At 69.7% G+C, this 54,586-nt stretch carries 56 protein-coding genes, 1 tRNA gene and 1 riboswitch; of the genes, 29 read left to right on the forward strand and 28 right to left on the reverse strand.

The genetic code is table 11. The features are described 5' to 3' along the window. Nucleotides 1-108 precede the first annotated feature (108 nt). Both ABD841_RS29860 and ABD841_RS29865 read left to right on the forward strand, forming a co-directional pair. Nucleotides 109-249, forward strand: a complete 141-nt coding sequence (locus ABD841_RS29860) for a hypothetical protein (RefSeq protein ID WP_344978752.1) — start codon at nucleotides 109-111, stop codon at nucleotides 247-249. A 311-nt stretch (nucleotides 250-560) separates the two neighbouring features. Next, on the forward strand, nucleotides 561-1,811 hold the full coding sequence (locus ABD841_RS29865; RefSeq protein ID WP_344978754.1) for a hypothetical protein: 1,251 nt from the start codon (nucleotides 561-563) through the stop codon (nucleotides 1,809-1,811). Here ABD841_RS29865 and ABD841_RS29870 read toward each other — a convergent pair. Further along, nucleotides 1,790-2,281 carry a site-specific integrase gene (locus ABD841_RS29870; protein ID WP_344978756.1) on the reverse strand — a complete coding sequence of 164 codons (492 nt, stop codon included), beginning with the start codon at nucleotides 2,279-2,281 and terminating at the stop codon, nucleotides 1,790-1,792. The genes ABD841_RS29865 and ABD841_RS29870 overlap by 22 nt on opposite strands. Nucleotides 2,282-2,666: 385 nt before the next feature. Here ABD841_RS29870 and ABD841_RS29875 point away from each other — a divergent pair, with 385 nt between their 5' ends. Continuing rightward, entirely contained in the window at nucleotides 2,667-3,023 is a 357-nt protein-coding gene (locus ABD841_RS29875; RefSeq protein ID WP_344978757.1) for a helix-turn-helix domain-containing protein, read from the forward strand. A gap of 27 nt (nucleotides 3,024-3,050) precedes the next feature. Here the strand turns inward: ABD841_RS29875 and ABD841_RS29880 are convergent, their stop codons facing one another. From ABD841_RS29880 to ABD841_RS29890, 3 genes are all read right to left on the reverse strand, one after another. Beyond that, complete coding sequence (locus ABD841_RS29880) at nucleotides 3,051-3,641, reverse strand: ClpP family protease (RefSeq protein ID WP_344978759.1); 591 nt, start codon at nucleotides 3,639-3,641, stop codon at nucleotides 3,051-3,053. Next, nucleotides 3,638-4,264, reverse strand: coding sequence for a ClpP family protease (locus ABD841_RS29885; protein WP_344978761.1), 627 nt, complete (start codon nucleotides 4,262-4,264; stop codon nucleotides 3,638-3,640). The genes ABD841_RS29880 and ABD841_RS29885 overlap by 4 nt, the downstream gene beginning before the upstream one ends. A 749-nt stretch (nucleotides 4,265-5,013) precedes the next feature. Continuing rightward, on the reverse strand, nucleotides 5,014-5,145 hold the full coding sequence (locus tag ABD841_RS29890; protein ID WP_344978763.1) for a hypothetical protein: 132 nt from the start codon (nucleotides 5,143-5,145) through the stop codon (nucleotides 5,014-5,016). Between the two features lie 407 nt (nucleotides 5,146-5,552). Between ABD841_RS29890 and ABD841_RS29895 the strand changes: the two genes are divergently transcribed. From ABD841_RS29895 to ABD841_RS29905, 3 genes are all read left to right on the forward strand, one after another. Then, nucleotides 5,553-6,134: a Chromate resistance protein ChrB gene (locus ABD841_RS29895; protein ID WP_344978765.1), complete on the forward strand. Its 582-nt coding sequence runs from the start codon at nucleotides 5,553-5,555 to the stop codon at nucleotides 6,132-6,134. After that, nucleotides 6,131-6,571, forward strand: coding sequence for a YkvA family protein (locus ABD841_RS29900; protein WP_344978767.1), 441 nt, complete (start codon nucleotides 6,131-6,133; stop codon nucleotides 6,569-6,571). The genes ABD841_RS29895 and ABD841_RS29900 overlap by 4 nt, the downstream gene beginning before the upstream one ends. Nucleotides 6,572-7,274: 703 nt before the next feature. After that, nucleotides 7,275-8,075, forward strand: a complete 801-nt coding sequence (locus ABD841_RS29905; RefSeq protein WP_344978769.1) for a hypothetical protein — start codon at nucleotides 7,275-7,277, stop codon at nucleotides 8,073-8,075. 40 nt (nucleotides 8,076-8,115) lie between these two features. On the opposite strand, the gene ABD841_RS29910 is transcribed toward ABD841_RS29905, so the two are convergent. Continuing rightward, on the reverse strand, nucleotides 8,116-8,709 hold the full coding sequence (locus ABD841_RS29910) for an RICIN domain-containing protein (protein ID WP_344978771.1): 594 nt from the start codon (nucleotides 8,707-8,709) through the stop codon (nucleotides 8,116-8,118). Between the two features lie 939 nt (nucleotides 8,710-9,648). Continuing rightward, on the reverse strand, nucleotides 9,649-11,118 hold the full coding sequence (locus ABD841_RS29915) for an Ig-like domain-containing protein (RefSeq protein WP_344978773.1): 1,470 nt from the start codon (nucleotides 11,116-11,118) through the stop codon (nucleotides 9,649-9,651). A gap of 606 nt (nucleotides 11,119-11,724) precedes the next feature. On the opposite strand from ABD841_RS29915, the gene ABD841_RS29920 reads away from it, so the two are divergent. The 3 genes from ABD841_RS29920 to ABD841_RS29930 all read left to right on the forward strand — a co-directional run bounded on the left by ABD841_RS29920 (nucleotide 11,725) and on the right by ABD841_RS29930 (nucleotide 13,893). Then, nucleotides 11,725-11,862: a hypothetical protein gene (locus ABD841_RS29920; protein ID WP_344978775.1), complete on the forward strand. Its 138-nt coding sequence runs from the start codon at nucleotides 11,725-11,727 to the stop codon at nucleotides 11,860-11,862. A gap of 219 nt (nucleotides 11,863-12,081) precedes the next feature. After that, a complete protein-coding gene (locus ABD841_RS29925) occupies nucleotides 12,082-12,957 on the forward strand; it encodes a collagen-like domain-containing protein (protein WP_344978777.1) in 876 nt (291 codons plus the stop codon). Between the two features lie 507 nt (nucleotides 12,958-13,464). Next, complete coding sequence (locus tag ABD841_RS29930) at nucleotides 13,465-13,893, forward strand: hypothetical protein (protein ID WP_344978779.1); 429 nt, start codon at nucleotides 13,465-13,467, stop codon at nucleotides 13,891-13,893. Nucleotides 13,894-14,403: 510 nt separating this feature from the next. On the opposite strand, the gene ABD841_RS29935 is transcribed toward ABD841_RS29930, so the two are convergent. The 4 genes from ABD841_RS29935 to ABD841_RS29950 all read right to left on the reverse strand — a co-directional run bounded on the left by ABD841_RS29935 (nucleotide 14,404) and on the right by ABD841_RS29950 (nucleotide 17,827). Further along, complete coding sequence (locus ABD841_RS29935; RefSeq protein ID WP_344978781.1) at nucleotides 14,404-14,607, reverse strand: hypothetical protein; 204 nt, start codon at nucleotides 14,605-14,607, stop codon at nucleotides 14,404-14,406. A gap of 40 nt (nucleotides 14,608-14,647) precedes the next feature. Further along, nucleotides 14,648-16,126: an MFS transporter gene (locus ABD841_RS29940; protein WP_344978783.1), complete on the reverse strand. Its 1,479-nt coding sequence runs from the start codon at nucleotides 16,124-16,126 to the stop codon at nucleotides 14,648-14,650. A gap of 72 nt (nucleotides 16,127-16,198) precedes the next feature. Next, nucleotides 16,199-16,687, reverse strand: coding sequence for a MarR family winged helix-turn-helix transcriptional regulator (locus ABD841_RS29945; RefSeq protein WP_344978785.1), 489 nt, complete (start codon nucleotides 16,685-16,687; stop codon nucleotides 16,199-16,201). 567 nt (nucleotides 16,688-17,254) lie between these two features. Then, nucleotides 17,255-17,827 carry a hypothetical protein gene (locus ABD841_RS29950; RefSeq protein WP_344978787.1) on the reverse strand — a complete coding sequence of 191 codons (573 nt, stop codon included), beginning with the start codon at nucleotides 17,825-17,827 and terminating at the stop codon, nucleotides 17,255-17,257. 420 nt (nucleotides 17,828-18,247) lie between these two features. On the opposite strand from ABD841_RS29950, the gene ABD841_RS29955 reads away from it, so the two are divergent. Together ABD841_RS29955 and ABD841_RS29960 are read left to right on the forward strand one after the other, a co-directional pair. After that, nucleotides 18,248-18,571 carry an RDD family protein gene (locus tag ABD841_RS29955; RefSeq protein WP_344978789.1) on the forward strand — a complete coding sequence of 108 codons (324 nt, stop codon included), beginning with the start codon at nucleotides 18,248-18,250 and terminating at the stop codon, nucleotides 18,569-18,571. A gap of 69 nt (nucleotides 18,572-18,640) precedes the next feature. After that, the gene (locus ABD841_RS29960; RefSeq protein WP_344978791.1) at nucleotides 18,641-18,847 is read left to right on the forward strand and encodes a hypothetical protein; all 207 of its coding nucleotides are present in this window, start codon (nucleotides 18,641-18,643) and stop codon (nucleotides 18,845-18,847) included. A gap of 104 nt (nucleotides 18,848-18,951) precedes the next feature. Here the strand turns inward: ABD841_RS29960 and ABD841_RS29965 are convergent, their stop codons facing one another. Beyond that, nucleotides 18,952-20,319 carry a PAS domain-containing protein gene (locus tag ABD841_RS29965; protein WP_344978793.1) on the reverse strand — a complete coding sequence of 456 codons (1,368 nt, stop codon included), beginning with the start codon at nucleotides 20,317-20,319 and terminating at the stop codon, nucleotides 18,952-18,954. Nucleotides 20,320-20,857: 538 nt separating this feature from the next. Here ABD841_RS29965 and ABD841_RS29970 point away from each other — a divergent pair. Then, nucleotides 20,858-21,217 (forward strand): VOC family protein, encoded by a 360-nt coding sequence (locus tag ABD841_RS29970; RefSeq protein ID WP_344978795.1) that lies wholly within the window; start codon nucleotides 20,858-20,860, stop codon nucleotides 21,215-21,217. Nucleotides 21,218-22,124: 907 nt separating this feature from the next. Here the strand turns inward: ABD841_RS29970 and ABD841_RS29975 are convergent. Beyond that, nucleotides 22,125-22,670, reverse strand: coding sequence for a 3'-5' exonuclease (locus ABD841_RS29975; protein ID WP_344978797.1), 546 nt, complete (start codon nucleotides 22,668-22,670; stop codon nucleotides 22,125-22,127). A 346-nt stretch (nucleotides 22,671-23,016) separates the two neighbouring features. Between ABD841_RS29975 and ABD841_RS29980 the strand changes: the two genes are divergently transcribed. The 5 genes from ABD841_RS29980 to ABD841_RS30000 all read left to right on the forward strand — a co-directional run bounded on the left by ABD841_RS29980 (nucleotide 23,017) and on the right by ABD841_RS30000 (nucleotide 26,576). Then, nucleotides 23,017-23,811, forward strand: coding sequence for an inositol monophosphatase family protein (locus ABD841_RS29980; protein ID WP_344978799.1), 795 nt, complete (start codon nucleotides 23,017-23,019; stop codon nucleotides 23,809-23,811). A 138-nt stretch (nucleotides 23,812-23,949) separates the two neighbouring features. Then, entirely contained in the window at nucleotides 23,950-24,372 is a 423-nt protein-coding gene (locus tag ABD841_RS29985) for a GAF domain-containing protein (RefSeq protein WP_344978801.1), read from the forward strand. Between the two features lie 15 nt (nucleotides 24,373-24,387). Further along, on the forward strand, nucleotides 24,388-24,693 hold the full coding sequence (locus tag ABD841_RS29990; protein WP_344978803.1) for an ANTAR domain-containing protein: 306 nt from the start codon (nucleotides 24,388-24,390) through the stop codon (nucleotides 24,691-24,693). Between the two features lie 150 nt (nucleotides 24,694-24,843). Continuing rightward, nucleotides 24,844-25,353: a SigE family RNA polymerase sigma factor gene (locus ABD841_RS29995; RefSeq protein ID WP_344978806.1), complete on the forward strand. Its 510-nt coding sequence runs from the start codon at nucleotides 24,844-24,846 to the stop codon at nucleotides 25,351-25,353. Continuing rightward, nucleotides 25,350-26,576: a hypothetical protein gene (locus tag ABD841_RS30000; protein ID WP_344978808.1), complete on the forward strand. Its 1,227-nt coding sequence runs from the start codon at nucleotides 25,350-25,352 to the stop codon at nucleotides 26,574-26,576. Before ABD841_RS29995 ends, ABD841_RS30000 begins: the two co-directional genes overlap by 4 nt. A 20-nt stretch (nucleotides 26,577-26,596) precedes the next feature. On the opposite strand, the gene ABD841_RS30005 is transcribed toward ABD841_RS30000, so the two are convergent. After that, complete coding sequence (locus ABD841_RS30005) at nucleotides 26,597-28,105, reverse strand: sensor histidine kinase (RefSeq protein ID WP_344978810.1); 1,509 nt, start codon at nucleotides 28,103-28,105, stop codon at nucleotides 26,597-26,599. A gap of 1 nt (nucleotide 28,106) precedes the next feature. Then, nucleotides 28,107-28,799, reverse strand: a complete 693-nt coding sequence (locus tag ABD841_RS30010) for a response regulator transcription factor (protein WP_425582066.1) — start codon at nucleotides 28,797-28,799, stop codon at nucleotides 28,107-28,109. A gap of 105 nt (nucleotides 28,800-28,904) precedes the next feature. Here ABD841_RS30010 and ABD841_RS30015 point away from each other — a divergent pair, with 105 nt between their 5' ends. Further along, entirely contained in the window at nucleotides 28,905-29,480 is a 576-nt protein-coding gene (locus ABD841_RS30015; protein ID WP_344978812.1) for a hypothetical protein, read from the forward strand. Nucleotides 29,481-29,596: 116 nt separating this feature from the next. Here the strand turns inward: ABD841_RS30015 and ABD841_RS30020 are convergent, their stop codons facing one another. Continuing rightward, entirely contained in the window at nucleotides 29,597-30,688 is a 1,092-nt protein-coding gene (locus tag ABD841_RS30020; protein WP_344978813.1) for an Rv3169 family protein, read from the reverse strand. Nucleotides 30,689-30,853: 165 nt separating this feature from the next. Continuing rightward, nucleotides 30,854-31,546, reverse strand: coding sequence for a hypothetical protein (locus ABD841_RS30025; RefSeq protein ID WP_344978815.1), 693 nt, complete (start codon nucleotides 31,544-31,546; stop codon nucleotides 30,854-30,856). A gap of 78 nt (nucleotides 31,547-31,624) precedes the next feature. On the opposite strand from ABD841_RS30025, the gene ABD841_RS30030 reads away from it, so the two are divergent. Continuing rightward, on the forward strand, nucleotides 31,625-32,161 hold the full coding sequence (locus ABD841_RS30030; RefSeq protein WP_344978817.1) for a peptidylprolyl isomerase: 537 nt from the start codon (nucleotides 31,625-31,627) through the stop codon (nucleotides 32,159-32,161). Nucleotides 32,162-32,528: 367 nt separating this feature from the next. Further along, a complete protein-coding gene (locus tag ABD841_RS30035; RefSeq protein WP_344978819.1) occupies nucleotides 32,529-33,413 on the forward strand; it encodes a rhomboid family intramembrane serine protease in 885 nt (294 codons plus the stop codon). A 66-nt stretch (nucleotides 33,414-33,479) separates the two neighbouring features. Here the strand turns inward: ABD841_RS30035 and ABD841_RS30040 are convergent, their stop codons facing one another. Beyond that, entirely contained in the window at nucleotides 33,480-33,725 is a 246-nt protein-coding gene (locus ABD841_RS30040) for a cell division protein CrgA (protein ID WP_344978821.1), read from the reverse strand. A gap of 207 nt (nucleotides 33,726-33,932) precedes the next feature. Between ABD841_RS30040 and ABD841_RS30045 the strand changes: the two genes are divergently transcribed. From ABD841_RS30045 to ABD841_RS30055, 3 genes are read left to right on the forward strand one after another with little or no spacing between them, the layout of a single operon-like run. After that, nucleotides 33,933-34,556, forward strand: coding sequence for a class E sortase (locus tag ABD841_RS30045; RefSeq protein ID WP_344978823.1), 624 nt, complete (start codon nucleotides 33,933-33,935; stop codon nucleotides 34,554-34,556). Beyond that, the gene (locus ABD841_RS30050) at nucleotides 34,553-34,732 is read left to right on the forward strand and encodes a hypothetical protein (protein ID WP_344978825.1); all 180 of its coding nucleotides are present in this window, start codon (nucleotides 34,553-34,555) and stop codon (nucleotides 34,730-34,732) included. The genes ABD841_RS30045 and ABD841_RS30050 overlap by 4 nt, the downstream gene beginning before the upstream one ends. Beyond that, nucleotides 34,729-35,310 (forward strand): anthranilate synthase component II, encoded by a 582-nt coding sequence (locus ABD841_RS30055; protein WP_344978827.1) that lies wholly within the window; start codon nucleotides 34,729-34,731, stop codon nucleotides 35,308-35,310. Before ABD841_RS30050 ends, ABD841_RS30055 begins: the two co-directional genes overlap by 4 nt. 314 nt (nucleotides 35,311-35,624) lie before the next feature. Here the strand turns inward: ABD841_RS30055 and pknB are convergent, their stop codons facing one another. The 7 genes from pknB to ABD841_RS30090 form a co-directional block, all read right to left on the reverse strand. Then, nucleotides 35,625-37,508, reverse strand: coding sequence for a Stk1 family PASTA domain-containing Ser/Thr kinase (pknB, locus tag ABD841_RS30060; RefSeq protein WP_344978829.1), 1,884 nt, complete (start codon nucleotides 37,506-37,508; stop codon nucleotides 35,625-35,627). A gap of 82 nt (nucleotides 37,509-37,590) precedes the next feature. Beyond that, on the reverse strand, nucleotides 37,591-39,114 hold the full coding sequence (locus tag ABD841_RS30065) for a serine/threonine-protein kinase (RefSeq protein ID WP_344978831.1): 1,524 nt from the start codon (nucleotides 39,112-39,114) through the stop codon (nucleotides 37,591-37,593). After that, nucleotides 39,111-40,565, reverse strand: a complete 1,455-nt coding sequence (locus ABD841_RS30070; protein ID WP_344978833.1) for a peptidoglycan D,D-transpeptidase FtsI family protein — start codon at nucleotides 40,563-40,565, stop codon at nucleotides 39,111-39,113. The genes ABD841_RS30065 and ABD841_RS30070 overlap by 4 nt, the downstream gene beginning before the upstream one ends. Further along, nucleotides 40,562-41,941: an FtsW/RodA/SpoVE family cell cycle protein gene (locus ABD841_RS30075; RefSeq protein WP_344978835.1), complete on the reverse strand. Its 1,380-nt coding sequence runs from the start codon at nucleotides 41,939-41,941 to the stop codon at nucleotides 40,562-40,564. The genes ABD841_RS30070 and ABD841_RS30075 overlap by 4 nt, the downstream gene beginning before the upstream one ends. A gap of 4 nt (nucleotides 41,942-41,945) precedes the next feature. Then, nucleotides 41,946-43,280 (reverse strand): PP2C family protein-serine/threonine phosphatase, encoded by a 1,335-nt coding sequence (locus tag ABD841_RS30080; protein WP_344978837.1) that lies wholly within the window; start codon nucleotides 43,278-43,280, stop codon nucleotides 41,946-41,948. Then, complete coding sequence (locus ABD841_RS30085; RefSeq protein WP_344978839.1) at nucleotides 43,277-43,744, reverse strand: FHA domain-containing protein FhaB/FipA; 468 nt, start codon at nucleotides 43,742-43,744, stop codon at nucleotides 43,277-43,279. The genes ABD841_RS30080 and ABD841_RS30085 overlap by 4 nt, the downstream gene beginning before the upstream one ends. 17 nt (nucleotides 43,745-43,761) lie before the next feature. After that, nucleotides 43,762-44,502, reverse strand: coding sequence for an FHA domain-containing protein (locus ABD841_RS30090; RefSeq protein WP_344978841.1), 741 nt, complete (start codon nucleotides 44,500-44,502; stop codon nucleotides 43,762-43,764). Between the two features lie 165 nt (nucleotides 44,503-44,667). Here ABD841_RS30090 and ABD841_RS30095 point away from each other — a divergent pair. Next, a tRNA-Leu gene (locus ABD841_RS30095) sits at nucleotides 44,668-44,750 on the forward strand. 514 nt (nucleotides 44,751-45,264) lie between these two features. Here ABD841_RS30095 and ABD841_RS30100 read toward each other — a convergent pair. Then, entirely contained in the window at nucleotides 45,265-46,299 is a 1,035-nt protein-coding gene (locus tag ABD841_RS30100) for a hemolysin family protein (RefSeq protein ID WP_344978843.1), read from the reverse strand. Then, nucleotides 46,296-47,957, reverse strand: coding sequence for a hemolysin family protein (locus ABD841_RS30105; protein WP_344978845.1), 1,662 nt, complete (start codon nucleotides 47,955-47,957; stop codon nucleotides 46,296-46,298). Before ABD841_RS30105 ends, ABD841_RS30100 begins: the two co-directional genes overlap by 4 nt. Nucleotides 47,958-48,508: 551 nt before the next feature. On the opposite strand from ABD841_RS30105, the gene ABD841_RS30110 reads away from it, so the two are divergent. Continuing rightward, nucleotides 48,509-49,567 carry an LCP family protein gene (locus ABD841_RS30110; protein WP_344978846.1) on the forward strand — a complete coding sequence of 353 codons (1,059 nt, stop codon included), beginning with the start codon at nucleotides 48,509-48,511 and terminating at the stop codon, nucleotides 49,565-49,567. Nucleotides 49,568-49,643: 76 nt separating this feature from the next. Here ABD841_RS30110 and ABD841_RS30115 read toward each other — a convergent pair whose 3' ends face one another. Beyond that, nucleotides 49,644-50,300, reverse strand: a complete 657-nt coding sequence (locus ABD841_RS30115; RefSeq protein WP_344978848.1) for a GOLPH3/VPS74 family protein — start codon at nucleotides 50,298-50,300, stop codon at nucleotides 49,644-49,646. 121 nt (nucleotides 50,301-50,421) lie between these two features. Between ABD841_RS30115 and ABD841_RS30120 the strand changes: the two genes are divergently transcribed. Beyond that, complete coding sequence (locus ABD841_RS30120; RefSeq protein WP_344978850.1) at nucleotides 50,422-50,997, forward strand: DM13 domain-containing protein; 576 nt, start codon at nucleotides 50,422-50,424, stop codon at nucleotides 50,995-50,997. A gap of 245 nt (nucleotides 50,998-51,242) precedes the next feature. Then, a complete protein-coding gene (locus ABD841_RS30125) occupies nucleotides 51,243-51,848 on the forward strand; it encodes a TenA family protein (RefSeq protein ID WP_344978852.1) in 606 nt (201 codons plus the stop codon). 55 nt (nucleotides 51,849-51,903) lie between these two features. On the opposite strand, the gene ABD841_RS30130 is transcribed toward ABD841_RS30125, so the two are convergent. Next, the gene (locus ABD841_RS30130; RefSeq protein ID WP_344978854.1) at nucleotides 51,904-52,278 is read right to left on the reverse strand and encodes a cupin domain-containing protein; all 375 of its coding nucleotides are present in this window, start codon (nucleotides 52,276-52,278) and stop codon (nucleotides 51,904-51,906) included. Between the two features lie 147 nt (nucleotides 52,279-52,425). Between ABD841_RS30130 and ABD841_RS30135 the strand changes: the two genes are divergently transcribed. Together ABD841_RS30135 and ABD841_RS30140 are read left to right on the forward strand one after the other, a co-directional pair. After that, nucleotides 52,426-52,749: a rhodanese-like domain-containing protein gene (locus ABD841_RS30135; protein WP_344978856.1), complete on the forward strand. Its 324-nt coding sequence runs from the start codon at nucleotides 52,426-52,428 to the stop codon at nucleotides 52,747-52,749. 308 nt (nucleotides 52,750-53,057) lie between these two features. Beyond that, a riboswitch (TPP riboswitch) is annotated at nucleotides 53,058-53,195 on the forward strand. Next, a complete protein-coding gene (locus tag ABD841_RS30140) occupies nucleotides 53,186-54,532 on the forward strand; it encodes a purine-cytosine permease family protein (RefSeq protein WP_344978858.1) in 1,347 nt (448 codons plus the stop codon). (Overlaps the previous riboswitch by 10 nt.) The last annotated feature ends 54 nt before the right edge of the window (nucleotides 54,533-54,586 follow it).

Genomic DNA, 54,586 nt, shown 5'->3' on the forward strand with positions numbered 1-54,586 from the left:
GGTGCGGCCCGGGCCGTAGCCGTACCACGCGACCGCCGTACCCGACGAACGCGCCGACCGCCGGCCCGCCGCCGCCGTACCAGCGCGAGCCGTGCCATCCTGTGCGCCATGGACGACCTCGAATTACTCCGACGGGAGTTCGACGCCGAAGACGGATCGTTCCTCGTCCAGCTCCGATGCGATCTCCAATGGGACCGGCAAGCGTTCAGCCGCCTGGAGCAAGCCATGCGCCGTGTCTGCGCCGAATGATTACCGCCAGAGCAGGAGTGACAGCGCAGTGGGCGCGGTCTTGTTGTAGCGAGTGGCCAGCCTGGGGACTGCTTGAGCTGGTTGAAGAAGCTCGGCCATGCTGGGTCGTTCGCAGAGGTCAGGGTCGAAGCGGGAATGGGATGCGTCGGAGCCGGCGAGGGCCGTCCCGAGGCTTCCTCGTATCGGGCGATTCATTTTCCGCGGCCTGAAGCGTTCACGATCAAGGTGTGTGCGGTGCGGCTCGGATTGTCAGTGTGGTGGGCCATACTCCGCCAAACCGGGATGATCACCAGCAAGGCGAAGGCGTTGACATGGCACAGTTGCTGCGGAGGCTCGACGACGAGGTCTACGTCGAGTACAACACGTTCGGGCTGGACGGCACCGACCTGCCGGCGTGGAGTTCCCCCACCGACGAGATCTACCACTTCGTCGCGGCCGTGCGGCTGGAGTCCTGGGACGCCGAGCCTGGACCCGCGGATGCCTCGTGGACGCCGGTCAGTTCGACGACGTTCGTCGCGGAGAGCGGCGTGGTCGCGATCGTCTCGATGATGGACGGCAGGGGGCATGACTTCTTGATCGGGCCGCCGCGTTTCGAGTACGGCGTGGACATGTATCTGCGTGAGCCCGAGCCGGGCGACGGGCATGCCACGGGTGAGTGCGAGGAGGCATGGCTGCTGAGGTTCTGGCCGATCCGGGATGTCTTCGACCCGATCACGCACGCGGCGCCGTTCTCCTATATCGCGCGCGGGGTTCTGTACTACTCGATCGACCTCGAGCCCGAGCAACTCGTGCAACCGCCGGCGCGGCGGGAGGTGCCGGTGCCGGTCTCGGCGGTGGCGGACTGGGCGTCGCTGCGCCCGGACCCGGACCTGGACACCTTCGACGGCTGGCTGCGTAGGTTGCGCCGCAAGGCCGAGGGCAGGGGCGTCACCGTTCACGAGTTGCTGCGCGCGGCCGGGGTCGACATCGAGGACGGCGTGGACCTCACCCCGGCCTCCTGCACCCCGCCGCGGGCGCGTGCGGGGCGGTTCAAGGATCCGCTGATCGACCGCTACTACGCCGAGCAGGCGCGGCGGGGCTCGTTGTCCGGGCAAGACCTGGGCGAGGATCGGCTGCGCGAGTACGCCGACGGCGAGCGCATCGCCAAGGAGTTGTGCCGCGGCGGCACCCGGACGTTCTCTGTGCCCGTCGAAGGCCGTGGCGCCCTGTATGTACCACCGGGTGTCAGCCGCCGCGTGTGGCGGTGGGAGGACGACATGCTCGGCGGCGAGCTCATGGACGACGGGCTGACAGTGGACCGGCAGGTTCTGGCCAGGAACCCGTGGACCAGGCAGATCCTCGTCTCCGGCATCGTAACGGTCCTGCACCGCGATCACGACAGGCGCGGCTGTGGCGACACCGTCTGGTACGTGGTGCGCGACGCCGAGCCGCACGAGGCGGCCAGGGTTTTGTGTGCGGAGGCCACCTGGGAGGAGGACCCGGATCAGCGCCGGGCCTTGGACGAGGTGGCCAGGGAGAAGCTGATCGACCTGCGGGCCACCTACAGGAGCCGGGAGAGGTGAGGGCCGGGCCTCGTCGCGCGGCGAGGGCGCGCGGCCGGGTCGGCGACTGATGGGTGACAAGAGGCCTCCGGCGGGGGCACTCCGGCTCCGGGATGATCGCTGCGCTGAGAGCAGAGCCGTAGGTGGCCGGGGCGGAAGCTGATCATCCCGCCCACCATCGACCCGGGACACCCGCTCGCGGTGGTGAAGACGAGCCCGGTCTCCTGCCATGACTCCCCCGCGGCCTCGCGGGCTTCAGCGCGTGCCCGTCGACGGGCACGGAGCGCCGCCGTCACGATCTCCGGGAACGGCAACGTGGCGTCCGAGGCATCGGTCTTGGTCTGCCGGTGCAGCGGCTTTCCGGCGACGCGCTGAAGCTGCCGGCCGATGGTCGTCTCGGCGTTGCCGAGGTCGACGTCCTCCCACCGCAGTCTCAGGGCCTCGCCCAGGCGCAGGCCGAGTACCAGGACCAGGACGTAGGCCGGGTACATCGGGTCTTCACGGAGCCGGGCGGACTCCAGGACGGATATCGAAGTCCGGCAGAGTGGATCGGGCGGCAGAAACTCCACAGCTCAGGGGTCGACGATGACCAGGGGCTTGAGGCCAGGATGATCGACACACGTGGAAGGGCTGGCTCGACATCCTGGCCACCTCGGAGATCCTGCCCGAGGCCCACACCACCCGCCTCACACTGCTGAGCGTCGTCTGCGGCACCCTGCTCATGGGGCTGGTCACCGGCATCACCGAATGATCTCCGCTACGGTGACCACTCGGTGAGCGCGTGATTCGCTCTCAGACGGAGCGGAGAAGACGGGGACGATTCCGCTCTGCGCGGATCCGGCCGAACTCGAACGTGCCATCTACCTAAGGTGAGGCATGGCCTCTTCTGTCCCGCCGCTACGTCCAGCGATCGATCGGACCAACTCCAAGCCGTCTCCGGCTCGCGAGCCGCTGTGGCGGCACGCGCTCGGTGAGTGTCTCAGAGGCCTTCGTCACGAGCGGGGCGAGAAGTTGAGCGAGACGGCACGTCGCGCCGGAGTCTCGCCGCAGTATCTCTCCGAGATGGAACGAGGCGTCAAAGAGCCGTCGAGCGAAATGATCGCTGCGGTCGCCGGCGCGCTGGATGTGACCCTGGTCGATCTGACCCTTGCCGTCGCCGAGAACTTGCGGTCTGGTCGGAGCAGCACGTCGAGAGGTGCTACCTGCTCGGTGGCGTACGCTCTGGCCGCGTAGCGTGGCTTGCCGGGACTATCCACTGGTCTATGAACGCTCCTCGATGATCTGATCGAGGAGTCCGTACTCCAAGGCCGCGGTCGCGGTGAACACGCGATCGTGATCGGTGTCGGCGCGTAGGGTCTCGATCGTCTGGCCGGTGTGCCGTGACAGTATGCGCTCGATGTCTGCTCGGACACGGACGACCTCGTCGGCCTGCAAGATGAGATCGGGGATCGTGCCGCGCCCCTGAGCAGCCGGTTGGTGCAGGATCACTCGTGCGTGCGGGAGAGCGGCACGTTTTCCTTCGGCACCCGCGGCGAGAAGGACGGCACCCACCGCGACGGCCTGTCCGACGCAGGTTGTCGAAACCCGCGGGCGGATATGGCGCATGGTGTCATATATCGCGAGCATCGCGCTCGGATCCCCGCCTTCGCAGTTGATATAGAACTGTATTTCGGCATCGGGGTTGTCCGACTCCAGAAAAATCAGCTGCGCGATGAGCGCGTTCGCGACGCCCGCGTCGATTGCGGTGCCCAGATAGATGATTCGCTCGGTGAGCAGGTGCGAGTAGACATCCATGATCCGCTCGCCACGAGAATTCTGAGTGATGACGTTCGGAATCGTATATGTGGTCACTGGCCGACTCCTTCGGTGACGCCGAATCCGAGCCGTGGGCGACTGCGCGGCGCGATTTCTTCGAAATTTTGCACGATCGCATCTATGAAGCCGTAGTCCAGTGCCTCTTGCGCTGTGTACCAACGATCGTGCAGGGAATCCTCGAATATACGCTCGACGGGCTGCCCCGTGTCCTCGGCGATAAGACCGAGCACCGTGTCGCGAGTATGCCGAAGGTCGCCGGCCTGCAGTTCGATGTCGACTGCGGTGCCGCCGATTCCCGCCGAGCCCTGGTGCATCAGGACACGTGCGTGGGGCAGGGCGCGGCGCTTCCCTCGGGCCCCCGATGACAGCAAGAACTGCCCGGCGCTGTAAGCAATGCCCAGCACGAGGGTCGATACGTCACAGGGAATGAGTCGAATGATGTCGCGGATCGCAAGCATCGAGGGAACCGACCCGCCCGGCGAGTGAATCCACAATGCGATATCCGCCGACGCGTCCTGCGTGGCGAGTGCTATCAGTTGCGTGGCCAGCAGTGTCCCGTTGTCATCATCGAGAGGGCCGTCGAGAACGAGAACACGCTGGTCGTAGAGCTCGCGCCTTACCCGCGCGTCGAACAGTGGAAGATTCGATTCTCCGCTCATGCGTCCATCATGTGGGGCGATCCGGGCCGGCATCGACACGATCTGCTTGGGGCAGATCTGCTCTGAGCAGATGGAACTCGGTTTCCGGCCCGGTTCGTAGCATTACGGTCGGGAATCGAGGGGGTGGGCGCGCGGGTGGGAGCCTCGGTCTCGATCCCGTCATGATCAACGGCGCGCAGCCCGTTCGATCCAGTCGGCAGGCGTAGGTTCGTACCGGCGTGCGTTTTCGTGAAGGAAGCTCTGGAGACGAGGCGATATCGAGTGGCCAGTTCGTATGTGCACACCTCGCCGTAAAGTCCCCGAGCCTGCGCGGGGCAGGATCAGGGGCCTTTGTAAGAACCCGAACCATCTCTTGTTCGAGGGCTTTGGCGAAGACACCGGCGGCGGTCTCCGCTGAGCGGATCGCGTAGGCGTAGACGTCTTTGGGCGGGTCGACGGCAGACGGGATGATCACGCGGGCAGGGTGTGCGCCGCGCGGGGAGGACCAGGTCACGGGGCTGATCGTCGGGTCATCAGCGGGCCATTAAGGGGGTCAACGGCGGTCAGTCACGGTCACTCGCGGGGAGACCGCAGCCCAGTTCAGGCCCCGTATGGCCCAAGATCAGACCGATTTGCGGGCAGGACGTCAGGAGTTCGAATCTCCTGGGCTCCACCAACGAAAAGCCCAGGCCAGGGATGGTTCCCCAGTCCGGGCTTCGGCCGTTCCAGAGGCCCCTTGAGAGCCGTACAGCGCGGAAGTACGGCAACGGCTACGCATCCAGCCGATCACCGGGCTTCTTGAGCGCCTTGCGCGTCTCCTCCGACGAGATCTCGCGGTAGATGTGCATCGTGACCGAGATCTGACTGTGCCGGACGATCTCGTTTCCGTTCCCACCGGCCACAAGGCCGCGCCTGCCGGCAGCGCCAGGCTACGCGGGCGCCAGGCGGCCCACAGCGCGGCCAGCGCGGCGGCCGACCCGACCAGCCAATACTGCCCGCCCATCACCAGCACCCGCCAGATGGTGTGCCGGAGCCCCGAGCGAGGCGGCAGCCCTTCCTGGAACACCGCCCGGTCACCGAGGTGTGCTCCCTCGTACCGCACGACATCGGCGGTGGTGAGCATCAGCACCACCAAGGCCACCCCGGATGGCGTCCAGGCCCAAACCTCACTGCCGATGCGCCGGCGGGGGCCGCGGCCGGGCGCCGGTAGCTGCGGCACGGTCACCCCGCCTCACCGCGAGCGACCGTGCGATCACATCCTTCTCGTAACGACTGGACACTCCCATTGTTACACCCGTAACTTTGCAGCGTGACAATCGATACAGGCGGCGACTGGTTGCTGATCAGCGTGACCACCGCGGGCGCGGCGGGGACGCTGCGCGTGCAGGTCTGGCGGAAACTGCGGTCGCTGGGCGCCCTTTATCTGCAGCAGTCGGTCTGCCTGCTGCCTACCCGGCCGGAGGTGGTGCGCGAGGTGCGCCGGCTGGCCGATCGGGTGCGCCATCAGGGCGGCACCAGCCGGGTGCTGCACGCCCAGCTCACCGACCAGGCTGAGGAGCAGCAGGTGATCGCGGAGTTCAACGCTGCCCGGGACGCCGAGTACGCCGAGGTGCTGGAGCGCCTGCCCGCCTTCCGGGAGGAACTGGCGCGTGAACGCGCCCGCGGCCGCGCCACCTACGCCGAAGTCGAGGAGTCCGAGGCGGATCTGGAACGCTTCCGCTCCTGGATGGCCAAGATCGCCGCACGCGACTACTTCACCGCCCCGGCCGGGGCCCGGGCGCGGGCCGCGATCGAGGAGGCGGCCGCCGACCTGGCGGCCTTCGAGCAGGCGGCGCTGGCGGCCGAAACCGGCCACACGGCGCCGTACATCGACCGAAGCGAGCGGGCATGACCGGGTCATGGGGATTGGATCTGCTCATCGGGATCATCGCCGCGCTGTCGGTCACCTGGCTCTTGCTGGTCACGACCCTGGCGATCATCCGGCCCAGGGGCGACGTGCTGCGTGAGGCGTTGCGGCTGCTGCCGGACGTGCTGCGCCTGGTGCGCCGCCTGGCCGCCGACCCTGACCTGCCGCGCGGAGTGCGGGTACGGCTGGTGCTGCTGCTGGCCTACCTGGCCTTCCCGATCGATCTGGTGCCGGACTTCATCCCCGTCCTCGGCTACGCCGACGACGCCATTGTCGTCACCGCCGTGCTGCGCTCGGTCGTACGCCGCGCCGGGCTGCAGGCGGTGCGCAGGCACTGGCCTGGCACCGACGACGGCTTCGCCGTTCTGGTCCGGGTTACCGGGCTGGACAGACCGTCCGCCGGCCCTCAGGAAGCGGAATGATGACGTGGAAGCGGGCGGTGGCGGTGTAGGAGAGGGCTCTGCGCGATCAAGCCTGATGATCATGCCGTCCCAAGCGTCGGCGAAGGGGCGGGCCGGCGGAGCGGAGGATCTGTTCTGCTGCTCATGCGTGTCCTGCCCGGGTTGGACGTGGCCGCGGTGGTGATGCTGTCCGCGTTCACGGTCGCGGTCTCGGCCGAGGCTCGCGTTGTCCAGCCCGAGGCCCGGCCGATGACAGCCCTCGGGGCGGCGCTGCTGGTGCTGTCGGGGTCCGCCCTTGCCGCGCGGCGGGTGGCCCCGTTGCTGTCGTTCTCGCTCGCGGTGGGTGCAGCGGCGGCCTTTCTCGGGATGCGGTTCGCCGGGTGGCCGGTGTACCTGGGCGCATTCGCTGGTCTGGGCGTCCTTGTCTCGGAGGTCAGCAGGGCAAGGGTGTGGGTTCCACTCGCCGCGGCCGGTGGTGGGGCGATTGCGGTCGCCACGGGGCCGCCGGAGGGGCGGCATCCGGGCAGGATGCCGGCGGTGGCAGGGGTGTGGACGGTCGTGGCCGTGGTCGTCGCACGGTGGGCGCACACACGCAGGCGGCTTGCCGAGCAGGAGGCCGAGGCTCGGGTCGTACGGGAACGGCTGCGGATCGCGCGGGAGGTGCACGACGTGCTCTCACAGCCTGGCTTCGATCAGCCTGCAGGCTGGTGTCGGGCTGCACCTGGTGGACCGGCAACAGGCCGCGGCCACCATCACCGACCCTCGGGACCGGCTCTCCCGCGCCCTGACCGGCCCGCAGGCTCTCGACGACGACACCATCGAACGCCTCGAAGCCCGCACCGTCGGCTTTCACCGCCTGGAGTACGTGCTCCCCGCCCGCGCCATCTCCCAGGGGCTCACCACACACATCAACGAACTGAGCACCCTGCTCCAGAGCGGCCCCCGGACCGGTTCCGCCGCCTGGCCGCCACCGCCGGCGAAGCCGCCGCCCCGGCCTCCTGGATCGCCTGGGACCTCGAACAACCGGGGCAGTCCGCCGCGTTCGGGCGCGCCGCCGATCGAGCTGGCCGACCAAGCACGCCGCAGATTGCCGAGCTTCCTACCGCCGGCGCGGGCAGAGGCAGAACGGGTGCCCGGCAGGGTCGGTCATGACCCGCTACCGGTCCGGGTTCGGCTGAAAGTCCGGCTTCCCGCCACCGAGTTCCTGGACAATGGCCACAGCCTCGTCGAGATCATCAACGTCGAAATCCAGATGGAACTGCTGAGGCCGCCCGCCAGCCGTCCGGGCGTGCGGCGTGGGGCCGGTCCCGGACGGCGGTGGGAATGCGGGCCGCCCGCCGTACGCAGCACCCGCCGTACTAAGCCTCGCCCGCCGACCACGGACGCGCCGCCGCACAGATACAGCACGACGATCACCATGCTGTGGCCGGCCATCACACGAGGTTGGGGGCGATCGACGGTCCGGGACTTCGTTTCTCAACCCCGGCCTACCGGGCAATCGGGTTGCTGTCCTGCCTGCCGCTGATGCCCCGCAGTACATCGGGCAGGTGCCGGGTGACCAGAGATCAAACCAAGGTGTCCTTGATCACGATCTGGCCATCTTCGATCAGGAACTGCTGGTTGGTGTTGTTGGGGTCGCACTGCCACAAGTACACCTGGGTGCCGTTGCCGCGGCCGTTGGTGGCGTCCAGGCATAGCTGGTTGGCTGAGTTGAGGGTGGACTTGAGGATGATCAGGCCTCTCTTGACGACCCAGAGCTGGTTGGCGTTACTCACGCACTGCCACTGGTAGACCCGGGTGCCGTTGGTTCGGCCGTTGGAGGAGTCCAGACACATCACCTGGCTCCTGCCGGTGGTGTCTTCCACCTTGATGAGGCCGTTCTCGATGACGAACTTCTGGTTGGTGTTGTTGCTGTCGCACTGCCACTGGTACATCAGAGTGCCGTTGCCGCGGTTGTTGCTGACGTCGACGCACATTTGGGGCCCGACCGGGGCGGTACGGCTGGCGGGGTCGTGAGCAGAGGCCATCGCGGGCAGGGGGGTGACCGCGCCCATGGCGGCGGAGATGACGGCGGCGGTCAGCAGACGGCGAGCAAGCATGGTTGACTCCCAGGAGAATTGATCAAGACTCAAGCACCATGCCATGACGCGCAGTCGCAAATCAATCACTGTACGTGTGCAGCCTCGCGCGCCGCGATGTGCCCGAGTCGGAGACGGAGCTGTGGCGGTCGTCGGGCATCCGGTTGCAGTTCGGGTTGCGGTCCAGGGTGATCCGGCACCGTTCAGTGCGGACCGCGTACCTCCGCTGACCTGCATTGAACTGTCTGGAACCATGATCGTCCGGACTTCATCTCCGCAGGCCGAGCAAGACCAGCATGCGTCTTTGCAAGCAGGATGTCAGGAGTTCGAATCTCCTGGGCTCCACCAGCCGAAACGCCCCTCACCCGCTCTTCGCCCGACGAGGTTCGGGTGAGTTCGGATCGCGGTGCGCCGAACGCCTTCGTCCACCGCCGGTGGATCTCCGCGTGCGACTCGGTGAGAGATCCGGAAGGGCGCCGCCGAATGCACGCCAGGGCCGAGCAGGTCTTTGCCGGTGGGCCGACCCCGTCGGGGAGGTCGTGACGTGAGGTGCTCGGCGACCGCGGGGTCGAGCCGCAGGGGGTACCGGGCCACGCTTGATCCCCTCGCCGAAGAGCAGATCGCCGCGATCCCGGTGGAAGCGTTACGTCCACTCGCCGAACTGCTCTCCGTGCTGGAGATCGCGCCGTGGAGCGGCCAGCCGTCACGAAGCGCTTGCGCCGCTTCGATACCGTCTCGCGAGAGACGCCCAGGTCCCGGCCGTCCTGGCTGACACTCGGCATGGTGCCGTCCTCGCCGAGGTCCGCGCAGGACAGGATGATTCGTACCCGTAGGGCCATGTCCTGCGCGGACTTGCGCCGTCGCACCCACCGCTCCGACTCGGCGCGTTCTGCGGCGGTCAGTTCCAGCGGCGCGAGCTCTGCTCCCGGACGCGACATGAGGGAGCTCTATGCGAGTTCAAGGCTCAGCACAGTAGCTGTGCTCATGGTGTTGGCGACGGTGCAGGGGTATCCCGGAATGTCACCGGGCTCGGCGCGCAGCCTGGGATCCGCCTGCCTTGACCGCGTTCTGGGTCATGGGCCGGCAGGGCGGGGTCTGGAAGACCACCCCGTCCAGGAAGTTGCCGAATGTCGGGATGCCCCCCGCGGCCGACACCGACTCGAACGCGAATCGCGTGGTGGTCTGTCCCGGAGGCACGATGTACACCCCGGTGTAGTAGCCCCAGGCGGTGTTGTCGTCGGCGATGTCCGGGGAGGAGGCCCCGGTCGGGATCTGGGCCACGGTCGCGCCCGGGGCGCCGATGAGCACCCGCATCACGTCGGTTCCGAGGCGGCCCCGGTGATACAGTGCCCAGGTGATCGGTGTTCCCGGAACGGTGGGCACGTCCTGGTAGAGCGTGGAGACCTGGTTGGCGTTCAGTTCGGCGAACTGCCGGCCGTCGGCCGCCGGGACCCCGCCCGCGCCGTCGGGCCAGAACTCCAGCTTGTGGTCGGTGGCGGTGGTGTGCCAGCCGACACCGGGGTTGGTGGAGGCGTCGTCGATGGAGTAGTCGATCGTGGTCACGGGTGGTGTCTCGAAGCTGCCGTTGACCAGGTTGACCGGTTCATAGGCGCAGGTGACGGTGACCGTGACCGTGGCGGTGCTGGTTCCGCAGGCGGTGGTGATGGTGTAGGTGAAGGTGTCGGTGCCGGCCAGGCCCGCGGCGGGTGTGTAGATCACGGTGTTGCCGGAGATCGTCGCGGTGCCGTGGGCGGGCTGGGTGACGCTGCTGATCGTCGCTGCGGTCGCGGTGTCGTTGGCCAGGACGGGCACGCTGACGGCTGTGTCCTGCGTGGTGGTGGCGGTGTCGTCGGCGGCCGTGGTGGGCGAGATGGACTGCCCGCTGACGATCCGGATCGGCGGGGCGGGCGTGTTGTTTCCGAGCTGACCCGGAGCGGCCAGGACGCTGCTGATCCCGGTCGGCCGGATGGTCATGCTGCGTCCGACGGTGCCTGACCTGACCCGGAAGGTGATGACCTTCGCAGGTGGGTCGGTCTTGGTGCCCGGCGAGGTGATCGACAGGGTGCTGCCGCTGATGACGCCGGTCCCGGACTGGCTGACCACATCGGCGTTGGCCAGCAGGGACGACAGGTCCCACCTGGTGGTGTAGGTCCTGACCAGCAGCGGCCACCGGGCCGTGCGGTGCGTCAGGGTGAGGGTGAAGGTGCTGCCGGGTGCGATCTGTCCGCCCCACAGGGACGGGGAGGTGTTGACCGTGATCGACCCGTTGCCCAGCCTCATGCCGAGCAGGTTCTTCCAGTAGTACTCGACGGGGTAGGTCCTCTGCCCCGGCCGGACACACGGCGTGCGGGGGGCTTGAGTGACGGCCGGCCGTGCGCCGTCGGCGGCGCGCGGGGCGTCCTCGGCCGCCGCCGGTGTCCCCGAGGCGGCCAGTAGCGCCACCAGGGCGCAGGCCAGCGCGGTGAGCGCGGATCTGGGTCGTTGTGACATCAACGCTGAACTCCACTGTGTCGTGAGGGATGTCCTCGTAGATCGACTTCACAGTGAAGCTACTCTTGGTATCTTTCTGATTACTCTAAGTGCTGAACTGTGTGGTCTTCGTGTCGCACCCTGACCATGCCGTCATGTGGTGAAATCACTCGGCCGACAGGCAGTCCTCCGGTCACCGGGTCCGGTGCCACCGAAGTAAGCCGGCGACGTGACCCGTCAAGGGGGGCAGGCATAGGCGAGCCCGAACGTGGGTGCCGAGGCTCGGCACCACGGCGGCGAAGACGGCAACAGGGCCGCGCGGGCTCTTGCTCTGCCGTTCGGCGACACATGTTCGAAGGCCTTTCATGATCTTCCGTGACTTCTCGTGACCTTCCGTACGTCCGCCTTGTCGTAGGCGTTCGCGAAGCTGCGTCGGCGGTTCGACGGCGCCACGGGGTGACCACCCGCGGTGGTGAACACGAGTTCTGTCTCATGCCGGGAATCCTCTGCCGCTTCACGGGCCGCGTCGCGTGCCCGTCGACCCGCAGGTCCGCGCGGCGCTGATCCCGATGATGCGTGCCGGCGTGGCCGGCACGCCCGTCCAGGGGGAAGGGCAAGGCGCATGGCGTGACGGTGACGGCGGGCAACCGGATGACGTGGTTCGTCGGCCGACAGGGCGACCTGGCCGTCGCGGCGCTGCCGAAGAACTGTAACGCCTCGGCGATCACGGGCAGCTTCTTCTCGGGTTTCCGTACCTATTCGTGAAATTGTTGCGGCGGTTGGCGCAGGCCGATGATCCACGCAGGGACGAAGCCGCCGATGCGTCGTTTTACAAACCTGTGTCACACACAATCAATCAAGCCATCAGTAAACATATTTTTTCGTGACGAATGCGTTATGTAGTTTCTGTCATCCCGTGGAACGCGTAAAACGTGCATCCCATGCGTGTCAACAATCAACCCTCGTTCCATTGGAAGGAAAGCCGTGGCCACCAAGGTCCGTGGTGGGCGTGCGCTCACCGTCGCCACTGTCGGGGCGCTCGCCGTGTCGCTCCTCGCCGTCGGTGGCGTCGCCACCGCATCGTCGGCCACAGGCGGGGAGGTGTACGCATGCGTTCACAAGAAGACCCGTTACGCGCGGATCGTCAACGCGTCCACGACGTGCCGGACCACCGAGTTCAAGACGTCGTGGGGCGGGTCGGAACAACAGCAGGGCATCGCCTCCGCGGGACCGCGGGGTGAGCGTGGCCCCGCCGGTCCACAGGGGCCGAGGGGTGCGCAGGGTCCGCGTGGTCTGACCGGCCCCGCCGGTCCGCCGGGACCGAAGGGCGAGCAGGGCCTCGCGGGCAAGGACGGCGCTCCCGGCGAGCGGGGTCTTCAGGGCCTCGCGGGCAAGGACGGCAAGGACGGCAAGGACGGCGCTCCCGGTGAGCAGGGCCCGCGCGGCCCGCGGGGCGAGACTGGCCCGCGCGGCCCGCAGGGCCTCAAGGGTGAGAGCGGCGAGGACGGTGAGGACGGCAAGAGCGCCTACGAGATCTGGCGCAGCCAGCCGGGCAACGGCAACAAGACCGTGACCCAGTTCCTGGAGTCCCTCAAGGGCCCGAAGGGGGACAAGGGCGACCCCGGCACGGGCGGTGGCGGCATCGCGGGAACGAGCTACGCGAGCAAGACCCTCAACAACGCGAAGGCCGGATTCGTGTACTGCCCGGAAGGCAGGTTCGCGACGGGGGGCGGCTGGGCCGGCACCAGCGGCAAGGTCGTCACGAGTGCCCCCACCGGCGCCAACGACACGCCCATGGGCTGGTACGTCGAGTTCGATGGCATGGTCAAGGGCGTCAACATCTATGTGATCTGCGTCTGAATGGACCACGCGTGCCCTCCGACCTGCATTGAACTATCCGGAACAGCGCTGGATCGATCGTCGGCTCCCGCACCGGTTCGGCCGGCCTGCCCAGCAGCCCTTCCCACCGACCGGTTCAACTCCTTCGGCGCGGGCTCGGCCGGCCTGGCCACCAGTTCCCGATCCGAGTTCTCCGGCTCCTTACGCGCCGCCGCGGCGTCCTCCGTCGATCTCCGTCGGTGCCTGGACCGCCGTACTCATCGGGCGCGTTCTCCTCGATCAGGAGTCACACCCCGAAAGTGTCCATTCCCTCAGGTCCCTCAGGCAGGGGGTCAGCCGATTGCCGCGCAGGCTGAGCGTGGTGAGGGTGGTGAGCGGTCAAAGGATGAACAGCGGTCAGTCACGGTTACTTGCGGCCGGCTCGCGGCCCCGGTCCAGGTCTCCGCACCAGGGGGATGACCGCCCACATTCAGCTCGATCCGCACGAAGTCGCGAAACCTTTTCCCCAAGGCAAACGTCGAAGATCACATGCGTATACCGATCATCACCTCCCTCACCGCTCTGCTGGTTCTCACCGGCGGTGCGGGGAGCGCCCTGGCCGCCGATGCCCAGGCACCGGGCCAGGCCGTCAATCTCCGCCTCACCGCCAAGGTCCGCGCCGCCCTGGTGGACACCTACGTCTACGAGCGCAAGGGGGAGATCACGCGCAGCAAGGTCGACGGCCCCACGGACGTCTACTACGGAAAGATCACCGGAACGACGCGGGCCAAGGACGTCTACTGGGCCGTGGGCTCCATCTCGACCAAGGGTGAGCTCATCACCTACCAGGGCGGGCCGCATGTGTGGCGTAAGAACGGCAATGGTGCCTGGAGGTACGTGGGCAACAGCGGGGGCTGCCCCGAGGTGTCGAGGAAGCTGCTGCGGTTGTGGAAGCGGACCGACCTCATCTGCGACTAGTGTGCTGCGCGGTCTTCTTCCACACGAACGGTCGTGACCGTCCCGGTCCCCGCCTCACTTCCCGTCACCCGGTCCGCTCATCCGCCCTTCCCGCCTCGCCGTCGTCCTGCCCGTCCTTCCGATGAGGTGAGGATCACCGAGAGCCCGTCGGCAGGTGGACCAGGCGTTCGAGCGGTCCCTCGATGAGGAAGGTACAGGGCCCGGAAGGTCGAGCGTGACCGGGGAAGACGGGCAGCGGATGCCGGGTGATCCCAGAAGATTGCCGGGACCGGCCTGACCCTCAGGCTGCCGTGACTTCACGAGTCAAGGCTCAGTGAGGCTCAGTGAGTCGGCCTGCGACCGCAGCCGCAGACATCGGGATAAAGGCGCCACGGCGTTCGCTCTGAAGCCCGAGTCGCCGCGTAAGACCTGATCGCGACGCCCGCGGTCCGCCGACAAAGCCGAGCAGGCCGGGGGACGCCGAGACGAGCGGTGCGCAGGAGCCAACCGCTGATCACCTTGAACGGACTTTCAACCCGGGACGGGCCTCTCCGCCATGAGGGGAAGCCCGGCCACGGCGGCCTCCGTCGCATGACCTTTGCCGCTGCGCTTCACCGTCGCCGGCACGCCGAACCGATGCTCGTTGGGCAGGATCACCAGTTCCTCATCGGCGAGGATCCGCGGCGCGGAGCCGGAGCCCGGCCCGTTCCCGTTCGTGGTGGTGAGCTCGGTCATCTGGAACAACCCCGGTGTGCCGTCGGGCCGGTTGTGGCGATCAGGCGGCTTTGAGCTGGACCGTCGGCTCGGCAGGGGTGGCGGTGTCCGGTTCGGGCTGCCGTAGCACGACGAGCGCGACGACGAAGGCGGCCATGAGCAGCGCGGCGGCGATGCCGAAGGCCAGGTGGTAGCCGCCGGTCAGCGCCGCCGCCTCGCTCCTGCCGGTGGACAGCAGCTCTTCGGTACGCGAGGCGGCCAGCGTGGACAGCACTGCGACGCCGACGGCCATGCCGATCTGCTGGGTGGTGTTGAACAGCCCGGACGCCAGGCCCGCGTCGTCGGCGTCGGCGCCGGACATGCCGAGCGCGGTCAGCGCCGGGAGCACCAGTCCGCCACCCGCGATGAGCAGCATCACCGGGAGCAGGTCGGTGACGTAGTTCGCGTTCACCGGGACGCGGGTGAGCCAGCCCATCGCCCCGAGCAGGAGCACCAGGCCCGCCAGCAGGACGGCGCGCTCGCCGAAGCGGGTGTTGAGCCGGGCGGAGACGAACAGGGACACGCCGCCGATGGCCACCGCTGCGGGAAGCATCGCCAGGCCGGTGTCGAGCGCGCCGTAGCCGAGGACCTTCTGCATGTAGAGCGCGACGATGATCTGGAAGGCGAACATGGCCGACAGCGTCAGGATCTGGACCAGGTTGGCGCCCGAGACATTGCGCGAGCGGAAGATCCGCAGCGGCATCAGCGGGGTCTCGGCGGTCGCCTGACGGATGACGAACGCGGTCAGCAGAGCGAGCGATACCGCGCCGAGGCCGAGGGTGTGTGCCGCGAGCCAGCCGTACTGCTCGATCTTGACCACGGTGTAGATGCCCAGCATCAGCCCGCCGGTGACCAGCGCGGCGCCGATGACGTCGGCCCCGGCGGCGAGTCCGGCCCCCCGCTCGCCCGGCAGTGCCCTGACCGCCAGCGCGATCGTGACCAGCCCGATCGGCAGGTTGATGAAGAAGATCCAGTGCCAGCTGAGCGCGTCGGTGAGGACTCCACCCAGAACCTGGCCGATCGAGGCGCCGCCGGCGCCGGTGAAGCTGAAGATGCCGATCGCCTTCGCGCGTTCCTTGGCGTCGGTGAACAACGTCACCAGGATGCCCAGCACGACCGCGGAGGCCATGGCGCTGCCGACGCCCTGCAGGAACCGGGCGGTGATCAGCATGCCGGGCCCGGTGGACGCTCCGGCCAGCAGCGACGCGGCGGTGAAGACCGCGTTCCCTGCCAGGAACATGGCTTTACGGCCGATGAGGTCGCCCAGCCGGCCGGCCAGGAGGAGCAGCCCGCCGAAGGCGATGAGGTACGCGTTGACGGTCCAGCTGAGTCCGGCGGGTGAGAAGCCCAGATCCCGCTGGATGGCCGGCATCGCCACGGTCACGATGCTGCCGTCCAGGATCGTCATCAGCGTCGCGGCGGACAGCACGGTGAGCGCCAGCCAGCGTGATCGGGACGTGCCGGTGCGGGATGGCTGTGGGGAAGGTGCGGTGTACGACATGGCCGTCTCCTGTTCGAAGGGAACAGAAGAGACCGTAGCAGATAGATTTTTTGTAGACGATCCTTTACGGATCTATTTCGTGCGCTGCCGTGCCCGCCGGACCGCCTGCGGCGCCTCGACGGGGGCGGCCAGATGCCCCGTTGCCAGGCGCTTCATGGCCCGCACCAGCACCTCGCGCTCGTCCTCGGGCAGCGAGCCCAGAGCCGCCCTGTGCACGCCGTCGACGATCTCCTGGCTCTTCCTCGCAACCTCCGCGCCCTTCTCGGTGACCGCGATGATCCGGGCCCGCCGGTCCGTGCTGGACGGGCGGCGCTCGGCGAGCCCCGCCTCCTCCAGGGCGTCGACGGTGACCACCATCGTGGTCTTGTCCATGTCGCCGATCTCGGCGAGCTGGATCTGCGTACGCTCCTCCTCCAGGGCGTGAACCAGTACGCAGTGCATACGTGTCGTCAGTCCGATCTCGGCGAGCGCCGCCGCCATCCGGGTTCTCAGGACGTGACCGGTGTGGTCCAGCAGGAACGACAGGTCCGGCTCGGTGCGGGAGGGCGCCATTGCGGTCATGCCCCCAGCATAGCAACTAGTTTTTTTATGGATTATCTACAATCGGAAGCATCTGCTGGGCGCCATTGATGGGCATCGGGCACCGTCTGCCCGCAGCCCCGGACCGTCGACAGCCACCAGGGCCGTCGGTCCGCCTGGGAAGCGGACACCCGTTCCCGACCGTCGACGAGAGTTCGGCCATACGGCAAATCGGTCGGCTTCCCGGTGCTCCATGACGAATACCGGAGGTTTCTCCTTGGGCCAGGGGGTCAGACCTTGTTCGATCGGCCGGTGACCGATGTCCCGGTTCCGGAGTTCGGTGCGGCCCCGCCAGGAAGACGGCGTGACGGAAACGACGACGACGTGACCGCCTTTCAGTTCCAAGATCATGTTACGCCGGCGAGGGGCGAAGGACCGATCTCGATCCGCTTCGGATATCCGCAGGCCGTACCCGGAGTCGTCGGAATGGCGGCTGCCGTTGTTCCACCCGGTGACACGCATGGCGCTCTCCGTCCGCCGACATCTTCTTCCGTGCCCGAAAGCGTTCGTCTTCCGCCGGGAGTCGGTTCTTCCCGGTGATTTGAGCCTCTACCGGGTGGTCATGTCCTCGACCTCGTCGACGCCTGCCATCTGTTCGACCGCGTCGACGACCTGCCGGGCGTCCTTCCTGTCCGTGAGCTTTATGTAGGAGTTCTCCGAGAAGGCGAGAAGCCGGAGATCCGTGCCCCGCGCGTAATGCTCCAGCACCCGTTCGGCATGCGTGGAGTCCCCGAAATAAATCCGCTCGATTCCTTCGACGGAAACAATCTCGGCCTCTATCGCCTCCTCCTCCTGCGTCACCGGGCCGCGCCCCTCGCACTCCCCCTCCCAGCCCGGCGCCGGATCCCGGATTTCGACCGGCACCTCGGCGCGGGATCGAAGCCTGACCTCCTGCACCTGCGGAAGCGCATGCAGTTTTCGCTCGATAACGCGTATCTGTTCTGGAGTAACACGTTTCTTCGCGCAGTTCTTGCGGATGTCCTCCTCTTCGCAGAGGAAGACATCGAAGGTTCCGCCGTCCGGCCGTGGTCCGTCAGGTGGTGAGAGGACGGAGGACGATCGGGTCAGGTACCGGCTTCCGGCGCCGGCCATCGCCGGCAGTAGTGCGACGGCAGAAACCATGGCGACCAGCCGGGGAGCCTGAGGTCCAAATCTCGGAGTGTCAGACGAAACTTCATCGGATGGGGAGACATCCATGCGGCTCGGCTATGTCGATCCACTGATACTCCAGTCAAACCGTTTGAAGCCAATCAATACCTGCCTGACACCGTTGAAAGCAGATTATGGGCTTCCGATTGTGCGCAGGAGGGTCCTGGCGCGGAAGGAGCCCTCCCCGGTGAAGCTCCCGACGTCTCCCGGTCCTTGGTCCCGGCCTTTCGCGGTCTCCACATGGTCGGCTGAAGCACTCCGCTACGGTGTGTTCTCGCGACCTGGCCGGCGCACCCGCCCGGCTGTCGCGCCGGGAGGGCGGGTTCCACCGGCTCGTCGGATCTCTCGCCGCTCCGGTTCTGCGCGTCGGGGCCGTCCGTCACACTGACTCGCATGGCAACCACCCCCCACGCTCGGACGGTGCGAAATCTCGCCGCGAGACGTCACCGCTTTGCGGCCTTCCTTATCGACAGCCTGATCTGCTCCATAGCGGTCCTACCGATTCATCCGCTCCCCGTTGAGGGGCCCGAGGTGTCCGATGAATCGGTCCTCATCAGTTATCTCAACCCGTACGCGGGAAGCCCCGGCTGGCGGATCGAGGTCGCGGTCACCGTCCTGTTCACCGCCTATTTCTGGCGACAGCACGCACTGTGGGGGCAGACACTCGGCAAGCGGCTCTACCGCCTGAAGGTGGTGTCCGGCGCGACCGGAGAGTGACCGAGCCTCGGTCATGCGGGAATCCGCGCTCTCGTCTGCCCCGCGCTGGCAGCGACACCGTATTCGGGGGTGCTGATCAATCTGGCCGACACGCTGTGGATATTCGCCGGTTCGGAACGCCGGTGCCTGCATGACGTGATCACCGGAACCGTCGTGGTCGACCTGGCCGATTCTGCCGGGAAAGGACTCGGCAGGCCCGGCTTCCTGTTCGGCCTGGGCGCCACCGCCGCCCTCTCCACCACCCTCGTGCTCGTTTACGTGCTGATGGCGAGGTAGTCCACCACGCCGGGTCAACGGCCCGGGGCCGAAGCCCCGGACCCTGGACCCTGGACAAGGGGCGCGCCCGGCCTGGTCGCGGAGGTCGCCGGTGCGGGCCCGGCTCAGGGCACGTAACGGGATTCGGCGGCCCCGACCCGGATCCTGGTCACCTGCGCCGCCAGCGCCCCGACATCGAACGGCACGGCCGAGGACTCGAACTCCCTGCCCAAGGCGCGCAGCATCTCCATGCCGTCCCAGCTCGCGGCGAACTCCTCGTCGATCGGCCGTACCAGGTCACCCAGCGCGTCCTGAGCCCGGTGACGCAGGACGAGGATCCGCCACTGCCCGAGGAACCGGCTGAACTCCGCCAGCCGCTCGCCCGCTTCGGCGACTCCGGCGACGACCTCGCGCAGTGCCCCGTTCACCTGCTGCGCCTTGGCGGACATCTCCAGCACATTCTCGTGTACGGCGTCGCAGAGCGGGGGGACCTCGCTCAGCGAGGTCGGCGGCGCGACACCGTCCACGACCTCGGCGGCGAACGCGGCGACCATGTCGTTGTGCAGGCTCGCCAGCGCGATCCGGAACCGCAGGTCGGTGACGTCCGAGCGCAGCGCGGCGAGCCTGGGCACCAGCCGCTCCAACGCGGCGACCGCGGTGCGCGTCGGCGTGGCCATCACCCGGGCGACGTTGCGCAGCACCGGCGCGGTGTCGGCGACCCTCTCGGAGGCGGCCTGGGCGGCGGCGACCGCGCGGTCCAGCCGGCGGGCGACGTCGAGCACCCGCGTGGACGACCGCACGAGCCGGTCGCTGAGCACCCGATAGCTCTCCAGGCGCTCCACCAGGTCGGCCAGGAGCGTCTCCAGCGCTCCCGCGCCGGTCAGCACCTCCGCGATCGGCCCCTGCGCCCGGGGCCGGACGTAGGCCGCGGAGGCCAGCCGGTCGCGCGCCGCGACCTCGGTGGCCAGCGCCTCGGTCAGGAAGTCGTCGTGCGAGTCGAACCCCATCTCGCCCAGCAGGTGTTCGAGCTGCCTCATGCCGGCCAGCGCCGCGTCGCGCCGGTTCGCCCCGTCGCGCTCGGCCGCCGCGCGTTCGGCGTCGGCCGCGTACCGGTACATCCGCTTGACCGCCCCGAACAGTTCGGTCCGCGGTGCCATCCGAACCGACAGGAAGCCCTCCGCCAGGGGCGTCATGGTGGCGAAAACCCAGTAGTGGCTGCCGTCCTTGGCCAGGTTCTGCACGTAGGCTCCGGCCGGACGCCCGGCGAGCAAGCGGTCCCACATCAGCCGGAAGACCCCGGCCGGCATGTCGGGGTGGCGCACGATGTTGTGCGGAGCCCCGGTGAGCTCGTCGAGGGAGAACCGGGAGGTCCGGACGAAGACCGAGTTGCCGCTGCGGATCAGCCCACGCCGGTCGGTGGTGGAGAAGAAGAGCTCGTCCGGGCCGATGACCTGCTCCGTGCCGCCGGGCACGGTCAGCTCACTGAGACTCATCGCCTACCTCTCGAATCTGCCGAGAGGGTACCCGGCGGTGCTATGCGCTCGATACTACTGGCTGTAGTAGAGAGTGGATCACCGGGCGATTCGTGGGCCCCGCGGATCAGGTGTGACATGCGAGAAGACCGCCGAGCGCGCGCTTTCCGCCCCCATCACCTGAGTAACCGGCCTTGTGGCTGGTAAGAGCCCGTTCACACATGTGTTCAGATTTGTGAACGGTGATTATTGATCGGTGGCGCAATGTGATGGATCACACAGCGCGCGCCCGGGGCGCGAAGGATGTGATCGTCAATGGCCGGGAGCGCTCGCCTCCTGCCCGGCGAGGGGACGGTTCCCGGTGAGGGGACGGCGGCCGAGGGAGCAGCGCCCCGGGGAACAGTGCCTGCCAGAGGCTCCCGGAAGGGAGCTCCCGGCGGCTCCGGCGGCTTCGGCGGCTTGGTCTCCGTTGGTGTGCGGCTTCAGGGCGAGGGCAGGTCGCAGGTGTCCGTCCGACGATGATCAGCTCACTGGAGGCAGGATGGCCGGGACCCCGCGAATGACGCTGACCGCCACCGTGCTCGACGCACCGGATGCCCACGCCCTGGCGGCCTTCTACCGGCGACTGCTCGGCTGGGCGACAGAGCGGGAAGAACCCGGCTGGGTGACGCTCCGCGCACCCGGTGGCGGACCGGGGCTGTCGTTTCAGACCGAGCCGGCTTACGCCAGGCCGGTCTGGCCCGCCGCCCCCGGGGATCAGCAGATGATGACGCACCTGGACATCGAGGTCGACGATCTCGACGCGGCCGGAGCTCACGCGGTCACGACGGGAGCGACGCCCGCGGGGTACCAGCCCCAGGACGACGTGCGGGTCTACCTCGACCCCGCAGGTCATCCCTTCTGCCTGTGGGTACGGTAGCCGCCACGTCACGGCGAGCGCGGACGGGCGGCTTGCCCGCCGGAGGGCGGCCACGGGGCTCGCGGACACCGTGGACCGGCCTCCGGCCCGGGGAACGGGGGCCGGAGCGCGGTGCAGGCCGCGAACCTTCCGGGTCGACGGCAGGGCGGTGTCAACGGCGGCGGGATCTTCGGTGTTCTCGTAATCTTGTTCGTGAAGCGTGATGTTCCTCGCGCATGCCGTAGGAGATAGATGACCAGGAAATATCTACTCCGGTCCACTCCCAGATGGGTTCGGTATCGCTGGGCGCTGCTCTTTTCGGGAGTCGCGCTCACCCTCGCGATCGGTTTTCACCTGGCCGACCGCGACGATCCCGATCGGACCAGGCGGCCGGCCACCGTCCCGGTCGAAAAAGAGGAGACATCGAACGCCTTCCCCGTCGACAGGGAACAGTCTCCTGAGGTCGCCACATCCAGCCGGGGGCACCACCCGTCGCGGCCGGTCGTCGAAGAGGTCCGGAGGTCCGGAACCGCAGGCGGCCACCCGGTCATGCCCGCGGAAACCGGGAAGTGATCCCCGCCGGAACCGGCTGTTCTCCCCGTCGCGGCACAGGGGCCTTCGACGCCGTTCGCAACGGGCCGCGTATGCCCTCCGGGTCGCGTGTGTCCTCCGGGCCGCGTATGCCCTCCGGGTCGCGTGTGTCCTCCGGGCCGTATGTCCTCCGGGCCGCGTATGCCCTCCGGGTCGCGTATGTCCTCCGGCCTGCGCCGATCCGGCGGAGGGTGCGGCGACCGGCATTCCTCCGTACCCGAACGAACAGGGCCGGCCCATGAGGGCGAACGCGTCCGTGTGAACCTTTCCGCTGCGGTTGACGGCCCGTGCCGGTCACCGGCGCCGGAAATCCGGAAACGACACGGGCAGCCCGAGATCAGGGCCAGGCGTCGCGCGCGGCCAGATCGAGCACCAGGGCACCGGCGTTCCAGGCGTCGTCGGCTCCACGGTGCTCCGTGCCCTCCGGAGAAAGACCGGCGACCCGGAAAGCCTCGGGTCGGCTGGGCCTGTGGGAAAGGCCGTAGACGGCGGCGAACCTCTGTTTGGCGTCGGTATGGAAAGGGCTGAAAGGGTATGGAACGCCGGTGGCGGCGCATTGTTCGGCGAACTGCCGGCGATCGAAGCCGCCCCAGCTCGCCCAGGGCCGGGTCTTCGCCTCGTGCTCGTCGACGAGCAGGGCGCAGGCCGCGGAGAAGGACAGGCCCTGGTCCACGTCATGCCGGGTGAGACCGGTCAGCTCGGTGCAGAAGTCGGTGATCGCCGAACGCTCCGGCCGGACGAGGATCCGATGCCGGGACACCCGGGCCCGGATGGCGAGGTCCACGACGCACAGGCCGATTTCGATGATCTCCGTGGCCTGGCCGGGCGGTACGACACGGCCGGGCCAGCAGGTCGCCTCGACGTCGACGACGTTCAGCAACATCAGCGCCTCTTCCCGGTGGACGGCAAAGCCCCCTTACCATCTCACGAGGCCGGGTGAACGGCGGGTACCTCGCCCCGGACCGGATGGGCGAGATCACATCATCGCGGCGGCGCACGGTGCGGTCAGGGACAGTAGGGTGCCGCCGTGAGCCCTGATGATGCCGGACTCCTCTCCCGGGCGCGCATCCTGCAGACCGAGGGCGCCGAGGTCATGCGGCGGCTGCGGTTGGACGACGCCTTCGCCGGGTCCGGGCCGCCGCAGGCGGTCGGCAGCGTGGTGTCGGGACTCATGGCCTGCCCTCCCGGCCGTGGCCTTCCTACCCTGACGCGGAACCGGAGCCTCGCCCATGACCCTCGACCACCCCACGCTGCTGACGATCGCCGAGCGGGCCGTCGCCCTCGCCGCCGAGATCATCACGACCAGGCTGCCCGGTACCGTCACCGGTAAGGGCGACCGCGACATGGCCACGGAGGTGGACTACGCGGTCGAGCACGCGCTGCGTGACCTCCTCGGCCGGGAGACGCCGGAGATCGGGTTTCTCGGGGAGGAGGAAGGAGCGGCACCCGGGACCGGTGACGGGCCGATGTGGGTGCTCGACCCCGTCGACGGGACCGTCAACTTCCTGCACGGGGTGCCGCTCTGCGGGGTCTCTCTCGGTCTGGTCGAGGGGGACAGGGCGGTTCTCGGCGTGATAGACCTGCCGTTCCTGGGCTCCCGCTACACCGCGGCCGAGGGGCACGGGGCCAGGGCGGACGGCAGGGAGATCCGGGCGAGCGACACCGGTGACCTTTCCGCCGCCGTGGTGGCCGTCGGCGACTACGCCGTGGGTGACGGGGCGCGAGCCGCGAATCTCCCGCGCCTGGCGCTGACCCGGGAGCTCGCCGCCCGCACCCGGCGGGTGCGCATGTTCGGTTCGGCGGCGATCGACCTCGCGTGGACGGCGCAGGGCAGGGTCGACGCCTGCGTCATGTTCGGTAACAAGCCGTGGGACACCGCCGCCGGCGTCGCCATCGCCCGCGAGGCCGGGGCCGTGGTCGTCGACCTGGACGGCAGCCCGCACACGATGAGCTCCCGGGCCACCGTCGCGGCCGGCCCGAAGATCATCTCTGACCTCCTCGAACTTGTCGACGCCCCCGTCTGACTCTTCCCGAGCCGCCAGGGGGGGCCTCTCCCCGGGAAGCCTCGTGAGGATGCCGGAAAGGCCGGTCGCCACCGCTGGGGAGCAGGTTATGGTTCCCTCGTAGGGCATCTGCACCACCGGGACGGGACGATGTGGTCGGTGTACGGAGAGCGCGCGGAGCGGGTCCGGGCCGCCATCAACGAGCGGGCCCTGGCCGAGGAGCTGCCCGTCTCGCTGCGCCATGTCTGTCTGGCCTGCGCCGACAGCCTGAACGTGAGCGGAGGCTGCGTGATGCTCGCCAGCACCCTCGGCCTCGGTGAGCCGGTCTACGCCACCGACCTGTGCAGCGACCGCCTCGCGGAGCTGCAGATCACCATGGGGGAAGGCCCCACCGCCGAGGCGCTCCGCGAGGACAGGGCGGTGCTCGTCCCCGACCTGGCGGCCACCGGCACGCGGCACCGCTGGCCGTTGTTCGTTCCTCAGGCGCAGGACCTGGGCAGACGAGCCGTGTTCTCCTTCCCCCTGCTGCTGGGGGCGACCGCGGTGGGGGTGCTGGAGGTCAACCGCGCCGACCCGGGGTAGCTGTCCCCGGAGGAGATGGCCGACGCGTTCCTGTTCGCCGACGTCGCCTTGATGGTCACGCTGGAACTCGACCTGCTCAAGACCGAGACGGAGGTCGAGACCGGCGCCGTGTCCGGCGCTCCGGCGGAGCAGCACCGGGAGGGGTTCGCCGGGCGCTGGGCCGAGATCCGCCAGGCCGCCGACATGCTCGCGGCGCAACTGGGGACCGGCCTCGCCGAGGCGTTCGCCCGCCTCCGCGCCCACGCCTACGCCCACGACCTGCGCCTGGCGGACGTCGCCCGCGACGTCCTCGCCCGCAGGCTCCGCTTCGAGACCGGGTGAGCCCGGTACCGGTACGGGAGAGCCGGCCGAGGTCGTCCTCTCCACCGCTCGTAGTGCGTTGATTCACGTGAAACCTTTTTCTCGGCGCCGGAAGCATAGCGGCGCCGACGTGGTGCGTCTGTAAGGCGTAACCACACAGTGGAGGTGATCGTGGACGCCGCAGAGGAGCGACGTTTCCGCGAGTTCGTCTCGGTGCGATCTCCCGCGCTGATGCGCCTGGCCTTCCTGCTGACCGGAGGCGATCCGCACGCGGCGGAGGACCTGCTGCAGGGGGCGCTGACCAAGACGGTCGCCAGGTGGCGCGGGGTGGAGTTGCCCGAGGCATATGTCAAGCAGGTGATGTACCGCCAGCAGGTGTCCTGGTGGCGGCGGCGTCGGGAGACCGCGATGGCGGAGCCGCCGGAGGAGGCGGTGGCCGACGGTACGCACGGCGCGGAGCTGCGCATCGTCATGCGCAGGGCGCTGGCCCGGCTCACGGCCCGGCAGCGGGCGGTGCTGGTGCTGCGCTACTACGAGGACCTGCCGGAGGCGGAGGTGGCCGAGATCCTCGGCTGTTCGGTCGGCACGGTCCGCAGTACCACCCACCGCTCTCTGGCGCGGCTTCGCGTCCTGGCGCCCGAGCTGCGAGAACCGCACATGATTTTGGGGGAGGCGACGTGACCATCGACGAAACGGTGAGGCGGATTCTTAGGGACTGGTCCGAGGAGGCTCCGGCGTCGTCGGGGGATCTGGCGGGGATCGCGCTCCGGCGGCGACGCCGGGCTCGGCTGCGGACATTCGCGGTGGTCGCGGGGGCGACCGCGGCCGTCGTCGCGGCCGCGGTGACCGTCCCGGTGCTTCTCCCGGAGGCGGCGCCGGACGTGAGCGGGTCGGCCGTCGCGGTCCTCTCCGCCCCCGACCCGTCCACCGAGACCGCCGCGGACCCGGACTCCTCGCCGCCCAAGACCCTGGTGGCCGCGGGCCGGGCGGCCGTCTACGCCTACTACACGTGGGAAGAGGTGAAGATTTCCGCGGACCGGCAGGTCAAGAAGCTGACCTGGAACCGCTACGACAGGGACAAGGGCGTATACGAGAAGACCCCGTGGGCATGGCTCGACGTCGCCCGGGGCGGCGAGGCCGCCGCGTTCCTGGAGCAGGTGCCGGCGAAGCGGGTCGGGGTGCTCACCGGTCGCGACGCGGAGGTCCGCTGGATCGACCTGGAGCGTCCGGCCGCCGCCGTCCACTGGTCACCGGACGCGACGAAACTCCTGCTCACGAACTATTCCGCGAATCCCGACGAGTCCTACATCCCCGAGGGCAACAGCCGGATGCTCATGCCGTCGAGCCGGATCGGCTTCACCGTCGTCGATCTCGCCGACGGGCGGGCCGTCTTCCGTGCGAGGGGGGCGGACCCGGACGAGCCGCCGACCGACCGCGACGACTTCAGCTGGAGTGCCGACGGCACGCTGGTCTGGGAGAACCATGCCTCCCCTCCGCCGACCAAGAAGTTCTACGACCTGGAGGGCAACGAGCGGCCCGTGCCGTACGGCACGGCCGAGACCTACCAGCAGGACGAGCTCTCACCGGGTGGCACGCGGCTGATCGTGGGCAACACCGGCCAGGGTGCGGGCCTCGGGATCCGGGACGTGGCCTCCGGCAGGACAACTCCGCTCACCCCGGTCTCCGGCTACTTGATTGAGCAGATCGAGGCGTGGGCGGACGAGGACCGCCTCATCGTCTGGGCCTGCGAGCAGAAGGGGGCCAACGGCTGTGTGGGCGGCGAGTTCCGCAACCGGCTGCTCCTGGTCGACCTGAAGGGCGGCGACCCCGTCCCCCTCAGCGGTTTCCGGGAGAACAGCCAGAAGGCCGGGAAGTCCTGGGTGCCGATCTTCACCCCTCGTTGACGTCGCCCCGGGCCCGCCTTTCACGGAGAGGAGGATGCCAGGGGGAAGCGGGCCTGTAGCCAGGCGCCCGGACCCTCGTCGACGACGCCCAGGCTGCCGCGGTGCCGTACCGCGATGTCCCGGGCGATGGCGAGCCCGAGACCCGAACCGCCCGCGTCCCGGTCCCGGGCCTCGTCCAGCCGGGTGAACCGGTCGAAGACCGCCTCGTGGTGCTCGGCCGGGATGCCCGGCCCGTCGTCGCGGACGTCGAGGACGGCCTCGCCCTCCTCGGTGGCCAGCCGTACGGTGACCGCGGTGCTCGCGTGCCGCACCGCGTTGTCCACCAGGTTGGCCACCAGCCGGCGCAGCTGCCCGGCCGAGCCGCTGACCACCACGTCGGCGGCCACCTCCAGCGCGACCCGGATCTCCGGCCTGGGCCGCGATCTGGTCGCCTCCTCGGCGGCCACCTGCCCGAGGTCCACCTCCTCGTGGCAGGCGGGCTCACCGGCGTCCAGGCGGGCGAGCAGGAGGAGATCGGAGGTGAGCGCCTGGATCCGGTCCACGTCGGTCAGCGCCTCGGCGGCCACCGGGTCGCGCCGGGCCAGCTCCAGCCGGGTCCGCAGGATGGCCAGCGGGCTGCGCAGCTCGTGGGCGGCGTCGGCGACGAAGCGTTTGTGTCGGCTGACGGCCAGCTCCAGACGGTCGAGTGTGCGGTTCATGGTCTCGGCGAGCCGCGCGATCTCGTCCCGGGATCGGGGGACCGGGACTCGGCGGTGCAGGTCGTTGGCGGTGATGTCCGCCATCTCCGCGCGGATGGCCGAGACCGGCGCGAGCGCCCGGCCCACGGCGAGCCAGGTCAGGGCCGCGACCAGCAGGAGCAGCGCCGGGATGCCGGGGAGCAGGAGGTTTTGCAGCGTCCGCAGCGCCTCCTCCGCGGGGAGCAGCGACGTCCTGGCCTGCACCACCAGCGTGCCCTCGGTGGTGTTCACGGGCATCGTCGCCAGGGTGAAGGAGCCGTCCGGTGCCCACCCGGCCTCCATCGCCCCGGCGGGCGCGGACTTGCTTATGATCACGCCCCCGACCGGCCCGGGCGCCGGTTCCGATGCCGGCCCCGGTTCCGGCGCCGGTGCGGCCACGGCCGGTGACGCGGACGCGGAAGGTGACGCGGACGCGGAGGGGGCCGCGTCCGTCCCGGCGCCGGCCGACCCGATCGTGGCGGGCGGGGAGGGGCGCCGGGCGGCCGTCCCGGCATCGGCCGGATCGGCCACGGTGACGGGACCGGCCGTGGCGGCGGGCAGGGCAGGCTTCCGGAAGATCTTGATATCCGGGTCCAGCGCCGGCTCCGCGAGCCGGGCGACGGTGAACGTCGTGGACCTGGTGGCGAGCATTTCGGCGGTGGCCCCGGCTCGGCGGGCGGCCTCGTTGGAGAGGCTCTTCTCCAGGTTGTCCGCGAGCACGCCGACGAGCACCGCCGCGGCGACACCCAGCGCCACGGCGACGATGGCCGTGGCCGCGAAGGTGGCTCTGAGCCGTACCGACATGCGTGACATCTCAGGCCTCCAGCCGGTAGCCGGCGCCGCGTACGGTCACGAGCGACGAGCGTCCGAACGGTGAGTCGATCTTCCGGCGGAGCGCGCTGATGTAGACCTCGACGATGTTCGGGTCGCCGTCGTAGGAGAAGTCCCACGCCTGGGCCAGCAGTTCGCTCTTGGAGACCACTTCGCCGGGTCGGCGGGCCAGACCGTGCAGGACCGCGAACTCCTTGGGGGTGAGGGAGATCTCCACCTCTCCCCGGCGGCAGCGCAGCCCCGCCGGGTCGATGACCAGGTCGCCGACCGCGATGGACACCGGCCTGGCCCGGCCGCCCCGGCGGACCAGCGCGCGCAGCCTGGCCAGCAGCACCACGTACGAGAACGGCTTGGACAGGAAGTCGTCGGCGCCGGTGTCCAGGGCTTCGGCCTCGTCGTGCACGCCGTCCTTGGCGGTCAGCATCAGGATGGGCGTCCAGTTCTCCGCGTCCCGGAGCTTGGCGCAGACGGTGTAGCCGTTCATCCGGGGGAGCATGACGTCGAGCACGATCACGTCGTACGGGTTCTCGGTCGCCATCCACAGCCCGTCGCGCCCGTCGTGGGCGACGTCCACCGCGAACCCCTCGCCCGCCAGCCCGTCCTTCAGGAGCTGCGCCAGGCGTTTCTCGTCCTCAACCAGCAGCACGCGCATGTCACCCAGCCTGCCGTAGATCACCTAAAGCCAACCTGAAGACGGTTTCGGGCGCCTTCAGGCTGGGCTCAGGTGCCCGGTGTGAGTCTGTGATCTCCGGATCCATCCGCTGAACCAAGGGGAACACACATGCGTATCCGTCGTTTCCGCATCCTCGCCGCCGCGGCGCTGACCGCGGGAATCCTGATGTCCACGCTGACCGCGGCCAACGCCGACGACACTCCCGTCTCACCGAAGGACACCGTGTACGTCGAGTGCGAGGGCGGCGGCCGGGTGGCGTTGACGCGCGCGCTCACCGAGGAGGAGGTCAAGGAGCTTGCGAAGGCGGGCCCCGGAGCCGTGTCCGACGCGGTCCCGGCCGTTCCGGCCGTCCCGGCCGACGGGGCGGAGCCGGGCAAGGTGAAGATCGACAAGTTCAAGGTCGGCGAGCCGAAGGGAGAGGAGATCAGGACCTTCTCGATCACCAAGGCCGAGCCGGGGACGGAGCCCGGGGTGAAGGAGTTCCCGGACGGCGTCCCGTCCGCGGTCAAGGGTTCCGCGGGCGCGGTCCTGGCGGCTCCCGAGGGGATTCAGAAGGGTAAGGTCCTGGTCGTGCACGACAAGGACGGGTCCATCAAGTGCGCCACGTCGGGCGAAACGGCGGCTCCGGCGGCTCCGGCGGCTCCGGTGACGCCGGTGACGCCGGTGACGCCGGTGACTCCGTGAGCCGATGAGAGCTCTCTACCTGATTGGTCCGTCTTACGCGTTCGGCCCGGTTCGCGTGTCCGGAGTTGCGCGGAGGGGGCCGGGACCGGCTGTGCCGTACGGGGGACCGGCGCGGCTCAGCCCTCGGGGAAGCTGGGGTGCGGGCCGAGGGCCCAGTACTCGTAGAGACCGTAGCCGACCCGGCCGTCGTACTCGAAGCGACCGACCGCGTCGACGAGGCCCCACATGACGGCGGCGTCCCGGGGCAGGGTGTGGGTGACACCCTGGACCACCGGGCCGGGGCCCTGATACATCCCGTGCCTCCAGTCCGGTTCCAGGCCATATCCGGTGCCCACCATCAGGTGCACCGGGAGAACCGGGGTGCAGTGCACGTCGAAGGGCTTCCCGCCCGGCGGGGAGAAGGAGATCGTCGCCTCTCGTACGTCCCGGGTGCCCTCCATGTACGTGGGCCGGTACTCGGGACGGCCGAGATACTCCTCCTCGCCCTCCCTGGGCGAGCCGAACCCCCACACCCGAACCGCCTCCTCCAGCACCCGGCGGCCCTTGTCGTCCTCCTGGAGGATGCACAGGATGGCGTGGTCGTCGAACTGGATGGGCGCGTAGAGCCAGTAGAAGGTGGTCGCGTCGCGGGAGTGGATCCCCGGGGGCTCGGGTTCGCCGACCGGCCGGATGCCCCAGGAGCGGTCGCGGGTGCCCTGCCAGCGGTCGGGTGTGACCTCGACGCGCTCGTCGCCGACCAGGATGTGCCCGCTCCAGCGGCCGGTCTGGGCCAGCCGGGAGGAGTCGAACATCACCCGCTCCCGCCGGCGCAGGAAATGCCGCGGCTCCAGGGTGGCGGGGATCGTGCCCTCCCAGGTGAGGTCGTAGGACAGGCCGTGATCGTTGGGTTCGAGGACGATCCGCAGCCGCCTGAGCCCTTCGATCACCTCGATCCTGAACGGGCCGACGCTCGTGTCCATCCGGTCGCGGCCGAGCTCCCGGGAGGCCCGGACCACGCGGTGCAGGTCACGGTGGCGTACGCAGGCGAACGCGTCGCTGACCCCGAGGTTGGGGTACTGGCCGGCGCCGACGATGAGCATCAGCTCGTCGGAGCCGGCGTGGCAGTTGAAGTAGTACCGGTCGTAGAAGTTGCGGTCCGAGGTGGCGACGTGCCGCATCACCTCGGGCGACTGGTGGACGGGATAGTCGTCGAGGGGTGACAGCGACATCGGTGCTCCTTCGGCCTCGGGAACACGTTCTAACAAGCGCTTGGTGAACACGTCAATACGTGCGGCCCGGTCCATGACGGAGGACGGCCCGCACCGTGGTGGTGCGGGCCGTCCTCCGGTCGGCGCGTACGCCCCTGCTCAGCCGAAGGGTGTCACTCCCCGGTGTCAGGGCGTCTTCTTCGTGTTCGAGACCTGATCCGCCGTGGCGTCGACCTTGCCGCCGAGCTCGCCGGCCTTCGACTCGGTCGCCGACGCGGTCTCGGACGTCGTGCCGGAGATCTTCCCCGCCGCCGACTCCGTCTTCTCCCCGACCCACTGGGACGTCTCGGACGCGCCTTCCTTCAGCGTGTCCGCCCACTGCTCGGCGTTCCTCCGGTAGAGCGCGAGCCCCGCGGCGCCGATGGCGATGCCCGTCAGCAGCAGCATCACCGGCCATTTGCGGGACCTGGCGGTGGGAGTGGGGTCGATCCTGGCCGCAGCCTGGGACATCATCGCGCTCAGCTTCGGTGCGAGCTGATCCTCGATCGAGTGCGCGGCGGCGTCAAGCTTGGGCGCGGCCCACCCGCGTGCGACGATGATCTTCTCATTGATCTTCTCATTCGCCGCGTCACGCGCGTGGCTCGCCGCGTCACGGGCCTGGACGGCCATCGGGCCGACCCGATCCGCGGCTCTAGCGGCCTGAACCTTCACCTGGTTCAGCCGGTTCTCCGGTACAACGATCTTTACGTTGCGCTTTGCGAACAATGTACGAGGCACAACAATCCTCCCCATGTCGTTGGGGCCCCGTCGCCACCCCTTCCCGAACGAGGGCGGCTCAATCACGACGACCCATGGGAGGATGCTTGAGGGATCGGCCACGGCCGTAATAGTCACAACAGCACAAAAGCAACGCTTGTCCCAGGCTTTGCCTGATGACCCGAAAGGGACATACTGATCATGGCTGAAAAGTTGATCGCGAACCTCAACACCAACCGCGGCAGTGTGAAGGTTCAGCTCTTCCCGAATCACGCGCCCAAGACCGTGCGCAACTTCGTCGAACTCGCCGAGGGCACCCGCGAGTGGGTGCACCCGGAGACCGGAGAGAAGACGACCGCCAAGCTCTACGACGGCACGATCTTCCACCGGGTCATCGACGGCTTCATGATCCAGGGCGGCGACCCGCTGGGTCAGGGCGTCGGCGGCCCCGGCTACAAGTTCGACGACGAGATCCACCCGGAGCTCTTCTTCAACCGCCCCTACCTGCTGGCCATGGCCAACGCCGGCATCCAGTTCGGCCGCGGCACCAACGGCTCGCAGTTCTTCATCACCGTGGTGCCCACCCCGCACCTCAACGGCAAGCACACCATCTTCGGCGAGGTGATCGAAGGTCAGGAGGTCGTCGACGCCATCGCGAAGACCTCCACCGACGCCCGTGACCGGCCCACCGACCCCGTGGTCCTGGAGTCGGTGACCATCGAGCGCGTCCAGGGCTGACCGCTCGCCCGGCGGTCTCCCCGAGGGAGGCCGCCGCCCACACCTGTCCCGGCGGCCGCCCCGCATCCGGGTGCCGCACGCGCGCACCCGCATCCGGGCGCCGTACGCCTGACGGACGCCGCGCGCCCCTATCCCGGCGGCCGTGTACCTCCCGGCCACCCGTGCACCTCCCGGCGGCCGTGCACCCGGCCACCCGCACACCCGCAACCGGGTGGCCGTCCGTACCCCCACATTCGGATGATCGTCCGGCTCCCGCGCGACCGGGCCGGCGGAGGGCTCACCGTCAGCACGTGTACGGGTGCTCAGGATCATGAATAGGCTGGCAGTCTGTGGATAACAGCACGCTCGAAGGGGCCAGCCACACGTCATGACCACCCAGCCACCCACCGAGCCACCCACCGAGCCTGAGACCGCCGTCCCCACCTGTTACCGGCACCCCGGTCGCGAGACCTACGTGCGCTGTCAGCGCTGTGACCGTCCCATCTGCCCCGACTGCATGCGCGAGGCGGCGGTGGGCTTCCAGTGCCCGGAGTGCGTGGCGGAGGGCAACAAGACCATGCGGCAGGCCCGGTCCGTTTTCGGCGGCCGGGCAGTCATCACGCCTTATGCGACCTGGGCGTTGCTGATCGTCAACGTCCTGGCCTACGTCGCGGAGACCCTGCGCACAGACTGGGTGCTCGAGACCTTCCAGATGAACGCCTTCGACGTCTGGTACAACGGCGAGTGGTGGCGCCTGGTCACCGGTGCCTTCCTCCACAAGCCGCTGGTCAGCAGCTTCGCGCTCACCCACATCGTGTTCAACATGTGGGCGCTGTACGCCATCGGCCCCGAGCTGGAGCGGCGCCTCGGCTCGGCCCGGTTCCTGGCGCTCTACCTGCTCTCGGCGCTCGGCGGGTCCGTCGCGGTCTACCTCTTCGGCATCGCCGCGGTGGGCGCCTCGGGCGCGATCTACGGCCTGTTCGGCGCCCTGTTCGTGCTCGCCAAGCGGCTCGGCTACGACGCCCGGGGCGCCCTCTGGCTGATCGGCATCAACGCGGCGATCACCTTCCTGGTCCCCGGCATCAGCTGGCAGGGCCATCTCGGCGGGCTGGTCATCGGGTCCGTGGTCGCCGCGATTCTCGCCTTCGCGCCCGCGAAGAACCGCAGCGCGGTCCAGTGGGCGGGCTGCGCGGTGGTGCTGGTCGCGCTCGTCGCGCTCGTGCTGCTGCTGCCGCCGTTCACCGTCCTGGCCGAGCTGGGAATCTCCGGCTGAGCCGGCGCCTCGCCGAATCCACACCCTGATGCGTCCCCAGGGTGTGGATAACGCCTGTGGAAAAAGCTAACGCCAGCGGGTGGACAGGACCACACCGAGGATGATGAAAACGAACCCGATCAGCAGGTTCCAGTTCTGGAGCGTGCCCAGCAGGGGCGCGTTGGGCGCCACGTAGTAGGTGGCGATCCACAGGATGCCGATGATCCAGCAGCTCACCATGACGGGCGCCAGCCAGCGCGGGCTGACCTTGATCTGCTGGGCCGTCTGCGGCGGGGTGTAGATCGCCTTCTTGCGAGTCTTGGACTTTGGCACTGGGGTTCTCCTGCGTCAACCCTGCGCGGTCCGGATCTGCGCAGGCCATGTCAATGAGCGTAGTCGCTGGTGGGCGAAGACCGGTGTAAGAATAGTCGGCGCATGTGGGCCATGGCGATTCCGTATAGCCCCATTGTGGGGCAAACATAGGTTCAACCGGGCGCTCGCCGCCGGTCCGGCACGCCGGGCCGTCACTAGCCTGCTCCCATGAGAGCCGCGCTGAGAGTCACCGGAGAGCTGAGCCTCACCGCGGGCCTGGTCATCCTGATCTTCTGCGCCTACCTCATGTGGGGCACGGGAGCCTACACCGCCGGGCAGCAGACGCTGCTGCAGCAGCAGTTCCTCCAGGAGAAGGGGACGGACGAGCCCGCCAAGCTCGGCAGGATCCAGCTGGGCGGGGCGGTGGCGATGCTCGCGATTCCCAAGTTCGGTGACGACTACCGGTACGCCGTCGTGGAGGGTGTCGACTGGAGCAGGCTGCGCATGGGGCCCGGTCACTACCCCGGCACGGCGATGCCCGGGAAAGTAGGAAATTTCGTCCTCTCGGGGCATCGGACCACCTACGCCGCGCCCTTCAACCGCATCGACGAGCTTCGCCGGGGGGACGACATCGTGGTCGACGCCAGGGATGCCCGTTACACCTATCGCGTCACCGGCAAGCGCGTCGTCGCCCCCACGGAGCTCGACGTCATCGCCCCGGTCCCCGGCGAACCGGGACGCAAGCCGACCAAAGCCATGATCACCTTGTCCACCTGTCACCCGGAGTACTCCGCCGCCCAGCGGCTCATCGTCTTCGGCGAGCTGGACAAGCGCGAGGACCGCCTCGGATGACCAGGACGGGAAGTGTCATGTACGGATGGATCTGGCGTCTGCTCCCCGGCAACCCCGCGGCCAAGGCTCTCACCTCGCTGGTGCTGGCCGGTCTGGTCGCGGCCGTACTCTGGTATGTCGTGTTCCCCTGGCTCGAACCCCGTCTCCCGCTCGACCCGACCACCGTCGGCCGATGACCCGCGTTCTCGTCGTGGACAACCACGACAGTTTCGTCCACACCATCGTCCAGTACCTCCGGGAACTCGGCGCCACCTGTGACGTGCGCCCACGTGACCGCGTCGCGGCCGAGGACGCCGCCGGCTTCGACGGGGTCCTGATCAGCCCCGGCCCCGGCGCCCCGGAGGACGCCGGGGTGAGCGTCCCGCTCGTCGGCTTCTGCGAGGCCCGGGGCCTGCCGCTGCTCGGCGTCTGCCTGGGGCACCAGGCCATCGCGGTCGCCCACGGCGCGACCGTGGCCCGGGCCCCCGAGCTGGTGCACGGCCGCACCAGCGCGATCACGCACGACGGGCGCGGCGTCTTCGCCGGTCTGCCGTCTCCGGTGACCATGACGCGCTATCACTCGCTGGCCGTGCTGCCCGGAACGGTCCCGGAGATCCTCCAGGTGACCGCGACCACCGCCGACGGCGTGATCATGGGCCTGCGCCACCGCGCCGCACCCGTCGAGGGCGTGCAGTTCCATCCCGAGTCGGTGATCTCCGAGTACGGCCACCGGTTGCTCGGAAACTGGCTCGAAGGATTCGCGGGATCGGTGTAACACCGCCCCCTGCCTGGCCGATTGACCAGTGAGAGCCCTTCCGCCATCGCCCCCGAGTGGCGGAAGGGCTCTTTCGCGTTCCGGGGACGTTCCGGAGGCCCCGGAGAGCGCCGGAGCGCCGGAAGGATGCCGAGGTGCCCCGGGAGGGGGCGCCGGGGAGACGCCGGGGAGGGCTCCGGGAGACGGGGCATGCGAGGGGCGCCGGAGGGCTCCGGGAGGACGGGGCGTGCGGAGAGCCGGGAACGGAGAAGACCCCCGCGGTGGCGGGGGTCTTCGTCGCGCGGTGCGGGTCCGGCGCCGGATCGGTTGCCGGATCAGTTGCCGTCGAAGGGCGACTCACCGAAGGGGTCGCCCCCGTCGCCGCCGTCGTCCGACGGCTGGTCGTCGGGGAGGGTCGGCTGGTCGTCGGGGAGGGTCGGGTCCTCGGTCGGGTACGACGGCTCCTCGGTCGGCTCGGGGGCCTGGCCGCTGGAGACGACCAGCGTGATCGTCGTCCCCGGCTGCAGCTTGGTGCCCGGCTCCGGAGACTGGCTGATCACGGTGTCCTTGGGCAGGTCGCTCGGCTGCTCGACGACCTTCACCTTGAAGCCCGCGCTCCTGAGCATGTTCCGCGCGTCCCCGACCGTGAGGTTGGCCACGGGGGGAACCTCCACCGCCTCCTTGGGGGTGTAGATCCGGACGGTGCTGCCCTTGTTGGCCTTCCGGCCCGCGGCGGGCACGGTCTCGATGACGACGCCCTGCTTGCCCGCCGAGACCTTGGTCTGCACGCTGACCTTGAAGCCGGCGTCCTCCAGCTCCCTCGTGGCCTCCTCCGTGGTCATGTTGACCACGTTGGGCACCTCGACCTTCTCGATGCCCTTGGAGACCTTGAGCGTGACCTCGGAGCCCTTCTCGACCTCGGTGTCGGCCGGTGGATCGGTCTCGATCACCGAGCCCTTCTCCATCTCGTCGTCGAACGCCTCGACCGTCTTCACCTTCAGACCGAGGTCCGTGAGCGTCTTGGTCGCCGCGGCGACGGTCTGCGAGGCCACCGGCGGGATCGTCACCTTGCCCCCACTGGTGGGGGTGCCGGGCGAGCTGAGGAACATGTAGCCCACGCCGATGAACGCACCGATGATCAACAGGGGGACCAGGATCCACGCCGCGGTCTTGACCGCGGTGTTGCCGCCGCTCTGCTGGCGGCGGCGGCCGCTTCCGCGCTCGCTCCCGCGTCCGCCGGTCTCCTCGGTGCCGTACTCGTACGGCGGGACGACGGTGGTGCGCTGGGTGGCCGGGCCGTCCTGGGGCGGGGGAGCCTGCATGGTGCGGGTCGCGGCGCCGTAGTTGTTGGCCAGTGCCATCGTCTGGGCGTCCATCGGCATGCCGGACAGCGCCCGCTGGATGTCGGCCCGCATCTCCGCGGCGTGCTGGTAGCGCTGCGCCGGGTCCTTGGCCATCGCCTTGAGCACGATGGCGTCGGCCCACTTGGGGATGTCGGGGTCGATTTGCGAGGGCGGGATCGGGTCCTCGCGCACGTGCTGGTAGGCGATCGCCACGGGGGAGTCGCCGGTAAACGGCGGCTGACCGGTCAGCAGCTCGTACAGCACGCAGCCGGTGGAGTAGATGTCGCTGCGGGAGTCGACCCGCTCGCCGCGGGCCTGCTCCGGCGAGAGGTACTGGGCGGTGCCGATCACCTGGGCGGTCTGCGTCATCGTCGCGGCCGAGTCGGCCATCGCGCGGGCGATGCCGAAGTCCATCACCTTCACGTCACCGTTGCGGGTGATCATGATGTTCGCCGGCTTGATGTCGCGGTGGACGATGCCGCCGCGGTGGCTGTAGTCCAGCGCCCGCAGGATCCCGTCGACCAGCTCGGCCGCCCGCTCGGGAAGCAGCCGGCGGTCCGCCCGGAGCAGGTCGCGCAGCGTGCGGCCGTCGACGTACTCCATCACGATGTAGGGCACCGGTGCGCCGTCGGAGACGTCCTCGCCGGTGTCGTAGACCGCGACGATGGACGGGTGGTTCAGTGACGCGGCGGACTGCGCCTCCCGGCGGAAACGCGCCTGGAAGATGTGGTCCCTGGCCAGGTCGGCGCGGAGGGTCTTGATGGCCACGATCCGATCCAGCCGGATGTCTCGGGCACGATAGACCTCGGCCATGCCGCCACGCCCGACGACGCCGTCAAGCTCGTAGCGGTCGCCGAGGCGTCGAGGCTGAGTCATTTCCTGCACTGTCCCTTACCGTTCATCTTGGGTGCCGGTGAGCTCTTGGGCCACCGGTGTCCATCATCGACCCGTTCCCGCATCACGTCTCCCCGTTCGGCGGGTCTGATTCGCCGGAATCGGGAGTCGCGCTCGGTATGGGGCTCGGTGTCGCCGTCGGGGCGGTGGGGGTGGGGCTCGGAATCGTCGGGCTGGGGGTGGGGCTGGGGCTGGGGGGTGCTGACGTGCTCGGCCGGACCGAGGGCGTGGCCGATGTGCTTACGGTAGCCGACGGCGTGACCGTAGGGCGGATCGACACTGTCGGCACCACCGGTGGCCTGTGCGTCGGCGACTTGCTCCGGGTCGGCCGGGCCGTCGGCGTCGCGGTGGTCGCCGGGCCCGTCCGGACGACGGGCTCTCTGGGGCCGGTGTCTCCGGGCTGGTCCGCCGCGTCCCTGACCGCCAGCGCGCCCAGTCCGACGGCGGCGGCGCAGCCCGCGACCGCGGCGACGATCACGGTCGCCCTGCGCCGGCGGCGGTCGCGCGGGGAGTGCGCGCCGCCCGGGGCCTTCGGCCCCGTGCCCGCGCCCGCGCCCGCGCCCGCGCCCGTGCCCGCACCCAGGCCGGCATCCGCACCCAGGCCGGCGCCCGTGCCCAGGCCGGCGCCCGTGCCCCTGCCGGGGCCAGGGACCGCACCCGCGCCCGGTTCCGGGACGTCGGCGAGCAGCGGCGTGACCTCCCGGGGCCACTCGGACGCGGGCTCCGCACGCCAGCCCGACGGGTCGGTGAGCGTGGCCAGGTCGGCGGCGCCGGTCGCGGCGGGCCCCTTGAGCAGCGCGTACGCCCGCCGCGACAGCTCCTGGGCGCCGGCCGGACGGCGCGCGGGATCCTTGGACAGACACGCCATCACCAGCTCGCGCACCCGCACCGGCACGTTCTCCGGCAGCGGCGGCGGAGGCTCGTTGAGGTGCATGAGCGCGATCGCCACCTGGTTCTCGGCCCGGAAGGGCGGCCGGCCCGCGAGGCACTCGTAGGCGACCACGCCGAGCGAGTAGATGTCGGTGGCGGGCGTGAGCGGCACGCCGGAGGCCTGTTCGGGGCTGACGTACTGGGCGGTGCCGAGCAGGGTGCCCGTCTGGGTGACGGAGGTGGCCTCCATCACCCTGGCGATGCCGAAGTCTGTGATTTTGATCACACCGGTCCCGGTGACCAGGAGGTTGCCCGGTTTGACGTCGCGGTGGATGATCCCCGAGCTGTGCGCGGCGTGCAGCGCCATGGCCGTCTGGTAGACGATCTCCAGGGTCATCTCGGTGCTCAGGCTGCCGTCACGCGCCAAAATGGCGGCCAGCGACTCGCCGCGGACCAGTTCCATCACCAGGTACGCGACGCCTTCGGCCTCCCCGTAGTCGAAGACCTGTGCGATGCCGGGGTCGGCCAGCCCGGCGGCGATGCGGGCCTCGGCGCGGAAGCGCTCGCGGAACGCCGGATCGGCCGCCATGTGCTGACGCAGCAGCTTCACGGCGACCTCCCGGCCGAGCAACTCGTCCTTGGCCCGCCACACCTCACCCATGCCGCCCGAGGCGATCCGCCCCAGCGGGCGGTATCGGCCCCCGAGCAACGCGGTCATCTACCCAGCACCGCTTCCATCACGCTCTTGGCGATCGGCGCGGCGGTGCGACCGCCGGAGGCGTCGTCGCCGGCGCTCCCGGACTCGACGATCAGCGCGACCGCGACCTTGGGGTCTTCGGCGGGGGCGAAGGAGATGAACCACGCGTGGGGCGCCCGGCCCTGGGCGGTCTCGGCGGTGCCGGTCTTGCCGCCGACCGTCACGCCCGGGATCTGCGCGGAGCTGGCCGTGCCCAGGTTGACGACGTTGACCATCATCTCCTTGAGCTTGCGCGCGTTGTCCTCGCTCATCGCGGTGGTCAGCTCGTCGGGGTCGGCGCTCTCGATCTCGTTCCCCTCGGCATCCGCGATCTTGTTGACCAGGTACGGCTTCATGACCACGCCGTCGTTGGCGATGCCCGCGGCGATCATGGCCATCTGCAGCGGGGTCATCTGGTTGCTGCGCTGGCCGATCGAGGTCTGGGCGAGGGCCGCCTGGTCCTCCTCGGGGCCGATGTCGCTGTTCGCGACCGCCAGCGGGATCTCCACGGACTCGCCGATGCCGAACTTGGCCGCCTGGTCCTTCAGCGCGTCGTAGCCGAGCCCCATCGCGATCTTGCCGAACGGGGTGTTGCAGGACTTCTCCAGCGCGTACGAGAGCGTCACGCGCCCGGAGCCGCACGCGGCGCCGCCGGAGTTGGGCAGGTCGTGCGTGGTGTTGGGCAGGTCGAGCACCTGCGGGGCGTCGACCTGGGTCTGCGGGCCGAGGCTGTCGTCGCTCTCCAGGTACGCCGCCATGGTGACGACCTTGAAGGTCGAGCCCGGCGGGTAGGTGCGCTCGATCGCCCGGTTCAGCAGCGGCTGGTCCTTGTTCTCGGCCAGCTTGTTGTAGGCCGCGTTGACCTCGCCCTTGTTCGCCTTGGACAGCGGGTTCGGGTCGTAGGTGGGGATCGAGACCATGGCGAGGATCGCCCCCGTCTTCGGCTCGATCGCGACCAGCGCGCCCTTCTTGCCGCTGGCGCCCAGCGCCTTGTACGCCGCCTCCTGCGCCCTGGGGTTGATCGTCAGGTCGACGTTGGCGCCCTTGGTCTGCTTGTTGGTGAACAGGTCGATGCTCCGCCGGATCAGCAGGTCGGCGCTGGATCCGTCGAGCAGGTCGTTCTCCGCCTGCTCGATGTCACGCTCGCTCTCGGGGGCGAAGAACCCGGTGATGGGCGCGTAGACCTTGCCCTCGGGGTAGCGCCGCGCGTAGCGGAATTCGTTGTCGCCGGTGTCGATCGACTCGGCGAGGACCTTGTCGCCCGCGGTGATCCGCCCGCGCTCGACCTCGTAGCGGGCGTAGAAGTTGCGGGTGTTGCGGGAGTCGGTGCGCAGCTCGTCGGCCCGCACGGCCTGCAGGTAGTTCACGTTGATCATGAGCAGGCCGAACATGACCATGCAGGCGAAGGCCGCGCGCTTGAGGGGACCGTTCATCGCTGGAACACCTGCGTCATTCCTTCGTCCTGGATGGCCTGGGGCGGAGGCTTCCTCGCCGTATCTGACATCCGTACCAGCAGCGCGATAAGGATCCAGTTAGCCAGCAGCGCCGAACCACCCTGCGACATGAACGGGGTGACCAGGCCGGTGAGCGGGATCAGGTTGGTGACGCCGCCGACGATGATGAAGACCTGCCAGGCCAGGATGAACGACAGACCGCCCGCCAGCAGCTTGGAGAACGGCTCGCGGGCCGCGATCGAGGTGCGCAGACCGCGCTCCACCAGCAGGGCGTACATCATCAGCAGGGCCATCAGCCCGGTCAGGCCCAGCTCCTCGCCGACGGCGGGGAAGATGAAGTCGGAGATGGCCAGCGGGATGAGCTTGGGGTGGCCCTGGCCGAGGCCGGTGCCGAGGATGCCGCCCTCGGCCATGCTGAACAGGCCCTGCATGAGCTGCTCGCTGCCGCCGACCTTCTGGTAGAGCTCGGGGTCCTCCGGGTTGAGGAAGACCTCCCACCGGGCCTGCACGTGGCTGAAGATCATCCCGGCGAGGATCGCGCCGCCGACGAAGAGCAGGATGCCGATCAGCACCCAGGAGGTGCGCTGGGTGGCGATGTAGAGCATCACGATGAACGTGCCGAAGATCAGCAGCGAGGAGCCGAGGTCCTTCTGCAGGATCAGCACGCCGAGGCTGAGCCCCCAGGTGATGAGGATCGGCCCGAGGTCGCGGGCGCGGGGCAGGTCGATGAAGAGCAGCCGCCGCCCGGCCAGCGCCAGCACGTCGCGCTTGGCCACCAGGTAGCCGGCGAAGAAGACGATCAGCGCGAGCTTGGCGAACTCGGCGGGCTGGAGCTGGCCCAGGCCCGGGATGCCGATCCAGATGCGGGCGCCGTTGATCTCCTGGCCGAGGCCCGGGATCAGCGGTGAGACCAGCAGGAACAGGCCGAGGGCCCCCGAGGTGTAGGTGAGCCGCTGCAGCGCCCGGTGGTCGCGGAGCACGATCAGCGTCACGGCGAACAGCACCACGCCGACCGCGGTCCACAGCAGCTGCGTGTTCGCCGAGGCGCCGAACGCGTCGGCCTCCTCCAGGCGGTAGATCATCACCAGCCCGAGGCCGTTGATCAGCGTCACCAGGGGGAGGATCAGCGGGTCGGCCCAGGGGGCGAACTTCGCCAGCACCAGGTAGGCGGCGAGCATGAAACCGCCCAGGCTGAGCCCGTAGGTGAGCATGCCGGAGGGGATCTGCCCGTCGATGGCCAGCCCCACGTTGGCGTACGCGCCGAGTGTGATCAGGACAGCGAAGGCGAGCATCGCCAGCTGCGCGACGCGCCGTTTGGCCGGCATGAGAACAGGTTCGACGCTTGGGGTGCTCATCTGTCTACTGTGACCTTGGGGGTTCGGGGGTCCGCGGGGCCCTTGAGGTTCCGGTGGTCGCCGAAGCGGTCGCGGAGGCGGAGGCGGAAGGCTGAGGGGTCGGCTCGGCCTTGTCGCCGGACTTGCTCTTGAGCTCCTCGATCTTCCTCAGGCCCGCTTCGACGTTGTCGACGGGGATGCCGTCGCGGACCTGGCCCTGCTGGAACGCGCCAAGGGCCGAGAGTGGCTCCGTGGTGCTCTGGGCGACGTCGAAAAGCTCGAAAGGCCCCAGATTGGTCTTCACACCCTGAAAAACCACGATCTCGTTACCTCTGGCCCCGACGAAATACTGGTCCTGCAGCCACTGACTGCCGAAGTACCAGCCTAGGCCGCCACCGACGATGACGACGCCGCCCGCCGCGGCCAGAAGCGGCCATCGCCGGCGGCGTCTGACCGGTCGCGCGGCCGCCCTGACGACCGGTTCGTCGTCGCCGTCGTCGGCGACGACGGGCTGCGGCATGGTGATCGCACTGGCCCGTCCCGCGGGGGTGTCGGGCGGGTGCGGCCGCGCCATGGTCGATCCGGCGGCGCCCACCACGGCGGCCTCGCCGGCCTGGGCGGCCTGGGCGGTGCCCTCGTCCACCTCCAGCACGTCGGCGAGCACGCAGGTGATGTTGTCGGGGCCGCCGCCGCGGTTGGCCAGGTCGATGAGCGTGCGGACCACTATGTCGGGGTCGTCGATCGTGGTGAGCGTGTGGTGCAGGGTCTCCGCGCTCACCACCCCGGACAGGCCGTCGGAGCAGAGCAGGTAGCGGTCGCCGATCTGGGCCTCGCGCAGCGACAGGTCGGGGTCGACCTCGCCGCTGCCGTCGAGCGCCCGCAGCAGGATGGACCGCTGCGGGTGGGTCGCGGCCTCCTCCTGGGTGATCCGGCCGTCGTCCACCAGCGACTGCACCAGGGTGTGGTCGTGGGTGATCTGGTAGAGCTCTCCCGCGCGGAGCAGGTAGGCCCTGGAGTCGCCGACGTGGACCAGGGCGACCCTCGTCCCGGACCAGAGCATGGCGGTCAGGGTGGTGCCCATGCCCTTGAGGCTGGGGTCGCGGCCGACCATCTCGTGCAGCTTGCGGTTGGCGTCGCGTACCGCCGCCTCGATGGCGCTGAGCAGGTCACCCCCCTGCGCGTCCACGTCGAGCGAGGACATTGCGGCGATGGCGACCGAGCTGGCCACCTCGCCGTGTGCGTGGCCGCCCATACCGTCCGCGACGGCAAGCAGGCGACCGCTGGCGTACGCCGAGTCCTCGTTCCCTTCGCGGAGGAGGCCGACGTCCGAGCGGGCGGCGTAACGGAGTGCGATGGTCATTTGCGCAATTCGATGACGGTCTTACCGATGCGGATCGGAACGCCGAGCGGCACCGGAGTCGGACGGGTGACTTTAGAGCGGTCGAGGTATGTGCCGTTGGTCGAACCGAGATCTTCCACGATCCACTGACCGTCCTGAGGGAAGAGCCGGGCATGCCGGCTGGAGGCGTAGTCGTCGCTGACCACCAGAGTCGCGTCGGTCGCCCGGCCGATGGTGATGGGAGCCTCCGAGAGGGGGATGATGGTGCCCTGTAGGGGGCCGCCGACGACGACCATCTCCCGGGGCTCCCCCTTCTTCGATTTGGCCACCGGTTTCACCGGTTTGGGGACCTTGCGCGGGGAAACGGCGGCGGGGCTCTGGGATCCGAACAAGTCTGTCCGGATCACGCCGACCGCGGCAATCACGAAGAACCACAGCACCGCGAGGAAGGCGAGCCGGATCAGCAGCAGCGTGAGCTCGGACATGGACCGTCTGTTTACCTTTAATCGCGCCGGAAAACCAGAGTCGTTCGCCCCAGCGTCACGCGAGTGCCGTTCTGGAGCTCGACCCGGCGAACCGGCTGGCCGTTGACGAAAGTGCCGTTGGTGGAACCGAGGTCGACGAGTGCGACCGTGGGGCCCTCCACGCGCAGCTCGGCGTGGTGCCGGGACACGCCCGGGTCGACCAGCCGGAGATCGCAGTCGGTGCCCCTCCCGAGGAGGGTAACCGGTGTGGTCAGGTCGAAGGACCGCTGTCCCTGCGGGTCGTCCTGGGTGGAGACCAGCAGGCGGGGACGGCCGGGGAAGGCGTGGGTCCGGGCCGGGGGCACGTCGCTCACCGGCTGGCGGATCTCGTCCTGTTCGACCGTCGCGCCGCGGATCACCCCCGAGCGGATGCGGAACAGCCCGACCGCGAGGTCGTCGGCCGTCTCGAAGCGGACCCTGACCGGCCCCACGAAGGAGTAGCCCTGTTCCTTGGCGTACTCCCTGGCGAGGTTGGCCAGCTCAAGGCCGATGCTGTCGGCGTACACCTCCAGGCGCTCGCTGTCGGTCGTGGACAGCTCCACCACGAAGTCGTTGGGCACGAGAGTGCGCCCCTGCGCGACGATCGCAGCCCGCTCGTCCATCTCCCGTTGGACCGCGCTGGCGACCTCGACCGGCTGAAGGTCAGATTTGAACGCCCGCGCAAAGGCCCCTTCAACCAAGCCTTCGAGCCTCCGCTCGAAACGCTGCAGGACTCCCACCGGGTACCTCCCCTCCTCCGTCTATATGGTCGCGGCCGCTCGGGGCTCGTCGGCTCGTTCCCTGCTCCTCCGCACCCGCCTGCTCCGCTTCGCATCTAGGAGGATCGTATCCGGGTTCATGGGTACCGGCAGATTCGTGCTAGTGTTTCGTCCGCACCCAACAAAGGGCGGGTGGCGGAACGGCAGACGCGCACGGTTCAGGTCCGTGTGTCCGAAAGGACGTGAGGGTTCAAATCCCTCCTCGCCCACCGGTTCAAGGCCCCGGTCTCGCGGAAAGCGAGACCGGGGCTTTGTCGTTCTCCCGGGGGCCCCGTATGCGTCGGGGTCGCCCGAGCGATTCCGCGCAGGGGCGAGTGGATGGTCGGTCACGGCGGTCGCTCGTTTCGTCGTGGGGGGCTTCACTGGTCACGCATGGATCTTGTGGTTGCGAGCCGGCATGACCATGCGTCCACGTTTCTAGAGAATCGCGCTTGTCGATCACTTTCGGATGACTTGCACTGGTCTGCGCGGGCCTGGATGGGCCCCCTAATTACGCTGACAGAGAAAATGGCCGGAGGAGATCTCTCCCCGGCGGTGATCCGTTCGGTGAGCGGGCGGCCGCCGTGGACGGCCGGGCGGGCGTCAGTCATGGGCCGCCGGGCGGGCGTCACGGCGGGACACGAGGACCTCCGTGCGCGGTGTGGAGCCCGGACACCTCCACCGCAACGGAGGTCCTCGCCGTCGACCAAGCCCTGCCGCCGGCGACGTCCGTGACCGGCACGGCTAGCGGGTGGCGAGCACCCGGACGTCCAGCAGCTCGCCGAGCAGGTCGGTGAGGCTCACCATGCCGACCGCCTCGTCGTTCCCGTCCGTGATCAGACCCACATGGGCGCGGGCGTCCTGCAGGACGTAGACCGCCTCGGGGATGGTGGTGGCCTTCGCCAGCCGGGGCACCGGGCGGGCGAGTTCGGCGGGGCTCGCCTCGGGTCTCACCAGGGCGTCCCTGACGTGCACCACGCCCAGGACGTCACCGGGCCGGCCGGAGGTGACCAGCAGGCGCAGGTGCCCGGTGTCCGCGGCGATCTCACGCACCCGCGAGCCGGGCGCGTCCGCGGCCACCGAGACGACCTTCGCCAGGGGCAGCATCAGCCGCTCCACCGGCTGCTGGTGGACCCGCAGGGCCCGGGTCAGCAGGTCGTGCTCGTCGCGGTCGAGCAGGCCCATCCGGCCCGACTCGCCCACCAGCATGGCCAGCTGGACCGGGGTCCTGGTGGTGGCCAGCTCGTCGCGGGGATGCACGCCGAACAGCCTGAGAATCCCGTTGGTCAGGCCGTTCAGCGCGGCGAGCATCGGCCGGACCACCCGGGTGAAGCCGCGGAACGGCAGGGCCAGGCCCATCGCCGCGAGCTCGGGGTGGGTCAGCGCCCACGACTTGGGAGCCATCTCGCCGACCACCATGTGCAGGAAGGTGACCAGCGCCAGCGCGATGAACAGCGCGATCGGGACCCGGAACGACTCGGGCACGCCGACCGCGGCGAAGACCGGCTCCAGCAGGTGCTCGATGGCCGGTTCGGTCACCATGCCCAGGCCGAGCGAGCAGAGCGTGATGCCCAGCTGCGCCCCGGCCAGCATCAGGGACAGCTCCCTGCCGCCGCGTACGGCGGCGCGGGCGGCGATCCGGGTCAGCCGTCCTCCCCTGGCCGCCATCTCCTCCACCCGGTGCCTGCGGGCCGAGATCACCGCGAACTCGGCGGCGACGAAGAAGGCGTTGCCGATCAGCAGGGCCACGCCGATCAGCAGGGCGGCGGTGGTGCTCATCGTCCCTCCACCCCGCCCCGCCCGTGCACGGCCGTTCCGGGGCCGGGCTCGGCCGTCCGGGTCGGCCGGGCTGCCCACGGCGTCCGCGACGCGGCCATCGCCGGCTCGTCCGTTCTTCCGCCGTCCTGCTGTCTTCTGCCGTTCCGCCGGTCGCCCTCCGGCCCGGAGCCGTCGCCGGCCGGGCTCCCGGCATCACCGGAGTCGCCGGATTTCCCGGGGCCGGCAGAACCCGTGACGTCACCGGGCTCCGTGGAGCCGGTGGAACCCGCGGAGCCGCCGGACTCCGCGGAGCCGCCGGAACCACCGGAGCCGTCCCCGTCCAGCTCGGCGAGCGCCAGCCGTACCCACTCGGGCACCCGGCGCTGCACCGACAGCACGGTGAGGACCGCGTCCTTCTCGTCGACGCCGTCGTCTTCCAGGAGATCGTGCTCCATGGTCAGCGTCACCGTCACCCGGTCGCCGGGCTCGGCCATCCGGCCGAGGACGGCGAGCACGAGGCCGGCGACGGTGTCGTAGTCGTCGCTCTCGGGCAGCGGCAGCCCGGTGGCGCGCTCGATCTCGTCCAGCCGGAGCGTGCCCGGCAGGTCCCACGTGCCGTCGTCGTTGGCGACGACGCCCGCAGGCTCCTGGTCGTTCTCGTCGATCAACTCGCCGACCAGTTCCTCGGCGAGGTCCTCGACGGTGACCACACCTGCCAGGCCGCCGAACTCGTCGATGACGCACGCCATGTCGTCGCGGGCGGTGCGCATGCGTTCCAGCACGGCCGGGAGCGGCAACGAGTCGGGGACCAGCAGCGCGGGACGGGTGATCTTCTCCAGCGGGCCGTCGGTCAGGCCGGACCTGAGCAGTTCCCGCACGCCGGTCACCCCCACCACGTCGTCGCCGTTGTGGTTGCAGAGCACTGGGTAGCGGGAGTGGCCGTGCTCGCGGACGGCCTCCATCAGGTCGGAGATCGGCCGGTCGTCCCGGAGCAGCACCAGGCGGGGGCGCGGCACCATGACGTCCTCGGCGGTGCGGTCGCCGAACTCCAGCGCCCGCTCCAGCAGCTCCGACAGCCGCGGCGGCAGGTCACCCGACGTGGCGGACTCGGAGATGATCCGGGACAGCTCCTCGGGGCTGGCGCCGTGCTCCACCTCCTCCACCGGCTCCACGCCGACGCGGCGCAGCAGGCCGGTGGCGGCGGAGTCGAACAGCCGGATGACCGGTCCGGCGACCTTCAGGTAGACCAGCGTCGACCGGGCGAGGAACTTGGCCACCGGCTCCGGGCGGGCGATGCCCAGGTTCTTGGGGGCCAGCTCGCCGAGCACCATCTGGACGACGGTGGCGAACGCGACGGCCAGCGCCACCGCGATGCCCGGAACGGCGGCCCCGGGCACGCCCACGGCCGTGAGCCCGGGACGGATGACCGTGGCGATGGCGGGTTCGGAGATGAAGCCGACGAGCAGCGCGGTCACGGTGATGCCCAGCTGCGCGCCCGACAACATGAACGACAGGCGCCCTGTCACTTGCAGCGCCTTCTCTGCGGCCGCGTCACCGGCGTCGGCCTGTTCGCGCAGCACGCCGCGGTCCGCAGCGACGAAGGCGAACTCCTGGGCGACGAAGTAGCCGGTGGCGAGAGTGAGGAGGAGTACGGCCAGCAGGCCTAGAGCCGTGTTCACCGGGTGGCTCTCCCGGGTTGATCAGCGGTTCCCGTGCCTTCGCACGGGCAGGTACTCCACGGATCGGGAGCGGACACGATCATCCTTTCGAGCAGAGGTAGTCCTCTACCGTAACGATGCAGATGGCGGTCGATGTTTCCGGATGGGCTGACGATCACATTGTTGGTACCTGACAACCCTTCTGCGTACTTTTACATAGGGAAACCTTGACGAGGGGTCTCCACGCGCGAGGGCCGCGGCGTAGCGTCGATAATGACGTTTTCACCGGAGAACGAGAAGTGGCGGAACACGACGTGCCTGACTGGCCGGGAAACGACGACCCCACCCGTGCGCTCCCACCGATCGCGTCCGAGCCCGAGCAGCGACGCGCGGCCGGGCAGCCCGCGCACCCCAGGCCGAGCGGGCTCGGGGCGCCCTCCCGGGGTGCGTCGTCCTCAGGGGGCCGGGCACCCGTTCGTGAGGGGGCGCCCGTTCACGGGGAGGCACCGCCCCGCCCGGGGTCCTCGCGGGTGTACGGCAAGGCGCGGTCGGGCGCCGGCCCGGTCAAGCCGATGCGCGGATCCTCCGCACCGCCCGCCGACGGCCCGGCCGTCTCCTCCGGCGGCTCCGCCGGGGGCTCCGGGGGCGGGATCCGCCTGGGAGGCTGGCGGCCCAAGCGTCCGGGCAGGCTGATCGCGCGCGTTCTCGCCGGTCTGGTCGCCGTCCTGCTGGTCCTGACCGTCGTCGGGTACTTCATGATCAACTCCCGGCTGGAGCGGATCGACGCGCTCGGTGACTACGAGGGTCGCCCCGCCGACGGCCCCGGCACCAACTGGCTGCTGGTGGGCTCCGACAGCCGCGCGGGCCTGACCGCCGCCCAGCGTAAGAAGCTGGCCACCGGCAAGGCCGTCGGCCGCCGCACCGACACGATGATGCTGCTGCACATCCCCGACGGCGACGGCAGGCCGACCCTGGTCAGCCTCCCCCGCGACTCGTACGTGCCGATCGACGGCCACGGCAGCGGCAAGCTCAACGCCGCCTACTCCCTCGGGGACAACGGTCCCAAGCTGCTGGCCAGGACCGTGGAGAAGGTCACCGGGGTCCGGATCGACCACTACATGGAGATCGGCTTCGCCGGTTTCGTGGGCATCGTCGACGCCATCGGCGGCGTCGAGATCGACGTCAAGCAGGCCATCAAGGACCCCAAGGCGGGGATCAACCTGAAGAAGGGCCGGCAGGTGCTGGACGGCGGCACGGCCCTGGGCTACGTCCGCACCCGGGCCACCGGTGCCGTCCCCGACTTCGAGCGGACCCAGCGCCAGCGTCAGTTCTTCTCCGCGGTGGTGAAGAAGGCCGCCAGCCCCGGCGTCCTGCTCAACCCCTTCCGCTCCGTCCCGCTCGCCTTCAGCGCCGCCGACTCGGTGTCGGTCGGCGAGGAGACCGGCGCCTTCGACCTGCTCTCCCTGGGGCTGGCCATGGGCGACAACCCGGTCACCACGGCCGTTCCCATCGGCTCCCTGCCCACCATCAACGGCCAGTCCGTCGTCAAGTGGGACCGGGAGAAGGCCCTGCGCCTGTTCGACGCCCTCGCCGAGGACAAGCCCGTCCCCAAGGACGTCCTCAGCAAGTGACGTCCCGCGGCCCGGCGTTCCGCGCGTGCCCGTCCTGCCGGCTCCCGGCGGGCACGCGGGGGGCTCCGGCGCGAGCTCAGCCCGAGCCTCCGGAGGATCCGGCGACGACGGCTCCGGCGATCACCGCGCTCATGACGGCGGCGTTGACAGCGGCGATGGTCTTGGCGACCGCCTCGCCCGCCCAGCGGCCTTCGGTGATCTCCTTGATCCGCTCCTTGCTCGCGCCCGGGAACGCCTTACGGTCGATCCTGGCGGCGTGCAGGATCGCGATCAGGACGGCGATCCGCTCGTCGGGGTCGGCCCCCGACAGCACGTCCCGCACCCGCTCCCGGACGCCCCGCTCGACGCTCGGGTCGCGTTCGGGGTAACGGGTGCTCGGAAAGATCCCCAGGACCCGGCGCTGCTCCTCGCCGAGCACGCCCCGCTCCGTCAGGCGCGACAGCAGGCGCCTGCGGAGCTTGGCCGAGGTGAGCCGCCGCACCCACCATTCGGGCTTGCGCGTCTTCGGCTCGGCCACGATCCTGGCCAGTGTCGTGTCGAGCTCCTCGTCGCCGGTGGGAGCGCCGTCACGGACGGTGACCTTCCGGTCCGCGAGGTCGATCCGGCCGCCGACGGCCAGCTCGGCCAGAACGGCCCCGCCAACCGCCGCGTCCAGCTCCGTCGAGCTGACCAGCTGCCTGCCCTCCCGCTCGTCGTACGCGAGAAGAAGCACTTCCTCAGCGATTGTCGTCATCATTCGACACTACATCGCGGGCTTTCGGCGCCTCGGGAGGAGCGTTCCGCACGCGTAAGCACTCCGTAAGCGATGAGGGCCCTCACCCGGGATAGCGTCGACCCGAGGTCGGAGGGACATCATGAGGATCAAGAGACTGCTCAGGCACCCCGCCACATGGGTCGCCGCGGCGTTCGCCGCCGTCGTGTTCGGCGTCGCGCTCTACCTGTTCCAGCCGTGGCGCCTGTTCACCACCGTCGAGGTGAACGAGGCCCTGCCCGTCGTGGCCGAGTCGCCCGGGTCCGCGGCCGCGCCGCAGGGGGACGGGACGAACACCCCGCCCGCGGCCGCCCAGGATCCGAAGACCCTGGCCACGGGCACGTTCATCTCCCACGAGCACGAGACCCGGGGGCGTGCCAAGGTGCTGGAGCTGGCCGACGGGAGCCGGGTGCTCAGAATCGAGAACCTGAACACCTCCGACGGCCCCGACCTGCGGGTCTGGCTGAGCGACCAGCCCGTCAAGGAGGGCACCGCCGGGTGGTTCAACCTCGACGACGGCAAGCACCTGGAGCTGGGTGAGCTCAAGGGCAACAAGGGGAACGCCAACTACGCCATCCCCGCGGGCGCCGATCTCGACAACCTGAAGACGGTCACCATCTGGTGCAAGCGCTTCAGCGTCTCCTTCGGTGCCGCGGCCCTGAAGGCGGGCGCGGCCTGAGGAGGCACGGCTCCGGAGCCGGGTGCCGTGGCCCGGAAGGACGTGGTCCCGGAGCCGGGCGCCGCGGTCTGAGGCGCCGTGGCCCGGAGCGCCGCAGGTCCGGCGGGGAGGGCAGCGCTCATCACGCATGCGGCGGCTCGGCCGTCGTCACGGCCGGGTAACCTACCCGGCCGTGCGGCACCGTGCCGCGTTCTCCCCGTTCTCCCCGGGCCGGAGTCCGGGGTCTCCGCGTCCAAGGAGATTCGATGAGTGTTTCGCAGGAACTGCATGCCATCGGCCGCCCCCTCGTCGACGTGCAGCTCGCGCACCCGACGGTGGCCGGCATCGCGAGGGGTGACCTGCCCGAGCCGGTCTTCCGGTCCTGGCTGGAGCAGGACTACCTGTTCCTGCTCGACTACGTGCGCGTCTTCTCCCGGCTGGCGTGGCAGGCCCCCGACGGGCACCTGGGCGATCTGGTGGACCTGGCCCACGCCACCTTCCACGAGGAGCTGAAGCTGCACCGGTCGCTCTCGGCGGAGTTCGGCGCCGACCTCGGCGGGGCGAAGAAAGGCCCGGCCTGCGCGGCCTACACGGCCTTCCTGCTCGACTCCGCGGCCTCCTACGCCGACGGCCTGGCCGCGCTCTACCCCTGCATGTGGGGCTACTCGACACTCGGCCGCATCCTCGCGGAGAACCCTCCGGCCGAGCCGCGCTACCGCGCCTGGGTGGACACGTACGCCGATCCCGGCTTCGCCGCGCTGACGGAGCGCATCGCCGTGATGATCGACGAGGCCGCCCCCGACCTCGACCGGGCCAAGGCTCTGTTCACCCAGGGCATGGCCCACGAGCTGGCCTTCTGGGACGTGCCCTGACCAGGCGCGCAGGCGCCGCCGCCGGGTGAGGGCGCGACCCGGCCCGGTGAGGCGGTCACCGGGCCCACGGCGGCAGGATGGTCCGTCCGTCCAGGGTCGCCGTGATCCCGGCCGAGGTGCACACCACGGCGGTGGCCCGGTCGGTCGGGGAGCCGTTGCGGATCGAGAACGGGACGCCGGGCGGGAGGATCAGCGCGTCCCCCGCCTCGATCACGTGCTCGACGCCTCCGATGACACCCACGATCCGCCCCGACTGGGCGACGAACACCTCCTCGCGGTCGACGCTGTGCTCCATTCCCGCCGCGCCCGGCTCGATGGCGAACGACCAGACGGCCAGTTCCGAGGACCCCCGCGAGGGGACGGCGAGCGGGCGCATGGTCATGCCGCCGTTGTCGAAGACGGGGGCGTCGGCCAGTTTCACGGTGGTCATGCTCTCTCCAAGATGGTCAACCAGATTGACTGTATGCCTCAAAAGGTAAACTTGGTTGTCTAGCTCGTCAACCTCCGCGAACCGGAAAAGCGGGGACGTCCAGCGGCTTTGCGCCCTGGCAGGGGGCAGACTTGGGACAATGGCCCCATGAGTGTTCCTGAGGTCGAAGCGCAGGCGGTGCCCGACGGCGCGTTCCTGCTTGACGTACGTGAGAACGACGAGTGGCGGGCCGGCCACGCCCCCGGGGCCGTCCACATCCCGCTGGGCGAGTTGCAGGCCCGGGTCGACGAGGTGCCCAAGGACGCCCCCGTCTACGTGATCTGCCGGGTCGGGGGCCGCTCGGCGAACGCCGCCGCCTGGCTCAACCACGTCGGCTGGGACGCGATCAACGTCGGTGGCGGCATGCAGTCGTGGCACTTCGCCGGGCGTCCGATGGTCGCCGAGAACGGCGGGGATCCGTTCGTGGCCTGACCCGCCCCGGCGCGCGGTCCGACCCGCCTCCCGGCCGGCTTTCCTCCGGTCCGGCCCGCCGCCCGGTCCGCTTCCCCGGCCAATGGTCCGACCCGCCTCCCGGTCCGACCCGCCTCCCGGTCCGACCCGCCTCCCGGTCTGATCCGCCGGGTCTGCTTCCCCGGCCGGTGGTCCGATCCGCCGCCCGGTCTGCCCCGGGGCGTGGCCCGCCCCGCCCCCGGGCCGCCGGCCGGCCCCCCGGGAGCGTCCTTGCCGGTCATCTGGGGACACCCTTGCCAGGAAAGGAATGAATGACATAATCAGGACGAATTGTCTGCCGCGGGAGCTCGGGCGGTACCGGGCTGAGAGGGCGGAACCACGCCGGGATCGCGCAGATCCCCGACGCTCCGCCGACCGCATGAACCTGTCCGGGTAATGCCGGCGTAGGGAGCGTGTGATGACGTCTGCCGTCGTCGATTCCGGAGCGGCCGAGGCCCCCCTCACTCTCGAAGAGGCTCCCCCCAAGGCCCTCGGCGTGCTCGACCAGGGCGCGCTCTGGGCCAACCTCGGGGTCAGCCTGCTCGGCTTCTCCGGTGCCATCGCGCTGATCAATCCACTCGGTGACCGGCCGCTGAGCTTCGTGGCCGCGATCCTGGCCGCCGTCGTGGGCAGCCTCATCGGCACCGCGATGGTCGGCCTGGCCGCCATCCCCGGACAGCAGACCGGCGCCCCGGCGATGGTCCTGCTGCGCGGCCTGTTCGGGGCGAAGCTCTCGTACCTGCCGACCGTGCTGAACATCATCCAGATGCTCGGCTGGGGCGCCTTCGAGCTCTGGGTCATCGCCCAGGGAGGCCAGGCCATCGCCGGCTCCTTCGGGATCGAGGTGCCCTACGCGGCCTGGGTGGTCGCCGGAGGGGTGATCACCACCGCGCTGACCATCAGGCCGCTCGGCGCCGTCCGCCTCCTGCGCAGGTACGTCACCGTCGGCGTGATCATCTCGATGATCTGGTTCATGGTCGTCCTGTTCCGCCAGGCCCCGTCGGTCGGCGGCGGGTCGTGGGAGGCCTTCGCCCCCGCGGTCGACTACGTGATCGCGCTCTCGGTCTCGTGGGTGCCGGTCGCGGCCGACTTCGCCCGCTTCTCCCGGTCCGGCAGGGCCGCCCTCACCGGTGTCGTCGGCGGCTACACGATCGCCCAGGTCGCCTGCCTGACCCTGGGGATCGCGGCCCTCGCGCTGGTCGGCAACGACACCGGCAAGGTCTGGGACCCCTTCGTCGCCGCGGCGCTCGGCCCGCTGTTCTTCGGCATCCTCGTGCTGCGCGAGACCGACCAGTCGTTCGTGAACGTCTACTCCACCGCCATGTCGGTGCAGAACCTGCTGCCCCGGCTGGATCGGCGGATCGTCTCCGTGGTCATCGGCGTGGTGGTCACCCTGCTCGCGATCTTCGTGGACGCCGACGACTACACCGCGTTCCTGAGCCTGATCGGGGCGGTCTTCGTGCCGATGTTCGCGGTGCTCGCCGTCGACTACTTCGTGCTCGGCGGCGCGAGGGGCTGGAACACCTCCGAGGACGCGCCCTCCCGCTGGTCCATGATCCTGCCGTGGGCGCTCGGTTTCGCGGCCTGGTGGATGCTCGCCGCACTGCCGGCCGCGCCGGAGCTGAGCTGGTGGACCTCCTTCTGGACGGGCGCCCGGGAGCTGGTCGGATTCACCCCGCAGCCATGGATGAGCGCGGCCGTCGGCGCCTTCCTCGTCGCCGGCCTGGTCACCCTGGGCCTGGGCGCGCTGCGCCGCCGCGCGTGAGCGGCCGGCCCGCGCGCCGGCCGCCCGCCGGGCCGCCCGCCCGCCCCGCCCGTC

Source organism: Streptosporangium fragile, assembly GCF_039534445.1.
In the GTDB taxonomy this organism is placed as follows: Bacteria; Actinomycetota; Actinomycetes; order Streptosporangiales; family Streptosporangiaceae; genus Streptosporangium; species Streptosporangium fragile.

Bases quoted from the DNA above. Each gene is read 5' to 3' on its own strand.
- ABD841_RS29945 (WP_344978785.1), bottom strand. From the start codon at position 16,687: ATGACCGCAATGGCGCCCTCCCGCACCGAGCCGGACCTGTCGTTCCTG.
- ABD841_RS29885 (WP_344978761.1), bottom strand. From the start codon at position 4,264: ATGAGCGGAGAATCGAATCTTCCACTGTTCGACGCGCGGGTAAGGCGC.
- ABD841_RS29900 (WP_344978767.1), top strand. From the start codon at position 6,131: ATGACCGGGTCATGGGGATTGGATCTGCTCATCGGGATCATCGCCGCG.
- ABD841_RS30030 (WP_344978817.1), top strand. From the start codon at position 31,625: ATGGCTGAAAAGTTGATCGCGAACCTCAACACCAACCGCGGCAGTGTG.
- ABD841_RS29970 (WP_344978795.1), top strand. From the start codon at position 20,858: ATGACGCTGACCGCCACCGTGCTCGACGCACCGGATGCCCACGCCCTG.
- ABD841_RS30065 (WP_344978831.1), bottom strand. From the start codon at position 39,114: ATGACCGCGTTGCTCGGGGGCCGATACCGCCCGCTGGGGCGGATCGCC.
- ABD841_RS30005 (WP_344978810.1), bottom strand. From the start codon at position 28,105: ATGTCACGCATGTCGGTACGGCTCAGAGCCACCTTCGCGGCCACGGCC.
- ABD841_RS30125 (WP_344978852.1), top strand. From the start codon at position 51,243: ATGAGTGTTTCGCAGGAACTGCATGCCATCGGCCGCCCCCTCGTCGAC.
- ABD841_RS29950 (WP_344978787.1), bottom strand. From the start codon at position 17,827: ATGGTTTCTGCCGTCGCACTACTGCCGGCGATGGCCGGCGCCGGAAGC.
- ABD841_RS30035 (WP_344978819.1), top strand. From the start codon at position 32,529: ATGACCACCCAGCCACCCACCGAGCCACCCACCGAGCCTGAGACCGCC.
- ABD841_RS30050 (WP_344978825.1), top strand. From the start codon at position 34,553: ATGACCAGGACGGGAAGTGTCATGTACGGATGGATCTGGCGTCTGCTC.
- ABD841_RS29940 (WP_344978783.1), bottom strand. From the start codon at position 16,126: ATGTCGTACACCGCACCTTCCCCACAGCCATCCCGCACCGGCACGTCC.
- ABD841_RS30110 (WP_344978846.1), top strand. From the start codon at position 48,509: ATGCGCGGATCCTCCGCACCGCCCGCCGACGGCCCGGCCGTCTCCTCC.
- ABD841_RS30015 (WP_344978812.1), top strand. From the start codon at position 28,905: ATGCGTATCCGTCGTTTCCGCATCCTCGCCGCCGCGGCGCTGACCGCG.
- ABD841_RS29965 (WP_344978793.1), bottom strand. From the start codon at position 20,319: ATGAGTCTCAGTGAGCTGACCGTGCCCGGCGGCACGGAGCAGGTCATC.
- ABD841_RS30020 (WP_344978813.1), bottom strand. From the start codon at position 30,688: ATGTCGCTGTCACCCCTCGACGACTATCCCGTCCACCAGTCGCCCGAG.
- ABD841_RS30140 (WP_344978858.1), top strand. From the start codon at position 53,186: ATGACGTCTGCCGTCGTCGATTCCGGAGCGGCCGAGGCCCCCCTCACT.
- ABD841_RS30100 (WP_344978843.1), bottom strand. From the start codon at position 46,299: ATGAGCACCACCGCCGCCCTGCTGATCGGCGTGGCCCTGCTGATCGGC.
- ABD841_RS29980 (WP_344978799.1), top strand. From the start codon at position 23,017: ATGACCCTCGACCACCCCACGCTGCTGACGATCGCCGAGCGGGCCGTC.
- ABD841_RS30115 (WP_344978848.1), bottom strand. From the start codon at position 50,300: ATGACGACAATCGCTGAGGAAGTGCTTCTTCTCGCGTACGACGAGCGG.
- ABD841_RS29915 (WP_344978773.1), bottom strand. From the start codon at position 11,118: ATGTCACAACGACCCAGATCCGCGCTCACCGCGCTGGCCTGCGCCCTG.
- ABD841_RS29955 (WP_344978789.1), top strand. From the start codon at position 18,248: ATGGCAACCACCCCCCACGCTCGGACGGTGCGAAATCTCGCCGCGAGA.
- ABD841_RS30135 (WP_344978856.1), top strand. From the start codon at position 52,426: ATGAGTGTTCCTGAGGTCGAAGCGCAGGCGGTGCCCGACGGCGCGTTC.
- ABD841_RS29865 (WP_344978754.1), top strand. From the start codon at position 561: ATGGCACAGTTGCTGCGGAGGCTCGACGACGAGGTCTACGTCGAGTAC.
- ABD841_RS30120 (WP_344978850.1), top strand. From the start codon at position 50,422: ATGAGGATCAAGAGACTGCTCAGGCACCCCGCCACATGGGTCGCCGCG.
- ABD841_RS30055 (WP_344978827.1), top strand. From the start codon at position 34,729: ATGACCCGCGTTCTCGTCGTGGACAACCACGACAGTTTCGTCCACACC.
- ABD841_RS29870 (WP_344978756.1), bottom strand. From the start codon at position 2,281: ATGTACCCGGCCTACGTCCTGGTCCTGGTACTCGGCCTGCGCCTGGGC.
- ABD841_RS29860 (WP_344978752.1), top strand. From the start codon at position 109: ATGGACGACCTCGAATTACTCCGACGGGAGTTCGACGCCGAAGACGGA.
- ABD841_RS30070 (WP_344978833.1), bottom strand. From the start codon at position 40,565: ATGAACGGTCCCCTCAAGCGCGCGGCCTTCGCCTGCATGGTCATGTTC.
- ABD841_RS30075 (WP_344978835.1), bottom strand. From the start codon at position 41,941: ATGAGCACCCCAAGCGTCGAACCTGTTCTCATGCCGGCCAAACGGCGC.
- pknB (WP_344978829.1), bottom strand. From the start codon at position 37,508: ATGACTCAGCCTCGACGCCTCGGCGACCGCTACGAGCTTGACGGCGTC.
- ABD841_RS29935 (WP_344978781.1), bottom strand. From the start codon at position 14,607: ATGACCGAGCTCACCACCACGAACGGGAACGGGCCGGGCTCCGGCTCC.
- ABD841_RS30130 (WP_344978854.1), bottom strand. From the start codon at position 52,278: ATGACCACCGTGAAACTGGCCGACGCCCCCGTCTTCGACAACGGCGGC.
- ABD841_RS30085 (WP_344978839.1), bottom strand. From the start codon at position 43,744: ATGTCCGAGCTCACGCTGCTGCTGATCCGGCTCGCCTTCCTCGCGGTG.
- ABD841_RS29930 (WP_344978779.1), top strand. From the start codon at position 13,465: ATGCGTATACCGATCATCACCTCCCTCACCGCTCTGCTGGTTCTCACC.
- ABD841_RS29990 (WP_344978803.1), top strand. From the start codon at position 24,388: ATGGCCGACGCGTTCCTGTTCGCCGACGTCGCCTTGATGGTCACGCTG.
- ABD841_RS29975 (WP_344978797.1), bottom strand. From the start codon at position 22,670: ATGTTGCTGAACGTCGTCGACGTCGAGGCGACCTGCTGGCCCGGCCGT.
- ABD841_RS30080 (WP_344978837.1), bottom strand. From the start codon at position 43,280: ATGACCATCGCACTCCGTTACGCCGCCCGCTCGGACGTCGGCCTCCTC.
- ABD841_RS29875 (WP_344978757.1), top strand. From the start codon at position 2,667: ATGGCCTCTTCTGTCCCGCCGCTACGTCCAGCGATCGATCGGACCAAC.
- ABD841_RS30045 (WP_344978823.1), top strand. From the start codon at position 33,933: ATGAGAGCCGCGCTGAGAGTCACCGGAGAGCTGAGCCTCACCGCGGGC.